The sequence below is a fragment of the Streptomyces sp. NPDC046876 genome (genome assembly GCF_040645035.1).
GTDB lineage: Bacteria > Actinomycetota > Actinomycetes > Streptomycetales > Streptomycetaceae > Streptomyces.
On record NZ_JBEYXK010000021.1, the window covers coordinates 1 to 56,397 of the forward strand.

Below are 56,397 nucleotides of genomic sequence, written 5' to 3' on the forward strand. Positions count from 1 at the left end.
GGAGCGCGGCGCGGGCCGGGGGCCGCCGCGGCGCGGAGCCATGCCCCCCCCCACCCCCCCCCCGGTCCCCGGGGCACCGCCCCGGACCCCGGGCCCGACCGCTGCGCGGCGGGCAAGGCCCGCGCCCCGACCCGCCCGCTGCGCGGCGGGCAAAGCCCGGGCGCGCCGTCCTGCGGGCGGGGCGGGGTCCGGGGCGGAGCCCCGGGGAACCGCGCCCCGCGGACCGGACCGGGGTCCGGGGCGCAGGCCCGGGGAACGGGGGAAGGGCGGGGTGGGGCACGACCCCGCGAAGCGGCACCCGGGATCCGGCCCCGGCCCCGCCCCCGTCGGCCTCCGCCCCGGCGGGGGCGGCCCCGTCGGCAGGCTGGGCCGGGCGTGCAGGCCCGCGCCGCGAGCCGGCGTGCGGCGGGTGGAGTCAGGGGCGGTACGGGCGGGCCGGCCAGGCGGCGTCGGCCGGGCGGAGGGCGGTGAGGCCGCCGGGGGCGGCGAGGGCCGTGGCCAGGGCCAGGACGCCGGTGGCGAGGGCGGCGTTGCCGAAGCGGCCCTCCAGGACGCCCCGTACCAGGTCGGCCAGGGGGACGCGGGCCAGTTCCATGTCGGCCTCCTCGCCCTCCCCGGCGTACCGCTCGCCCTCCGCCTCCGAGAGGTCCCGCGCCAGGAAGACGCGGACCGCCTCGTCGGAGCCGCCCGGGGAGGCGAAGAAGTCCACCAGCACGTTCCAGGTCTCCGCCTTGACGTGCGCCTCCTCGTACAGCTCCCGCTGCGCCGCGTGCAGCGGGTTCTCCCCCGGCACGTCCAGCAGCCCCGCCGGCAGCTCCCACAGCCTGTGCCGCACCGGGTGCCGGTACTGCCGCAGCACCAGCACCGCCCCGTCGGCGTCCAGCGCCACCACGCACACGGAGCCGGGGTGCACCTGGTAGTCGCGGGTGGCCAGCGAGCCGTCCGGCATCCGCACCCGGTCCGAGCTGACGGACGTCTTCGCCCCCTGGAACGGGGTCCGGGAGTCGACGGTCTCCCACGACTCGGCGGTGTCTGCGATGCCCATGGCCATGCCCGGTGCCTTTCCACTACACGACTACGACGACGAAACGGCCGGGGCGAGGTGTTCCTCGCCCCGGCCGTCCACCGTATGCGGTCAGCAGCTCACTTGGCGGACTGCTGGCGCTCCACGGCCGCCTTCACCAGGCCCGCGAACAGCGGGTGCGGGCGGGTCGGGCGGGAGCGGAGCTCCGGGTGGGCCTGGGTGGCCACCAGGTACGGGTGCACCTCGCGCGGGTACTCGACGTACTCGACGAGCTTGTTGTCCGGGGAGGTGCCGGAGAAGACGATGCCGGCCTTCTTCTCGAGCTCGCCGCGGTAGGCGTTGTTCACCTCGTAGCGGTGGCGGTGGCGCTCGTCGACGTACGCGTCGCCGTAGACCTCGCGCACGATCGAGCCCTCGGCCAGCTTGGCCGTGTACATGCCCAGACGCATCGTGCCGCCCAGGTCGCCCGCGCCCTCGACGAAGGCGAGCTGCTCCTCCATGGTCGAGATGACCGGGTGCGGGGTGGAGGCGTCGAACTCGGTGGAGTTCGCACCCTCGATGCCCGCCAGGTTGCGCGCGGCCTCGATGACCACGCACTGCAGGCCCAGGCACAGGCCCAGCAGCGGGATCTTGTTCTCGCGGGCGTAGGTGATCGCGCCGACCTTGCCGTTGACGCCGCGGTCGCCGAAGCCGCCGGGCACGCAGATCGCGTCCACGTCACCGAGGACCGCGGCAGCGCCGGCCGGGGTCTTGCAGTCGTCGGAGGTGACCCACTTGATCTGGACGCGGGCCTTGTTGGCGAAGCCGCCGGCGCGCAGCGCCTCGGTCACCGACAGGTAGGCGTCGGGCAGGTCGATGTACTTGCCGACGAGCGCGACCTTGACCTCGTGGTCGGGGTTGTGGACCCGGTCGAGCAGGTCCTCCCACACGGTCCAGTCCACGTCGCGGAACGGCAGGTCGAGCTTGCGCACGACGTACGCGTCGAGACCCTCGGTGTGCAGCACCTTCGGGATGTCGTAGATCGACTTGGCGTCGATCGCGGCGACGACGGCGGCCTCGTCCACGTCGCACATCAGCGAGATCTTGCGCTTGATGGAGGTGGGGACGTCGCGGTCGGCGCGCAGCACGATCGCGTCGGGCTGGATGCCGATGTTGCGCAGCGCGGCGACGGAGTGCTGGGTCGGCTTGGTCTTCAGCTCGCCGGAGGGGCCGATGTAGGGCAGCAGCGAGATGTGCACGACGAAGACGTTGTCGCGGCCGACCTCGTGGCGGACCTGGCGGACGGTCTCCAGGAACGGCAGCGACTCGATGTCGCCGACCGTGCCGCCGACCTCGGTGATGACGACGTCGACGTCCTCGGTCGCCATGCGGCGGATGCGGTGCTTGATCTCGTTGGTGATGTGCGGGATGACCTGCACGGTGTCACCGAGGTACTCCCCGCGGCGCTCCTTGGCGATGACCGTCGAGTAGACCTGGCCGGTGGTGACGTTGGCCGAGCCGTCGAGGTCGACGTCGAGGAAGCGCTCGTAGTGGCCGATGTCCAGGTCCGTCTCGGCGCCGTCGTTGGTGACGAAGACCTCGCCGTGCTGGAACGGGTTCATCGTGCCGGGGTCGACGTTCAGGTACGGGTCGAGCTTCTGCATCGTGACCCGCAGGCCGCGCGCCTTGAGCAGCGCACCCAGGCTGGAGGCCGTGAGGCCCTTGCCGAGGGACGAAGCGACACCCCCGGTGACGAAGATGTGCTTGGTCGTCATGGATTTGGGCGGCATCGCCAAGAGGGGGCTCCCGTGGTCGCGAAGTGAGGTGCGTCCGGCGCCGGCCACCGTCGAACCGGAGGGTCTCAGGGGGCGCCGAAGCTGCGGTTTCGGGGTGCCTGATTCGCACAGGCAGACCACCGGTCCACGGGGTACCAGCCTATCAGCGCCCGGGCCGCTCCGCCTCCGGGCACGCCTGCGGGCACGCCCCGCGACGGCCGCCTGACGGGCTGCTACCGGCCCCCGTACAGCAGGTCCCGGCCAGGTCGTGGCCGGTCGGCGCCATCCTCACCCGTTCGGCCCAGCGCCATTGTCCCGAGACTTCAGGAGATCACTAGGGTGCCGTCATATCCTGCTCGGATATCGCTCCACATCGCCGCCGAGCAGTCCGGCAGACGGCGTAACCCGGCCGCATCCGGAATCATGAGCTCAGTGCGGGGGATCCACACACGGAAGACCGCGCAACCGCGCAATGCAAGCGCCCTTCGGGGCGGACGTGGCCGTTCGACTGGAGAAGCAACGTGTCCGGGCGCATCGAGGATTACGCACTGATCGGAGACACGCAGACCGCCGCCCTGGTCTGCCGGGACGGATCGGTGGACTGGCTGTGTCTGCCGCGTTTCGACTCGCATGCCGTCTTCGCCGGCCTGCTGGGCACCGAGGAGCACGGATTCTGGCGCATCGGCCCGGCCTTCCCCGAGGGGACGCAGGCGCCGCCCGCCGACCGCCGCCGCTACCAGGGCGACACGCTCGTGCTGGAATCCGAGTGGGACACCCCCGACGGCACCGTCCGCGTCATCGACTTCATGCCGCCCCGCGAGGACCACGCTCCCCAGCTGGTCCGCATCGTGGAGGGCGTCAGCGGGCGGGTCCAGGTGCAGTCGGCGCTGCGCATGCGGTTCAGCTACGGGCGCGTCGTGCCGTGGGTGCGCAAGGTGGACGCGCGCACCGTCGCCGTCGCCGGCCCGGACTCGGTGTGGCTCGACAGCGACGCGCCGACGTACGGGCAGGACCTGACGACGTACTCGGACTTCACGGTCGGGCAGGGCGACCGGATCGCCTTCTGCATCAGCTGGCAGGCCTCCCACAAGGGCGCACCGGAGACCCCGGACGCCGAGGGGGCCCTGACCGCGACCACGGCGTTCTGGCGCGAGTGGGTCGACCACTGCACGTACCACGGCCCCTACCGGGAAGCCGTGATCCGCTCCCTGATCACCCTCAAGGCGCTGACGTACGGGCCCACCGGCGGCATCGTCGCCGCACCCACCACCTCCCTGCCGGAGGAGATCGGCGGCGTCCGGAACTGGGACTACCGCTACACCTGGCTGCGCGACGCGGCCATCACCCTCTCCTCGCTGCTGCGCACCGGCTACCGCGAGGAGGCCCAGGCGTGGCGCGAGTGGCTGCTGCGGGCGGTGGCCGGCGACCCCGACAACCTCCAGATCATGTACGGGATCGCCGGCGAGCGGGAGCTCGGCGAGACCGAGCTCGACTGGCTGCCCGGCTACGAGAACTCCCGCCCGGTCCGGGTCGGCAACGGGGCCGCGCACCAGCTCCAGCTGGACGTGTACGGCGAGGTCACCGAGGCCCTGCACCTGGGCCACATGACCGGCCTGGCCCGCAACGACTACGCGTCCGACCTGCAGCTGAAGCTGATCCGCTACCTGGAGGGCCACTGGGACCAGCCGGACGAGGGCATCTGGGAGGTACGCGGCCCGCGGCGGCACTTCGTGCACTCGAAGGTGATGGCGTGGGTGGCGGTGGACCGCACGATCAAGCTGGTCGAGAGCGGGGACGCCGAGGGCCCTCTGGAGCGGTGGCGCGAGCTGCGCGACGAGATCCACCAGGACGTGTGCGAGAAGGGCTACGACAAGGAGCGCAACACCTTCACCCAGTCGTACGGGTCGAAGGAACTGGACGCCTCCCTGCTGCTGATCCCGCAGATGGGCTTCCTGCCGCCGGACGACAAGCGGGTCATCGGCACGATCGAGGCGATCCAGCGCGAGCTGTCCACCCCGGACGGCTTCATCCTGCGCTACCCGACGGCGGGCGAGGAGGCCGGTGTGGACGGCCTCGAGGGCGACGAGGGCGCGTTCCTCGCCTGCTCGTTCTGGATGGCGGACGACCTGGCGATGATCGGCCGTGTCGACGAGGCGCGCCACCTCTTCGAGAAGCTGCTGTCGCTGCGCAACGACCTGGGGCTGCTGGCGGAGGAGTGGGACCCGCGGCTCAAGCGGCAGGTGGGCAACTTCCCGCAGGCGTTCAGCCACGTCCCCCTGATCGACACGGCCCTGCGGCTGACCGCGAGCGGGGCGTACGGGGGCTGACCGGCCGGCGCCCGGCCGCCGCCCGGACGGCGGCGCGGCGGCGCCGCCGCGACGGCGCGCTGGGCAGGCAGAGCGCGCCTACGCTGGAAGGGTCTTCTGCCCTCTCCCGGAAGGGGGGGTCGTCATGGCGCCCCTCTCGAAGGCGGGCGCGGCCCTGACCGCGCTCCGCGAGGACCTGGCAGGCGAGGTCTTCGCCCCCGGCGACCCGGGGTACGACGAGGCCCGGACCGTCTTCAACGCCATGATCGACCGCAGGCCGGCCGTCATCGCGCAGTGCGACAGCGTCGCGGACGTGGTCACCGCGGTGCGGTTCGCCCGGGACCTGGACCTGCCGGTCGCGGTGCGCGGCGGCGGCCACAGCGTCGCCGGGATGGCGCTCAACGACGGCGGGGTGGTGGTGGACCTGCGCCGGATGCAGGAGGTGACCGTCCACCCGGCCGCCAAGGCGGTACGGCTGGGGGGCGGGGCCACCATGGGCCACCTGGACCGCGCCTGCCAGGCCTACGGACTGGCCACCCCGGGCGGCCGGGTCTCCACCACGGGCGTGGGCGGCTTCGTCCTGGGCGGCGGCGACGGCTGGCTGTCGCGCGCCTTCGGGCTGGCCTCCGACAACCTGCTGGGCGTCGAGCTGGTCACCGCCGACGGCACGGTCGCGGAGGCCACGGCCGAGGAGCGCCCCGAGCTGTTCTGGGCGCTGCACGGCGGCGGCGGGAACTTCGGCATCGCGACGGCGCTGACCCTGCGCCTGCACGAGCTGCCGGCCCTGGCCATCGCCATGGTGTTCTGCCTGCCGGAGTACGGGCCCCAGCTGGTCGCCACGTACCGCGAGGTCATCGAGACGGGCCCGGCCGAGACGGGCGGAGCCGCGCTCTACCTCACCGGCCCGCCGGAGGAGTTCCTGCCGGAGCACCTGGTGGGCCAACGGCTGTGCGGCGCGCTGCTGGTGTGCCCCGGACCGGAGGACCGGCTGCGCAAGCTGGCGGAGCCGCTGCTGGCGGTCCCGCACGAGGCGGAGATCGTCACGCCGATCCCGTACGCCGACCTGCAGTGCATGCTGGACGACCCGCCCGGGATGCGGAACTACTGGTCGGCGGAGTTCCTCACCGGCGTTCCGGACGCCTTCGTGGACGCGTTCTGCGCGCTGGGCGAGTCGATGCCGGTCCCTACGGGCACCCAGCACCTGGTGTGGCCGCAGGGCGGCGCCATCGCCGAGGGCGCGGGCGACTGGCCGCTGGCCCACCGGGACGCGGCGTGGGCGGTGCACCCCTTCGGGATCTGGGAGGACCCGGCGGACGACGGGCGGTGCCGGGAGTGGGTCCGGGACGTACGCGCCGGGGTCGCTCCGTGGAGCACCGGCGCGACGTACCTCAACTTCATCGGCGACGAGGGCGCGGAGCGGGTGGCGGCCGGCGTGGGCGCCGGCAACTACCGGCGCCTGGCCGGGGTGAAGCGGGAGTACGACCCGGACAACGTCTTCCGCTTCAACCACAACATCAAGCCGCTGTAGCTCAGGCCAGGGCGGCGATCACCTCCCGCGCCGCCCGCTCGCCCTCGGTGGCCCCGCCCTCCATGAAGCCCTGGAAGTCGTAGCTGCAGTGCTCGCCGCCGATGTGGACGTTGCCCTGCGCGGTGCCCTCGTACTTGGCGTAGCGGTGCAGGTAGCCGGTGGGCCAGTACGAGTAGGCGCCCAGGGAGTACGGGTTGCGGTGCCAGGCGGAGAGCTGGGCCCGTCCGGTCCAGACGGCCTTGGTGCCGGGGAAGAAGGCGTCGACGCCGCTCAGCACGCGGCCGGCGAGGTCGCGTACGTACGGGTCGGCCTCGGTGGCGAAGGGGCTGCCCGGGGTGAGCGCCCCGGCGAGGGAGCCGCCGCCGTACTGGAGCAGGATGCCGCCGCTGCCGGGCTGGACCTTGGTGGTGTCCCAGGTCTGCTGGACGGGCGAGTCGGTGAAGCAGTCGCCTGCGGAGACGCCGGGCCAGGGGCCGGTGCCGCGCCAGGGGCGGGCGCTGAACTGCATGTTGAGCTTGGTGCAGTAGCCCATCCGGGCGTCGCGCAGCAGGTTCTTCATGAGGGGGTCGAAGCCGGCGCCCGTGGTGTCGAGGCGCTGGAGGATCGGCAGGGGCACGCACAGCACGGTGTGGTCGGCGGTGACGGTGCGCACCGCGCCGGAGTCGTCGAAGGTGAGGGTCTGGGTGCCGTCGGCGTTGGCGCGCACGGCGACCAGCTCGCGGCCCATGACCAGCGTGCCGGGGTTCAGGGCGGCGGCGATGGCGTTCGGGAGGCGGTCGTTGCCGCCGGTGATGTGGTAGCGCTCGTTGGACAGGCCCCAGACGTTGAAGTTGCCGGGGTTGGGCTGGTAGCCCATCAGCAGGACCAGGGCGAGGGCGGACTGCGCCTGGGTGTCGGCGCCGTACTCGACGGCGTAGGCCACGTCGATGAACCGGCCGAGCCGGGAGCCGTGGCCGCCGGGGACGCGGGTCTCGATCCACTCGTACAGGGTCATGTTGTCGAGGGCGGTGCCCGCGGGGGTGGAGGAGTTCCAGGAGACCTCGCCGGAGTCCTGGAGGTCGCGGTGCAGGGCCTGGTAGACGGCCTTGAAGTCCTCGTCGGCCTGGGTCCGGGAGTAGTAGCCGCCGTTGAACCAGAGGACCTCCTCCGCCCCGTTGGGGCCGCCGCCGAGGAAGTCCTCGGTGGGCAGGTTGAAGCGGCGGCACAGCTCCAGGATCTTCTTGTGGCTGGTGTCGATCAGCTCGCCGCCGATCTCGGAGGTCTGGCCGTACGCCCAGTGGTCGCGCTGCGTCCACATGCGGCCGCCGACGCGGGCGGGGTTGGCCTCGTAGAGGGTGCAGGGGATGCCCGCGTCCTGGAGGGTGAGGGCTGCGGTGAGGCCGGAGATGCCGGCGCCGACGACGGCGACGCGGACGGGGCCGGTGGGCCGCTTCGCGGGGGCGGGTGCGGGGGCGGCGTACGCGGCGGCGGAGGGGGCCAGTGCGGTGCCGAGGCCGAGGGCGGCGGCCCGGCCGAGGAGTTCGCGGCGGGTGGAGCCGCGGACCTCGGCGGCGGGCAGGCCCAGCCGGCGGGCGGCGGCGTGTTCGGCGGCGAGCCGGCGCAGGGCGTGCATGAGGGGGGTACGGGCCATGGCGGCGGCTCCCTATCGGACGTGCGCGGCGGTCGGGTCGGACGGGGCGGCGGGGGCCGGCGGGGCGGCGGAGCCTTCGCGTTCGGCGGAGTCCTCCAGGACGATCCGGCCGATGATCTCGTAGCGGTCGGGGGCCTTGTGCTTGAGCCAGAAGCCGAGGGCCAGGCCGCCGAAGAAGACCGCGCCGACGATCCAGGGGATCAGCTTGAAGAAGAGGGAGCCGGCGGCGGCGCCAGCCGCGGTCTCCATGTTGAGCACCAGCAGGACCACGACGGCCGTCATGCCGATCCCGCCGAGCAGGGGCGCGGTGAAGGTCCTGAACCAGTGCCGGTCCTCGGGGTGGTTCTTGCGGAAGTAGCCGATGACGGCGAAGGAGCACAGGGTCTGCACGATCAGGATCGCCATCGTGCCGAGGATCGCGAGCAGCGTGTAGAGGTGCAGGTACGGGTCCTGGCCGGTGAGCCAGAAGCCGGCGACGAGGCCGACGGCGATGACGGTCTGCACGACGGAGGCGAGGTACGGGGAGCCGTGGCGGGGGTGCGTGCGGCCGAGGGCGGGGTGCAGGAAGCCCTCGCGGCCGATGGCGTAGAGGTAGCGGGCGGCGCACTGGTGGAAGGCCATGCCGCAGGCGAAGGAGCCGGTGAGCAGCAGCCACTGGAAGGCGTCGACGGCCCAGGCGCCGATGAAGGTCTTGGTCGGGGCGAAGAACAGGTCGAGCGGGCTGGCGGAGGCGGAGAGCGCGACGGACTCGTCGAGCCCGTTGCCGGCGATGGTCATCCAGGAGACGTAGATGTAGAAGAGGCCGACGCCGACGACGGAGATCAGGGTGGCCCGGGGGATGACGCGCTTGGGTTCGCGGGACTCCTCCCCGTACATGGCCGTGGACTCGAAGCCGACCCAGGACCAGAAGGCGAAGAACAGGCCGAGGCCGGCGGAGGTGCCGGTGAAGGCGTTCTTCGGGTTGACCGGCTCGAGGGGGATCCCGTCGGGGCCGCCGCCGGCGAGGAGGACGGCGGTGGCCACCGCGAAGAGGACGGCGATCTCCGCGACGAGCATCACCCCGAGGGCCTTGGCGGTGAGGTTGATGTCGAAGTGGGCGAGGACGGCGGTGACGGCGAGCATGGCGGCCGCGTAGGCGATCCAGGGCAGGTCGACGCCGAGCTGGTCGTGGACGGTGGTCTTGGCGAAGTAGGAGAAGACGCCGACGATCGAGGCCTCGAAGACGACGTACGCGAGGACCGCGAGCATGCCGGAGGCCATGCCGGCGATCCGGCCGAGGCCGTGCGAGATGTACCCGTAGAAGGCGCCGGCGGCGGTGATCCGCTTGGCCATGGCGACGTAGCCGACCGCGAAGACGGTCAGGACGGCGGTCGCGAAGAGGTATCCGGCCGGGGCGCCGGTGCCGTTGCCGAAGCCCACGGCGATCGGGAGGTTGCCGGTCATGGCAGTGATGGGTGCGGCGGTGGCCACCGCCATGAACACCACCCCGACCAGGCCGACGGAGTTGGCCTTGAGCCGCTGGACCTGCGGGGGCCCGGCCGGGGGCGGGGAGGCGGGGGACGGGGCGGGGGATCTGCCGGTGGTGCCTGCGCTCATGGCGACGACCTCGTTCCTGTCGGGAGGGGCGCCACTGTGGCCCGTACGTGATGCACGCCACAATCGGCACGCGGTCCGATAATCTCCTTGGAGAGCCGACGAGTTGTCGGGCCGGAAGGGGGCAACTCGGGCTCCGTGACCGGCCGGTGATGTGCCCGTAACCTCCGCGAGCGGTAGCGTCCCACGCCATGGAGAACCAGGGCGGGATCACCGTTCAGCGGGCGCTCGAGCTGCCCGGGCTGCGCAGCGGGCTGCCGGAGGTCGTCGCCTGCGCCGACCGGCTGGGCCGCACCGTGCGCTGGGTGCACGCGGGCGAGGTGCCGAACATCGCATCCCTGCTCAAGGGCGGGGAGTTGCTGCTGACCACCGGTCTGGGGCTGGGCACCCGGCCCGCCGAGCAGCGGGCCTTCGTACGCCGCCTCGCGGAGCGGGGGATCGCCGCCCTGGTCGTCGAGCTGGGGCCGCGCTTCACCCGGCTCCCGGCGCCCCTCGTCGAAACCGCGCGGGCGGCCGGCCTGCCGCTGGTGCAGCTGCACCGCGAGGTCCCCTTCGTCACGGTGACGGAGGAGGTCCACACCGAGATCGTCAACGGGCACTACGCGCTGCTCCAGCGGGCCGAGGAGGTCCACCGGCGCTGCACCGAGGCCCTGCTCAGCGGCGGCGGGATCCCCCAGGTGCTGCGCATCCTGGCCGACTTCACGGCCAACCCGGTGTTCCTGGAGACCCCCGACGGCCAACTCCTGTACGGGGCGGGCCCGGTGGGCGCCGAGGCCGCTGCCGACCCGCTCCAGGTGTGGGAGGGGCTGCGCGGGCAGCGCGAGGCGGAGCCGTCCGCGCACGCGGTGGTCGTCGACGTCCCCGGCGGCGGCCACGGCACCGGCTCCGTACGGGCCCGGCTCGTGCTGCTCGGGGTCTCGGCGCCGCTGCTGCCGGTGCACCGGATGGCGGCCGAGCGGACGGCCGGCGTCCTCGCGGTCGTGTTGATGCAGGCACGGCAGGAGGAGGAACTCGCCGCCCGCGGCCGCGGCGACTTCCTCACCGACCTGGCCGAAGGCCGCATCTCCGCCGAGGACGCACCGGCGCAGGCGCGGGTGCTCGGCTTCAAGCCGGGGGCGGGGCCGCTGCTGCCGGTGGTGATGCGGCTGTCGACGGACCTCGGGCCGTCGGGTAACTGGGCCGTGCTCGCCCGCGCCGTACTGGAGGAGCTGGCCTCGGTCGGCGTGCCCGTGCTGCTCGGGGTGCGGCCGGTGGAGGGGCGGGTGCCGCTGCTGGTGTCCCTGCGCACCGAATCCGAGCGGACCGCCGTCGCCGACCGGGTCGCGGCCGCGCTGCGGGCCGGGGTGGAACGGGCCGGACTGGACCGGGCCGCCGCCCCGCCGGCCGTGGTGGTCGGCGTCGCCGGCAGCTGGGCCGCCGCCTCCGCCGGGCTGCGGCACGCCGCCGAGACCGCCACCGCCGCGCACGGGCTGCCGGCCCGGCCGTGGTACGACGCGCGGCGGCTCGACATCGACCTGCTGCTGTGGCGGTTGCGGGAGCATCCCGATCTGGCGGCGTTCGTGGACCGGGCGATCGGACCCCTGCGGGTCCACGACGCCGCGTCCCGGCCGCCGCTGCTGCCGACCCTCGAAACGTACCTGGCCCATGCGGGCCGCAAGGCCGAGACCGCGCGCGAGCTGCACCTGAACCGCCAGACCCTGTACAACCGCCTGGCGCGGATCTCTGAGCTGCTGGGCACGGACCTGGACGACCCGGAGACGGTCCTCTCCCTGAGCCTGGCCCTACGAGCCCGCCGCCACGCGCCCTCTTGACGCGCCGCTCGCACCGCGCGGCGCCGGGGGCGCCTTACGGGCTTCGCGGCGCTGCGCCGGACTCCGTCCGGCGGGCGTCGGGCGGCAGCCCGCCCCTGGCTCCCGCTGCGCGGAGCAGTCCCCTCCCCGCCCCTTCCCGAAACCAGGGGCTCCGCCCCGGCCCCGTTCCGGGCGCTTCGCGCCCGGTGCGCTCAAACGCCGCGCGGGCTGGATATTCCAGGCCCGCCGGCGTTTGAGGCGCGGGGTTTGGGGCGGAGCCCCAAGAAACCCGGCTCCGCCGGCCACCGGGCTGCGAAGGGCACGCTGCGCCCAGGGTGCCTGGCAGCCGTTGCCGCCTGTTGTCGGAGCCGGGTCCGGCACATCCAGCCCCGCCGGCGTTTGAGGCGCGGGGTCCGGGGCGGCGCACCGGAAAGCCCGGTCGGCTCCGCCGACGCCCAACGCCCGGCCCGATCGAGGCTTCCGCCGACACCCGGGACGGGGGTCCGAGGACCGGCCCCGGCTGCCCACGTGGCCGGGGCCGGCGCGGGCCGGAGGTGGGGTTACGGCGTCAGGAGGCGGACGCGCTGGTCGCGGAGGTCGTAGCGGGCGGCGGCGACCGCCAGGCGGCCGGCCGCGATCGCCCCGGCGAGGTCCGCCTCGGCGGCGAGCCGCTCCCGCGTCCGCCGGGCGTGCGCGTCGATCGTGGCGGCGACCCGCGCCTCACCGTCCGCGCCGCGGTCGATGGACGGCCGGATCTGGTCGGCGAGGTACTGGATGTGCGCGGGCAGCCGCTCCCCGGTCTCGTCGGCGTGGACCGCGGCGCCCACCGCTCCGCAGGACTGGTGGCCGAGGACCAGCACCAGCGGTATGTGCAGTTCCAGCACCCCGTACGCGATGCTGCCGAGCACCGCCTCGTCCAGCACCTCGCCCGCCGAACGCACGGTCAGCAGGTCGCCGAGCCCTTGGTCGAAGACGAGCTCCGGCGGAACCCGGGAGTCCACGCAGCCGAGCACGATCGCGAAGGGGTGCTGGCCCTGGGTGAGCCGGGTCCGCACGGACGGCGACTCGTTCGGGTGCTGCTGGCGGTACGCGCGCCAGCGCCGGTTGCCCTCGGCCAGTCGGCGCAGCGCCTGTTCGGGGGTGGTGGGCCGGTCGCCGGTGTCCTCGGCGGCCGGGCCGGCCGGGGCGGCGGCGGCCGGGAAGGCGGAGCCGAACGCGAGCAGGGAGCCCGCGGTCGCCGAACCGGCCACGGCGGCGCGCAGCAGACCCCGGCGACTGGTCGCAGGTACGGAAGCTGTCTGAATGTTCGAATCCATCGCGGGACGGTATCCCGCACCCCGGCCCCTCCCGGGGGGAACGGCCGGGGATGGCGGGAAACCGACCGCGATCGGGCTCGAATGAGACTCCCATCTCAGGATGCGGGCGATCGAAGATGCCGGCCCGCGTCAGTCGCCCTTGCGTCGGCGGCCGAACTGCTCGTCCAGCACGGACAGACGCCGCCAGTACTCGTCCTCGTCCATCTCACCTGCCGCGAAGCGCCGCCCCAGGATCGCAATCGGCGAGTTCTCGCCGTGCGCCGCCCCGGGCGCCGACGCGGCCCACGGACCCCGCGGGCCGCGGCCGCCGCGCCACACCGTGCGGCGCAAGGCCGTGACGACGCCGATGACGACGACCGCCCAGACCAGCGGGAAGAAGAGGATCCACGGGCCGGGCCCGCCGTGAGCCAGGGTGTTCATCTCGGTTCAACTCCTCGGACGTGGTTGCCCTGTCACCTCCGAGCCTGGCTCCGGGAGGGTGCCCCGGTCGTCGTACGGGCGGCGGCACCGCCCGTACCCCTCGGGGAGTAGCCGCCGGCGCGGGTCAGCCGAGCCAGCCGGGGCGGACCAGCCCCGATTCGTACGCCAGCACCACCAGCTGGGCCCGGTCGCGCGCGCCCAGCTTGACCATGGTCCGGCTGACGTGCGTCTTCGCGGTCAGCGGGCTCACCACCAGGCGGCGGGCGATCTCGTCGTTGGACAGGCCCATGCCCACCAGGGCCATCACCTCCCGCTCCCGCTCGGTCAGCCGCTCCAGCCCCTGCGCCGCGCCGGGGGCCTTGGAGCGCGCCGCGAACTCCGCGATGAGCCGGCGCGTCACCCCGGGCGACAGCAGCGCGTCGCCCGCCACCACCGCCCGTACGGCGCGCAGCAGTTCGTCCGGTTCGGTGTCCTTGACGAGGAAGCCGGAGGCGCCGGACCGGATCGCCTCGAAGACGTACTCGTCGAGTTCGAAGGTGGTCAGCACCACCACCTTCACGGCGGCCAGTTCCGGGTCGCCGGTGATCTCGCGGGTGGCGGCCAGGCCGTCGCGCACGGGCATCCGGATGTCCATCAGGGCGACGTCCGGGCGCAGTTCGCCGGCCCGGCGCACCGCTTCGGCGCCGTCGGCGGCCTCGCCCACGACCTCCATGTCCGGCTGCGCGTCGAGCAGGGCGCGGAACCCGGCCCGGACGAGCTGCTGGTCGTCGGCGAGCAGGACGCGGATCACCGGTCCTCCTCCCCGGGCGCTGCGGGTACGGGGCCGGGCTCCGGCTCGGGGAGCGGGAGGCGGGCCAGCACGCGGAAGCCGCCGTCCGGGCGGGGTCCGGCCGTGACGGTGCCGCCCTGGGCCGCGGCCCGCTCCCGCATTCCGGTCAGGCCGGTTCCGCTGCCGCCCGCGTCGCCGCCGGTGGCGGGGCCGTCGTCGTCCACCTGCAGTTCCAGTGTGCACGGGCCCGGCGGGCGGCCGATGCGGATCCGGGCGGTCCGCGCCCCCGAGTGGCGCACGACGTTCGTGAGGGCCTCCTGGAGGATCCGGAAGGCGGCGAGGTCCGCACCCGGCGGCAGCCCGCGGCTGGCTTCCTCCCCCTCGACGCGGACCGTGAGCCCGGCCGCGGCCGCCTGCTCGACCAGCTCGGGCAGCCGCCCCAGCCCGGGGGCGGGCGTCCGGGGCGCCTCGCCGGGGGCGCGCAGGGTGTCCAGCACCTGCCGGACCTCGCCGAGCGCCTCCCTCCCGGCCGCCCTGATCGCGATCAGCGCGCTGCGGGCCTGCTCGGGGTCGGTGTCGAGGAGCGCCAGGCCCACGCCCGCCTGCACGTTGATGACGGAGATGCTGTGGGCCAGTACGTCGTGCAGCTCGCGGGCGATCCGCAGCCGCTCCTCGTCCGCCCGGCGCCGCTGCGCCGCGGCCCGCTCGGCCCGGTCGCGGGCCCACTGCTCGCGGCGTACGCGCACCAGCTCGCAGGCGGCCAGCACGGCGATCGCCCAGGCGGTGACACCGGCCTCGGCGCTCCACGGGAGCGGGCCGTCCCCGGCCGGCGGCAGCGATGCGTACAGCCGGTGCGCGATCAGCAGGTGCCCGGCCCACAGCGCCCCGACCGCGGCCCAGGCGGCGTGGCGGTGCCCGGAGCCGACGGCGGCCAGGCAGGCCACGGCGACGCTGACGACGACGGGGCCGTACGGATAACCGCCCGCGAGGTAGGCGAGGGTGACGGCACAGACCCCGTACAGCACGGCCACCGGGTACCGGTGGCGCAGCAGCAGCAGCGCGGGGCCGAGCAGCAGCAGGGCCCGCCCGAGGACCCCGAGCGGCTCCCGCTCCGGCTGGAGCTGCTGCGCCCAGCCGCTGCCGGCCTGTGCGAGCACGGCCACGGCCAGGGAGGACCGCCACGGCAGCCCGCCGCCCGCGCCGGCCCGCTCCACCCGGTGCCGCTCCCGCCGCCACTCCGCCATGCGGCCACGCTAGTGCCGTGCCCGAGCCCCCGTCGTCCGCCGCACGGGGCGACCCCCCGTACTCCCTGCGGAGTACTCGACACCGGTCGTCGAGGCGGCGCTGCCGAAGCTGTCGCCCGGGGGTCAGCCCCGCAGGGTGGCGATGGCCTTCTCGATACGCCGTCGGCGCGTCTCGGGCTTCTTCGCGCTCTCGATGGCGCGCACGTGCTCGCGCCTGTGGCTGTACGCCAGGTTGTCGTAGGCGGCGCGGGCGTCCGGGTCCTCGTCCAGGGCCCGGGCGAAGTCCGCAGGCTCGACCACGACGCGCGGCTCGGTGTCGAGCTCCAGCTCGACGTCGACCTCGTCGCCGATCGCAACACCCGCGGCCCGCCGGTTGGCGTTGCTGAGGCCGAGCAGGTGGCGGCCGCGCAGGAGGGCGACCCGGCTCTTCCAGGAATGCCCGTTGACCGTGATCGTCACCGGCGGCCGCGCGCCCGCGCCGAGCGCCGCCACCACCTCGGACGGAACTTCCAGACCCCGCATGGGCTCGGGGGGCTCGACGCAGGCCCGAAACTTCATGATCTCCTCCTGTTCGTCCTGCCGGTTCCACCGCGGATCCTGTGAGACCAGGAGCGCGGCTACTCCGCGTAGGGCTGGTCGTCTCCCCGGGCGCTGTAGCCGAGACTCCAGATGTAGCCGTCCGGGTCGGCGAAGGTGCCGCCGTACCCGCCCCACGGCAGAGCGGCGGCCGGCTTGAGCACCGTGGCGCCGGCCTTCTCGGCCTCCGCCATGATCTCGTCGACCCGCGTCTCGCTGCGGACGACATAGGTCAGGACCAGTCCGCTGAAGCCGCTGCCTTCCCCGTCCGTGCCCACCTGGTCGGCCAGGCCTTCGCGGCTGTAGAAGCCGACGGGCGAGGCGCCGTCCGATTCGAAGAACACCGAGATGCCGAAGTCGCTCTTGACCTTCCAGCCGAGCCCCTCGGTGTAGAACTGCTTGGCCCGGTCCATGTCCCGGACGCCGAGGAGGATCGAGCTGACGTGCGCCTTCATGTCTTGCTCCTTGCGCTGTGGATGTGTGGGTGCCGGACATCTGGTTCGCCGGTCAATCGGTATGGCAGGGCCGCGAGTTAGGACGGCCTGTGGCGAGCGGCGCGGTGGTGATGTCCATGGCGAGAAGGCTAGGGGCGGCTCCGTGAACCGCGCTTCTCGATTTCTGATCGATCCCGATATCCCCGGCGGCCGGCCGCGCGGGGAGGGGTGTGGTGGAGCGGGCCATCTTTCGGGGCCGGAGAGTGGTGGGCGGCGCCATGGGCCGCGGGGGGCCCGGCTTTCTAGGGTTCGGGCATGGATAGCCAACTTGCTTCTCTGCGGGGACGTACCGCGCTGGTGACCGGCGGTGGCAGCGGCATCGGCCGGGCCTGCGCGGTCGCTCTGGCCGAGGCGGGCGCCGAGGTCCACGTGGCCGACGTCCACGCGGACTCCGCGCACGCCGTGGCCGCCCTCGTGGGCGGTCAGGCGCACGTCGTGGACCTGTCCGACCCGGCCGCTGCCGATCGGCTGCCCGCCGCCGTCGACGTCCTGGTCAACAGCGCCGGGCTGCAACACGTCGCGCCCCTCACGGACTTCCCCGTGGAGCGCTTCACGCTCATCCAGCAGGTGATGGTCACCGCGCCGTTCCTGCTGCTGCGCCGCACGCTGCCGCACATGTACGCGTCGGGCTGGGGCCGGGTGGTGAACATCTCCAGCGTCCACGGGCTGCGCGCCAGCGCCTACAAATCGGCCTACGTGGCCGCCAAGCACGCCCTCGAGGGGCTGAGCAAGGTCGCCGCGCTGGAGGGCGCCCCGTACGGGGTGACGAGCAACTGCATCAGCCCCGGCTACGTCCGCACCCCGCTGGTGGAGGCCCAGATCGGGCAGCAGGCCGCCGCCCACGGGATCAGTCCGGGCGACGTGGTGAAGGACGTGCTGCTGACCCGGTCCGCGATCCGGCGGCTGATCGAGCCCGAGGAGGTGGCGGCGACCGCGCTGTGGCTGTGCGGGCCGCACACCGGGCACGTCACCGGCAGCTCCTTGTCGCTGGACGGGGGGTGGGCCGCCACCTGAGCGGTCGGGCGGCGACCGGCGTTCACCCGTGCGCCTCGAGAAATTTCCTACCGACCGGTAGACATGTGGCGTGATCTTGCGGATTCTGGCCGCGTACATGCCAAATCCCGCCACGAGGAGCGCCCCCACATGCGCAGCCGCCGCACCCGCAACAGCAACCGCACCTCCGTCCGCACCCTCGGAGCCGCCACCGGCACGGCGGCGGCCACCGCCGTGCTGCTGCTCGGCCCTGCCGCCTCGGCCGAGGCCGCCCCTGCCGCCACCGCCGCGACCGCGACCGCGTCCGCGTCCGCGCCCGGTGGCAACGCGGCCCTCCTCGGCATCGACTACGCCACCTGGAAGCGCGACGTCGCCGCCGTCATGGCCCCGGCCCGTCCGTACGTCGAGCAGCGCATCGCACAGTCCCCCGCGGGCGAGAAGCCCGCGATCGTGCTGGACATCGACAACTCCTCGCTGGAGACGGACTTCCACTGGTTCTGGACCGTCCCGACGCCGGCGATCGCCGAGGTCCGCGACCTGACCCGGTACGCCAACGAGCACGGCGTCGCGATCTTCTTCGTCACCGCCCGCCCCGGGATCATCGCCTCCCTCACCGAGCGCAACCTCAAGCAGGTCGGCTACCCGGTCTCGGGGCTGTACGTCCGGGACCTGCCGGACCTGTTCCAGGAGGTCAGCGCGTACAAGACGGCCAAGCGCGCCGAGATCGAGGCCCGCGGCTACACGATCATCGCCAACATCGGCAACAACCAGAGCGACCTGGTCGGCGGTCACGCCGAGCGCACCTTCAAGCTGCCGGACTACAACGGCAAGCTCTCCTGACCCTCCCGCGCCGGGGCCGCCGCCGCCCGGCTACGACTCCAGGTAGCGCAGGACCGCCAGGACGCGCCGGTTGTAGTCGGGCCCCTGTTTCAGGTCCAGTTTGTCGAAGACCGCGTTGAGGTTCTTCTCCACGGCGCTCAGCGAGATGTGGAGCTGATGCGCGATGGCCGTGTTGGTGCGGCCCTCGGCCAGGGCTTCGAGAACGCTGCGTTCGCGCGGCGTGAGGCGGGCCAGCGGGTCGGTGTGCGTGGTGCGGACCAGCAGGCGGCGCACCACCTCGGGGTCGATGGCCGCGCCGCCGGCCCGGATCCGCTCCAGGGCGTCGAGGAACTCGTCGACCTGCGCGACGCGGTCCTTGAGCAGGTAGCCGACCCGGTCCGCGCCGGCGGCGAGCAGCTGGGCGGCGTACGTGTGCTCGATGTGCTGGGAGAGCACGAGGACGCCGACCCCGGGCCGGCGCTCGCGGATCTCCAGGGCGGCCCGCAGCCCCTCGTCGGTGTGGGTCGGCGGCATCCGGATGTCCAGCACGACGACGTCCGGTTGCCGCTCCCGCATCTCCTCCAGCAGCGACGCCGCGTCCCCGAACGCGGCCGGAACCTCGTGTCCTTCCTCGACGAGCAGCCGTACGAGGCCCTCCCGCAGCAGGGCCGAGTCCTCGGCGATCATCACGCGCACGGCAGCTCCGCGGTCACGGTGGTCGGTCCCCCCCCGGGGGGCTGTCGATGTGCAGGGCGCCGTCGAGGGCGGCCACCCGGGTGCGCAGGCCGCCGAGCCCGCTGCCGGCGGGGTCGGCGCCGCCTTTGCCGTCGTCCTCGATGCGGACGGCCAGGACGGCGCCGCTGCGGACGACCCGTACGGCGATGGCCGAGGCCCCGGAGTGCTTGGCCGCGTTCGTCACGGACTCCGAGACCACGAAGTAGGCGGCGGTGGCAAGGGGTTGGGGCAGCTCGCGGCCGCCGGTGTCGTACGCGGTCCGTACGGGGATCACACAGCGTGCGGCCACCCCGCCCAGCGCCTCCTCCAGGCCCAGGCTGTCCAGCGCGGCCGGGTAGACCCGCCAGGCCACCTCCCGCAGTTCCGTCAGGAGCTCCTGGGACTCCTGGTGCGCCTGGCGCAGCAGCACGAGGCCGGCGGCCCAGCCGGCGATACCGTCCGCGGGCTGCTCCGGCAACGGTGCCGCTGCCGCCGCCGATGCCGCGACGGACCACTGCGACAGCGACGATGCCGACGAGAGGGCGGGGTGCATGTGCGCCTCCAAGGGGGGCGGGATGGCCGTCCGGGGCAGCTTCCCCGGACTCCCTCCAACCTAGGAACCGCAGTTCAGGGCCGGTATGGGGGTTTCCGCCCGGCCGGGTGGGGCTTCCCGCGCCCCGCACCGTGCGGGAAACCGCACCCCGCCCACGGTGGTCAGTCGAGCAGTGCCGTGAGGCGCCGGGCGAAGTCCCGGGGCTCCTCGACGGCTCCGAGGTGTCCGCCCGGGAATTCGACCAGCGCGCAGTCCAGCAGGTCTGCGAGGCGCACGGCCGGACCGTACAGCGGCAGCTGGTGGCGCGAGTCCCGGCCCACTGCCAGGACGAGCTTGCCGGCGACCGCGCGCAGGGCGGGTAGGTCCGGGATGCTCGACGAGAACGGGCACAGGACGTGCTCCAGGAAGACCGGCATGTTGGCGTACATCCGGTGGGCCATCGCCTGGATCTCCGGGGCCGGTTCGGCGGGCTCGGCGGGCTCGGCAGAGTCGGCGGACTCTGCGGGCTCTGCAGGCTCTGCGGGCTCGGCGGGCTCGGCGGGCTCGGCGGGCTCTGCGGGCTCTGCAGGCTCTGCGGGCTCTGCGGGCTGCTCCCCCTTGCCCGCGTGCCGGTCCTGCCGGTCGCGCCCGGCGTCGAGTCCCTCGCTGAACCGGGCCATGGCCGCGGCGACGCCCTCGGAACGGGCCGTGTCCCGCACGTCCGCGAAGAGCGCGCGGTGCGGGGCGGGGTCGTCCAAGAGCTCCAGCAGCGGCGGCTCGTGCGCGATCAGGCGGCGTACCCGCCCGGGGTGCCGGGCCAGCAGGTCGACCGCGGTGATGGCACCGGAGCTGCAGCCCATGACGAACGCCTCCCCCTCGGGCGAGAGGTGTTCGAGCAGCCGGCGGGCGTCATCGCTCCAGACCGGGAGCTCCTGGTCGGCCGGCGGGCCGTCGAGCCGGCTGCGGGACATGCAGCGCTGGTCGTAGGACACCACGGTGTAGCGGTCGGCGAGTTCCGCGGTGAGGGCCGCGTACATCCCGGCGTCGCCCGCGCCGCCGGGTATCAGCAGAAGGAGCGGTCCGCTCCCCTGGACCTCGTAGTGGAGGGTGGCGCCGGGGACGTCGAGCGTCCCGGTGGTCGGCGTGTGCGCGCGGGTGTGCGTGTGCGTGCCGGCGTGCGTGTCGTGCGTGTGGGTCACTTGCTCACTGACTCCCCGTCGAAGGCCCGGTAAGGCCTGGTGGTGGTTGGGCCGCCGGCTCATCCGGCCGCGCCCGCGGACGCGTCGTCCTCGCCGTCCCCCGGCCAGTTCTCCAGCAGCCGGTGGAGGGCGTCGAGCGAGCGGGTCCAGGACTCCGCCACGGGGCGCGAGTGCCCGAAGCCGCCCGAGAGTTCGAGGTGGACGTAGCCGTGGAACGTGCTGCGCAGCAGGCGGCCGGCGTCGGTGAGGTCCGGCTCGGTCAGGCCGTAGGCGCGCAGCATGCCGTACGTCAGCTCGACGCTGCGGCGGAAGCCGACGGAGTCGGCGACCTCCTCCGGGGCGAGCTGCATCTGCGTGGCCGCGTAGCGGCCGGGGTGGGCGAGGGCGTAGTCGCGGTAGGCGTCGGCGAAGGCGACGAGCGCCTCCTTGCCGGCGCGGCCCGCGACGGCGGCGGCGATGCGCTCGGTCATCTCCTCGGACGCCAGCAGGGCGATGCGTACGCGCAGCTCGCGCAGGTTCCGCACGTGCGAGTACAGGCTGGCGTCCTTGACGCCGAAGTGGCGCGCGAGCGCCGACACCGTGACCTTCTCCAGGCCGACCTCGTCCGCCATGACCGCGGCCGCCTCCGCCAGCCGGGCCACGGTGATTCCTGCGCGCACCATGCGACTGCCTCCCGCTTCCTAGGACCTCTAGTTTTGAACCTAGCACATCAAGTAAAACCCCTACCGGAACAAGGCGACGGTTAGACTTGCGGCCGCGACGAAGAGGAGTCCCCATGAGTCAGCCCCAGCCGGCGGACGACGAGACCTGGAAGGGCAAGGGCGTCGCCCTGCGCGCCTTCTTCTACATCTTCGGCACCCACTTGTTCGCCGGATTCGTGTGGCTGCTGTTCTACCTGGGCGATCACGCCCAGAAGTGAGCCGTTCAGGACCTCTCGCACCGCGCCCGGGCCGGGCCGCTGGGCCATCCGCATCACAGCCCGTCGAACGGGGGTGAGCCGGGCCGCGAGGCTGGAAGGGATCCTCCGAAGCCCCCGGTCCGCACGGCCGGCGCGGCCACGCGGTGATCCTGCTCTGCGCGAGGGAGTCTGCTTCATGGTCGGGAAACTCGAGGAGACCGTAGCCCTGGTGACGGGGGCGTCCAGCGGCATCGGACGCGCCACGGCCCTGGAGCTCGCGCGCGAGGGCGCCGCGGTGGCGCTGGTAGGGCGGCGCGAGGACCGGCTGATGGATCTGGCGGCGGAGATCGACGGCGCGGGCGGCACCAGCCTGGTCGTGGCGGTCGACGTCAGCGACGAGGCGGGCGCGGCCGAGGCGGTGCACCGTACCGTCGAGGCGCTCGGGCGGCTGGACACGCTGGTGAACAACGCGGGCCTGATGCTGCTCGGCCCGGCCCCGGGAGCGGATCTGGCGGACTGGCGGCGCATGGTCGACACCAACCTCCTGGGCCTGATGTTCTGTACGCACGCGGCGGTCCCGCACCTGGTCAAGGCGGCTGCCGCGGGGCCGAGACAGGTCGCCGACGTGGTCAACGTGGGCTCGCTGTCGGGCCGGATGGCCTTCGGGATGTCCGCGGTGTACTGCGCCACCAAGTTCGGTGTCGGCGCCTTCAGCGAGGCGCTGCGCCAGGAGCTGGCGCTCCAGCACGTCCGCGTGTCCGTGGTGGAGCCGGGAAGCGTCGACACCGAGCTGCGCGGGCACAACCCGCAGGCGGTGCAGGAGCTGCTCGCGTCGCACCTCGGCCGGATCGAGCGCCTCGGCAGCGAGGACGTCGCCGAGGCGATCGGCTACATCGTGACCCGCCCCCGGCACGTCGCCCTGGCCGAGCTCCTGATCCGCCCCACCGAACAGGTCTGAGACGGCGCCCCCGCCGAACCCGGGGGCGCCGTCCTCGCTACGGGGCCGCCGGCAGCGGCGGGGTGGGCAGCGGGCTGCCGTCGCGGGCGGCCGCGGTCATCACCAGCAGGGCGTCGGTCCAGCCGAGCGGGGCCACGGACGACGGGTTGCCGGACCCGTTGACGGTTTCGGGGAGTTCGCCCAGGCCGTTGCGCTTGGACAGCACCCAGTCCAGCACCCGGTCGGCCTTGGCCGCGTCGGCGCCGCCCAGGTGCGCCCAGGTCAGCGCGAAGAAGGTGGTGCTGGCGGTCCAGGCGTACGAACCCCAGCTGAATCCGGGGTCGTTGCCGGGCGAGAGCCCCCCGTTCGGCAGCAGCAGCGCCTGGTACGTGGAGTCCAGTGCGGCCCGCAGGCCGGCCGGGGCCGGGTTGAACGGGGGCCCCATGAACGCCGCCGCGCTGTCGCGGCCGTGGGCGCCGTCGGCGGTGCGCGGGTAGCCGCGCGGGGCGAAGGAGGCGGCGATACCGCCGGCGAGCTTCCGGGCCGCCGCGGTCCAGCGGTCCGCGTCCTCGCTGCGGCCGAGCCGGGTGGCGAGGTCGGCGGCCGCGTCGAGGCCGGCGAGCAGCGGTGCGGCCGTGCCGATGTTGGGGGCGTCCGTCGGCAGTTCCCAGTAGTCGGGGGAGGCGGGCGGCAGCCCGTCGGCGGTGAGGGAGCCGGCGGCGCGGTCGGCCGCCCCGGCGACCATCGGGTACAGCGCCCGCAGCCGTTCGTCCCGGTCGCCGCCCGGTGCCTGCCGGTACCACTGCCAGGTGGCCCAGGGCACCCAGCCGTTGGCGTCGAGCTGCCACTTCCGGTCGTCCGGGGGTCCGCTGCCGTCGAGCTTCGTACGGGCCTCCCAGGTCCCGTCGGCGCGTTGCGTGCCGGCGTCGTACGTGAGGATGCGGTACGCCTCCTCGTCGTGGCCGGTGGCCGCGAAGGCCACGGCGGCGAAGGCCCCGTCCCGCGGCCACGAGTACTCCCAGGCCGGTGACCAGCCTGCGGCGAAGGCCCCGTTGGGGCGCAGCAGGGCCCGCATCGACAGCAGCGCCCGTTGTACGGCGGCCCGCCGGGCCGGGTCCGTGCCGGGTACGCGGCCTGCGGCCAGCCAGGCGCGGCTCTCGTCGATCCGGGCGAGCGCGCCGGGGTCGTCGGCGGGGACGACCGCCGACGCGGAGGCGCCGGAGGGCAGGTGGCGCCAGCGGCCGGACGGCAGGCGCAGGACGTTGCTGCCTTCGACGTAGGAGGCGCCGACCGCGAAGGAGGGTGCGACGGCCTCGACGGCGGTGCCGTTGGAGAGGAGTCCGGCGGTGCGGGCGGCGAGTGCGGTGGCGGGCACGTAGCACGGCTCGCTCTCGCCGCAGCGCGCGCTGCCGGCGGGGTTGACGTGGAAGGCGAGTCGGTTGGTCTCGGCGTGCCAGCCGCCCCAGTACGCCTTGTCGTAGTTCCAGCTGGTCAGCGAGGCGGGTACCGGGTTCTTGGTGCCGTACCAGGCGATGGCCTTGTTCTCGGTGGTGGTGGCCTGGAGGTGCAGGTAGTAGGAGGTGCCCGGGGTGACGTCGGCGGTCAGCGGAAACTCCAGCCAGCCGGCTCCGGCCCCGCCGAGCGAGGCCAGGGTGACGGTGCGGGTGGCGAGTGCGGTCGCGGGGTCCGCCTTGTCGCGGCGGATCTGCGCGGTGATGCTGCCGGTGGCGGCGGCGCTGGCGAGGTAGACGCTGATGCGGGAGATCCGGCTGCTGGCGACGGTGAACGCTTGGGCGGCCGCGTTGTTCGTGGACTTCACGCTGAACAGGGCGGTCCCGTGCTGGGGCTGGCCGTCGTACGGGGTGGCCGCGGCGGCCGGCGCCGGGGCGGAGGGGGCCACGGCGGGGGCGGCCGGTGGGGCGGGTGCGCCGGGCGCGGCCGGCGCCGCCAGCAGCGTCGCGGACAGCAGGGCGGGGAGCACGGCAGGGAGGACGCCCGTCGGGTACGGCATGTGGTGCGGCCCTTCCTCTGGCGGGGAGTGGGCTCACCACTGTGCCCGCCGCGTACCCCGGCGGGGCGCCGGCCGGGCGTGTCCCACCCGCGGAGGGCGGTGATTCCATCCGATGGTGTGACGCGCCCGTCAGGAGCCGTCCTCCTCGGCGGCGTTCGAGCGTCCCGTGGCGTGCAGCAGGCACCGGGCGGTGGCGTGCAGGTGGTCGAGGACGTCGGGGTCGGCGTCGAGGGTGTAGGACCAGTCGGAGCCCAGGCCGGCCAGGGTCCGTGCGATGCGGGTGAGGGAGTCGTCGGAGGCGTCGACGAGGCAGGTGTCCGCGTCGAGCGGGCGGATGCGGCCGACCAGGCCCCGGGTCCGGGCGCGGATGCGGTCGGCGGGGGCGCGGACGGTGGCCAGGGCCCGGTGGCGGGTGGGCGCGGCGGACAGGCGGGCGGCGACGAAGGCCGCGGGGTCGTCGCCGGGCACGGGCCGCGGCGGGACGCGGCGGCCGGTCGGGGTGGGGCGGGTGATGCGGTCGAGGCGGAAGAGGCGCCAGTCGGACCGCTCGGTGTCGTGGGCGAGGAGGTACCAGAGGTCGCCGGAGGCCACGAGGTGGCAGGGCTCGGCGCGCCGTGCGGCGGCGGCGCCCTGGCGGGTGGTGTAGTCGAAGGCGATCACCTCGTGGTCTCGGCAGGCGGTGGCGAGGGCCGCCAGGAGGGCCGGGTCCGCCCGGGGCCCGCGGGTCTCCCAGGCGATACCGGTGAGGGAGCCCTGCAGGGCGGTGACCCGGCCGCGCAGCCGGCGCGGGAGGACCTGTTCGAGCTTGGCCAGGGCCCGCAGCGCGGTCTCCTCGATGCCGGTCAGGCCGCCGGCGGCGGTGCTCAGGGCCACCGCGACGGCCACGGCCTCGTCGTCCTCCAGGAGCAGCGGCGGCAGGTCGGTGCCGGAGGCGAGGCGGTAGCCGCCGGCGTGGCCGCGGGCGCTCTCGACGGGGTAGCCCAGGTGGCGCAGCCGGTCCATGTCGCGGCGCACCGTGCGGACGGTCACCTCCAGGCGTTCGGCCAGGTCGGTGCCCGACCACTCCCGCCGGGTCTGCAGCAGGGACAGCAGCCGCAGCATGCGGGCGGTCATCTCGCTCGTCATGCGGTCCACTCTGCCCGAGTCAAAGGACAGCTGCTGTCCTGAAAGGCCCCTACCGTGGACGAGGTCCGCACGAACAAACAGGGCGGAAAGCAACGAAAGCGGAGGTTTCCCATGAAGATCGCAGTGCTCGGTACCGGCGGCGGTGGCCGCGCGCACGCCGCCAGGCTGGTGGAGCTCGGCCACGAGGTGTTCGTCGGCACCCGCGACCCCGAGGCCACCCTGGCCCGGACCGAGCCGGACATGATGGGCAACGTGCCCTTCGGGAACTGGCTGGCCGAACACCCCGGCGTGACGCTGCTGACGTTCGGCGAGGCCGCGGCCGCCGCTGACGAGGTGGTCATCAGCGGCATCGACGGGCACAGCGCCGTCGCCGCCCTGTCGGCCATCGCGGAGCCCCTCGCGGGCAAGACGCTGATCGACTACGGCGTCCCGTACGTCTACAACCCCGATGCCGAGCACCCCTGGCCCACCCCGTGGGGCGTCATGCCGAAGCTGGACCCCTGCGACACCGACAGCCTCGGGGAGCGGATCCAGCGCGCCCTGCCGCGGACGAAGGTGGTCAAGGCCTTCGTGACGCAGGAGCAGGAGACCGTCGTCGACCCGGCGGCCGTCTCCGGCGAGCACACCATGTTCGTCGCCGGCGAGGACGACGCTGCCAAGCAGCACGCCAAGGACCTGCTGGAGGCGTACGGCTGGAGCGACGTCCTCGACCTGGGCCCGCTGGTCTGCGCCCGCGGCATGGAGATGTACGCCCATCTGCACAGCGCGATCGGCTTCGCCCTGGGCTTCGGCACCCCGTTCGGCATCAAGGTCGTGCGCTGACCCATGGCCGAGCCCTTGTCCGCCCCTCTGTCCGCGCCCCTGTCCGCGCCCCTGCCCGCGCCCCTGCCCCTCCCCTCTCGCCTCCCCCGCATCACCGGCGCCGAGCGGCGCGCCCGCCTCGTGCAGCGGCACCGGCTCGCGCCCTCCCTGCGGGTGGAGAGCGCCGAGGCGGTGGCGCAGGCCCTGGTCGGCCTGCACGCGACCGACCCCGCGACCGTGTTCCTCGCCGCGGCCGCCCGGATGCAGGCCCCGACCCCGGCCGCCATCGACCGCTCCCTGTACGACACGGGTGGCGCGGCCGGCGGCCCCGTCCTGGAGCGGATCCGCTGCATGCGCCGCACCATGTTCGTCGTCCCGGCGGACCTGGCCCCGGCCGTGCAGTCCGCCACCACGGGCCCGGCCGCCGGACGCCACCGCACCGAGACCGCCGCCCGGCTGCACCGGGAGCTCGGCTGGGACGAGCAGCGCTGTGCGGCCGTGGAGCGGGCGGTGCTCGAGGCGATCGCGGCGCGCGGCCGGGCCACCGCCGCACAGCTCGCCGCCGACGTCCCCGCGCTGCGCGAGCAGTTGGTGGTCTCGCCCGGCAAGCCGTACGAGTCCCGCCAGCGGGCCGGTACGCCGGTCCTCGGCGTACTCGCCGCCGAGGGCCGGATCCGGCGGGACCGGCCGGCCGGCTCCTGGACCTCCATGCAGTTCCACTGGGCGCCGGCCCGGCCGCTGCCGCGCCTACCCGCCGCCGAGGCGCGGGCCGTGCTGGCCCGGCACTACCTGGGGGCGTTCGGCCCCGTCACGGTGGACGACATGAAGTGGTGGACCGGCTGGACGCTGACCGACACCCGCAAGGCCCTCGCCGCCACCGCGGCCGTGGCCGTCGCCCTCGACGACTCCCCCGCCCCCGGCTACCTGCTGCCCGAGGACCTGGACGCCCCGCACCCGGCCGCCGTCGAGCCCGCGGCCGCGCTGCTGCCCGGCCTGGACCCGACGGCCATGGGCTGGCGGCACCGCGCCTGGTACCTCGACCCCGAGCACACCGCGGAGCTTTTCGACCGCAGCGGCAACATAGGCCCCACCGTGTGGTGGAACGGCCGCATCATCGGCTCCTGGGCCCAGGCCGCGGACGGCCGGATCCACCACCACCTGCTGACCGACCCCGGCCGCGAGGCCCGCGCCGCCGTGGAGGCGGAGACCGCCCGCCTGACCGCCTTCCTCGGCGACACCCGCGTCACCGCGTGCTACCGCACCCCCCTGGAACGGCACCTGGCCGCCCGCACGGGCACACCCGCGACCACAGCCCCCTAGACGAATGCGCTGCCGGTGTTGTGCAGCATCCGGCGCAGGACCTTCAAGGTGGTGACGTAGTCGGCGTCGTCGATGCCCTCGTGGATCCGCTCGCGGATCGCGGGGGCGTGCTGCTTGAGGCCGGCGCGGGCCGCCTCGCCCTCCTCGGTGATCCACAGCCGCTGCTCGCCGTCGCGGGTCAGCCAGCCGCGCTCCAGCATGACCTCGGCCTCGGCGTCCAGGTCGTCCTCCGGGCGCAGGTAGCTGCTCATGGCCCGGCGCAGTTCGGCGACGGTCATGCCGCGGCCGTCGGCCGAGAGGTCGTCCCGCGAGAGGTTGCGCAGCACCCAGTACTGGGGCTGGGTGAAGCCGAGTTCGGCCTGCCGGTCGCGGGTGAACGCGATGAGCGCCTCGTAGGCCAGTCCGGTCCAGTACGCCGCCGGCTGGGCTGCGAGTTCGGCGTCGGAGATCTGTCGGGTCGTCATGTCGGCCCCCTGTGGGTGATCGTCGGTGCGATGCGGCCACCGTAGGACCTGGAGTTTGGTTGAGGTCAAGGAGCGGCCGGGGCGCACGTCAGGGTCGGAGGCCGCCGAGCTTGTCGGGGTTGATCCGGAAGCGGAGGTTGCGCAGCAGACCGTGCTCGATGTCGAAGGTGAGGGCGCCCATGGGCGTGCCGCCCTGGAGGTAGAGGACGCCCAGCCCGCCGTTGATGACGGCGGGTTCGGCGGCGGCGCCGGCCATCTGGGGCTGGGTGTGGACGCCCAGCAGCCGGCGGGCGACGTTGGAGGCGCCGTGGAGCGGGCGGCGCGCGGCGCTGACCTTGCCGCCGCCGTCGGACCAGGCGGTGATCTCGGGGGCGAGCAGTTCCATCCCCGCGTTCAGGTCGCCGCGGGCGCAGGCGCGCAGGAAGCGGGCGGTGATCTCCTCGCGCTGCGCCGCGTCGGTGTCGAAGCGCGGGCGGCCGGCCCGGACGTGGTGACGGGCGCGGTGGGAGATCTGCCGGACCGTCGCCTCCGGCCGGTCGAGGACCTCGCCGATCTCGGCGTGGGAGTAGCCGAAGACCTCGCGCAGGACGAAGACCGCGCGCTCGACGGGGGTGAGCGTCTCCAGGACGACGAGCACGGCGGTCGAGACGCTGTCGGCCCGTTCGGCCTCCTCGGCGGTGTCGGGTGCGGTGAGGAGGGGCTCGGGCAGCCACGGCCCCACGTAATCCTCGCGGGTGGCCCGCGGCGAGGTGAGGCGGTTCAGGGCCAGGTTGGTCACCGTCCGCACCAGGTAGGACTTGGGGTGGCGGACCTCGGACCGGTCCTCCTTGCTCCAGGCCGGCCAGGCGTCCTGGAGGATGTCCTCGGCGTCGGTGACGGTACCCGTCATCCGGTACGCGGTGGCGAAGAGCAGCCGCCGGTGCGCGAGGAAGGGGTCGTCCTGCGGTGCGGTATCGCCGGCGATCACCGACGTATCGTGCCCGGGGGCGGGGGTGTTCACAAGGCTCGCCCGCGCGGAGCGGCAGCTCACCGCCGAGGGGCCGGACGGGTGGATCGGCGGCGGCAGCCCTCGCGGGCGCTGGCGGCCGGCGGCGCCGTGGACTGTCATGGACTGCGGCCGCCCCGCCGCAGCCCCGTCCGCCGCGCACCGGCCGACGACCCGCCCGCAGGACGGAGCAAGGAGATGCGAAGCGCACATGTACGCGTGCTCACGTATCGACGTGCATCAGCACGTCATCCCGCCTGACCGCAGCCGCGCGATCGCCGACCGCGCCGCCGCTCTCGGCTGGCCCGTGCCCGCCTGGGACACGCAGGGCGCGATCGCCATGATGGACCGCCGCTCGATCGCCACCGGCATCCTGTCGTACGCCGCTCCGCTCGCGGGCCCCGATGACGGGGCGGCAGCCCGCGCCGCGGCCCGGGACGTGAACGAGTTCACCGCCGAGCTGGTCAAGGACCGGCCCGACCGCTTCGGCCACTTCGCCGTCCTTCCCCTGCCGGACGTGGACGGGGCGCTGGCCGAGGCCGTCCACGCCCTGGACGAGCTGGGCGCCGACGGCGTGATGGTCCTGTCCAACGCCCACGGACACTACCTCGGCGAACGCGAGTTCGAGCCGCTCTGGGCCGAGTTGGACGCGCGCGCCGCGGTGGTCCTGGTCCACCCCACCGCGCCGCCGGGCGCGATGGTCCCCGGCCTGCCCAGCCCGCTGGTGGACTTCCCGTACGACACCGCCCGCACCGCCCTGCACCTGGCGGTCGCCGGTGTCCCGGGCCGCTACCCCCGGCTGAAGCTGATCCTTCCCCACGCGGGCGGCTTCCTGCCGTACGCCGCCCACCGCTTCGCGGCCGCCGCCCGCCTGCGTCCGGGCACCACGTCGGAGGACCTCCTGGCCGAGCTGCGGCGCTTCTACTTCGACACGGCGTTCTGCGCGGGCCCCGCCTCGCTGCCCTCGCTCCTCGCCTTCGCCGCGCCCGGTCACCTCCTGTACGGCAGCGACTTCCCCATGGTGCCCGAGGAGTGGTGCAGCGGCTTCGACGACGGGCTGGACGGCTACCCGCACTGGGAGGACGGGCAGCTCCACGCCGTCCACCGCGGCAACGCCGAACGCCTCATCCCCCGCCTCGCCCGCCGCTGACGGCAGCCACACGACGCCGGCCGTAGGCTGGTGGTCGGTCAGCAGCCGCCACTGCAGGAGGAGTACGGACACCATGGCGATCCACCACCCGGGCCGACCCGAGGACCTGCCCGCAGCGGACGTGCTGTGGGCGCGGTGGGCGCTGGTCGCCGTGCTGAGGGCGCACACCGGGGACGAGGGCCGCGGGGGCCACCGCACGGGCACCTGGATCGACGGGGAGGGGCTCCACCTCGACGACAGCGGCTGCACGTGGTGGACCCTGGCCCCGAGGGGCGAGGGCCGCTTCGTGCTCTACGGGGAGGACGAGTCGAGCAGCGTCAAGTGGCACGAGCCGCCCGTCGACATGCTCGCGCAGGGGCCCGAGTGGCTCCCGTACGAGGAGCTGCGCGACTACCTCGAAGGCGCGCAGCTGGGCTGCGTGTACTGGTACGAGAACGGCTCCTGGGCCCGCGCCCCGTACCCGGAGGACCTGGAGGACGACGGGCTGGAGTGCGGCATGGGCCGCTACGTGCACGACAAGGAGCTCCTGTCCTGGGAGCTGGACACCGCCGGCCCGGCCGCGGCGGAGCTGCTGGCCGCCGCGGAAGGCCGCCGGCTGACCCCGCAGGCCCTGGAGGAGCTGGTGCACGGGGGCGGGACCTCGTACCGATGGGACCTGCCGGCGATGCTGCGCGCGCTGGCGCTGACCGGCCTCTCGGCCCGCGCCGCCGAACCCGCCCCGGACCCGGACCCCGACCCGGTGCTGTGACGCCCTCGGCCTGCCGCGGTTCGGGCGGCCACCCGGGCGTGCCGCCCGGGCAGCCGGTCCCACCGGGCGGATAGTGGGGAGGTGTGAGCAACGGTGCAGAGGATCGAGAGCGGCACGCCGAGGGCGGTACCTGGTCCGGGGCGGACGGGGCGCAGGCGTTCGCGGCGGTGGAGGCGGCCACGGACTGGCTGTTGGGGTACCCGTTCGTGTTCGCGGCGCTGGCCCGCCGCACCGGCGGGACCGGCGGGACGGCCGGGACCCCCGGGGACCTGACCCTGGTGGACTACGGGTGCGGGCCGGGCGGGGTGGCCGACCGGGCGGCGCGCGAGCTGGGCGTGCGGGTGGTGGGGGTCGACGCCTCCCCCGAGATGCTGGCGCTGGCCCGGGCCGGTGCCCCCGCGGTGGCCGAGTACCACCTCGTCGAGGACGGCCGGGTGACCGGGCTGCCGGACGAGTGCGCCGACGCGGTGATGTGCAACCACGTGCTGGCCTCCCTGCCGACGCAGGAGGCGGTGCTCGCGGTGTTCACCGAGATCCGGCGGCTGCTGCGGCCCGGGGGGCTGCTCGTGCTGCTGACGACGGACCCGGACTGCGCGGGCCTGGAGTACGCCTCGCTGCGGATCGGCGGGACGGGGGACGGGGCGCTGCGGCCGGACGAGGAGCTGACCCTGCGGCTGCGGCGCACCGACGGCTCCTGGCAGGAGGTGCACAACCACGCCTGGCCGGTGAGCGTGCTGCCGGAGCTGCTGGAGCACTCCGGGTTCCGGGCGGTGGTGCAGGAGCGGCCGACCGTGGACGAGGCGGCCGCCCTCGCCGACCCGGCCCTCGTGGCGGCGTACGACTGGACCGCCGAGCGGGCCCGGCCGCCGCTGGTGGTCACCACCGCCCTGGCGGGGTGAGGGCGCGCGGATAAAACTTGAGGATTGTTCACTTTCCATTGACAGGGCGGGCTCCCGGGGCCAACAGTGCGGTCAGTACCGCGCTCGACCGCACGCGCGCCGCCCCGCCGCGTCGGCTCCGCGCGCCCCCGCGACCGAAGTGAGCCCGTATGACTGCGTCCGTCCCCGCGCCGCTGCCCGTGTTCCCCGCCGACTTCCTGTGGGGCGTCTCCGCCTCCGCCTTCCAGATCGAGGGCTCGCCGGCGGCCGACGGCCGCGGCCCCTCGTCCTGGGACGCCTTCACCGGCGAACCGGGCAGGATCAAGGACGGCTCGCACGCGGACGTGGCCACCGACCACTACCGCCGCTACCGCGAGGACGTGGCGCTGATGGCCGGACTCGGCGTCGGGGCCTACCGGTTCTCGGTCTCCTGGTCGCGGATCCTGCCGGAGGGCCGGGGGCAGGCCAACCCCAAGGGGCTGGACTTCTACGACCGGCTCGTCGACGAGCTGTGCGCCCGAGGGATCGCCCCGGTGCCCACCCTCTTCCACTGGGACACCCCGCTCGCCCTGGAGGAGCGCGGCGGCTGGCTCTCCCGGGACACCGCCGAGCGCTTCGCCGAGTACGCCGCCGTGGTGGCGGGGCGGCTCGCCGACCGGATCCCGATGTGGATCACCATCAACGAGCCCGCGGAGGTCACCCTCCTCGGCTACGGGCTCGGGGAGCACGCCCCGGGCAAGAGCCTCGTCTTCGACGCCCTGCCCGCGGCCCACCACCAACTGCTCGCCCACGGCCTGGGAGTCCAGGCCCTGCGGGCCGCGGGCGCCCGCCGGATCGGCATCGCCGCCTCGCACAGCCCCGTGTGGACCGCGGGCGACAGCGAGGCCGACCGCGGCGCCGCCGAGCTGTACGACCTGCTCACCAACCGCCTGTTCGCCGATCCGGTCCTGACCGGCACCTACCCGGACGAGGGGCTGGCCGCGCTGCTGCCGGGCCCGGTGGCGGAGGACCTCCGGACCATCTCCGCCCCGCTGGACTGGTACGGGATCAACTACTACAACCCGATGCTCGTCGGCGCCCCGGAGCCGGCCGACACCGCGCCCGGCGGGGCCTTCGGCGGGATCGAGCTGCCGGGCGGCCTGCCGTTCGCGATCCGGGAGATCGAGGCGTGCGAACGGACCGACTTCGGCTGGCCGGTGGTCCCGGACGGCCTGCGCGAACTGCTCGTCGGCATGCACCGGCGCTACGGTGACCGGCTGCCGCCCGTGTACATCACCGAGAACGGCTGCTCGTACGGTGACGGGCCCGACCCGGCGACCGGCCGCATCGCGGACGCGCGGCGGATCGCGTACCACGACGGCCATCTGCGGGCCCTGCACCGGGCGATGGAGGAGGGCGTCGACGTCCGCGGCTACTTCATCTGGTCCATCCTCGACAACTTCGAGTGGGCGGAGGGCTACCGGCAGCGCTTCGGGCTGGTCCACGTCGACTACGAGACGCTGCAGCGGACGCCCAAGGAGTCCTACGCCTGGTACCGCGGCGTGATCAAGAGCGGCAGATGACCGCCGACGGCACGGCGCAGGAGCCGCTGACCGGCAGCGGCAGCGGCAGCGGCAGCGGCAGCGGCAGCGGCCGGCCGGTCCGGGGCGGCTGGGTGGGCGCCCTGTCCCTGGCCAACCTCGGCGTGTGGGTGGGGTGGTTCGGGCCGCTGCAGCTGCTGCTCGCCCGGCAGGCGGAACTCCTCGCCCCGGACCACAAGGCCTCCGCCCTCGCCCTGGTCACGGGCACGGGGGCGGCCGTGTCGATGGTGGCCAACCCGGTCTTCGGCGCGCTCTCCGACCGCACGACGGCGCGGACCGGCCGCCGGATCCCCTGGGTGTTCGGCGGGGTCGCGGGCGGCGCGGGCGGGCTGCTGGTCCTGGCGCGGGCCTCGAGCATCGCGGGCGTGACGGCGGGCTGGTGCCTGGTGCAACTGGCCCTGAACGCCGCCTTCGCCGCGCTGACCGCTGCCGTGCCGGACCAGGTGCCGGCGCGGCAGCGCGGGCTGGTCGGCGGCTGGCTCGGCGTGTCCCAGGTGGCCGGCATCCTGCTCGGGACGGCGCTGGCCACGGCCGCGGGCACCGTCGCCGCCGGCTACGCGGCGTGCGCGGCCTTCGCGGTGCCGGCGGCGCTCCCGTACGTGCTGATGCGGCGCGACACCCGCCTGGACCCCGCGGACCGGCCCGCGTTCCGGCTGCGGGCCTTCCTCGCCGGCTTCGGGATCGACCCGCGCCGGCACCCGGACTTCGGCTGGGCCTGGCTGACCCGGTTCCTGATGAACCTCTCGTACTCGGTGAGCACGATGTACCTGCTGTACTACCTCACCGACGCCGTGCACTACCGGGGCGACGCGGACAAGGGCGTGCTCGTCCTGACGGCCCTCAACGCCTGCACCCTGCTCGCCACGGTGGTCGTGGGCGGGATCCGCTCCGACCGCACGGGCCGGCGGAAGTCGTACGTCGTCGGCTCGGGACTGGTGATCTCGACGGCCACGCTGCTGCTCGCCGTGTGGCAGACCTGGACCGGTGCGATCGTCGCCTCGCTCGTCCTGGGCATCGGCTTCGGCGTCTACACCTCGGTGGACTTCGCCCTGCTCACCGATGTGCTGCCGACCGCCGAGGACCACGGCCGGGACCTCGGCGTCATCAACATCGCCAACGCCCTGCCCCAGGTGCTGGCCCCGGTGATCGCCGCCCCGGTCGTCGCCCGCCTCGGCGGCTACACGGCCCTGTACCTCCTGGCCGCCCTCCTCGCCCTCGCCGGCTCCGTCCTGGTCCGCCGCATCCGCTCGGTGGCCTGAGGTCCCGAGGAAGTGCCCGGCGCATCACTGGCACGTGATCTGGAAGCCTTCGGTGTGTGTCACGCCTTTGGACGGGCCGCTGTCGATGACGAGCGTCACCAGGGCAGTGACCGTGCTCCCGGAAGCCCCGGCCACCGGTGCGGTGAGGGTCACCGTCTTGTTCTCGAAACCCTCCGCGCCGACGAACTCGACCGTCCCTGCGGTCCGCTTTCCAGCCTTCTCCCAGTGGTAATTCACGATTCCCTTGCTGGTGGCCTGGAGGGTGGCGGAGAACGCCACGCCCTTCTTGCAGTCCACCGGTCCGGTCGCGGGCGTCACGGTGACGTCGCCGATGTTCACCCTGACATTGCGCGTCAGCCCGGTCTTCTTGTCCTTCTGGGCGTCCTCCTTGCCGGCCTTCTTGCCCTCCGCGGAACCCTCTGCGAAACCCTTCTCGTAGGCGGGACCGTACGCATCCTTGTAGGCGGCGAGGCCCAACTGCCTGCATTCGTCCTCGGTGATGCCCTGCTGGGACTTCATGACGTCGTCGTAGCTCTTCTTGTAGGCCTCGGCTCGGCCGTCCACACGGCCGTCCTCAAGTCCATCAGCGCTGCCCATTCTGAATCCGAGGCGATGCATGGCGACCTCGTCGCAGTCCACGCGTGTTGTCGTACCGAAGACCGGGCCGGCGACGGCTGCCGGGGTGTAGGTGAGGGCCAGCCCAGCCACCAAGGGCAGTGCGACGACCGGTCGGATCCAGGAGCGACCGCGGGACGCGGCCGCGTGCGAGGTTCTCCGTCGCGTGCTGCGCGCGGGTTCGGGCGTGTTCATGAGTGCTCCTTCGGTCTCACTCTCCTGCGCACCAGTTCCATGGTCCGCCCGTACGGTCGCCCTCGCACGGTTGAGGGAATCCGGTCAGTAGCCGGTCGTGCGCAGCCAGTGCAGGGTCGTGGCGGCTTCCCGGCCGAAGTCCTCGCACAGCGCGAGCAACTCGCGGCCGGCGGGCGAGTCGAGCAGCCCTGCGGCTTCGGGGAGGGCCCTCAGGCCGCTGTGGCAGGCGGATGCGACGGCGTGGCTGCGGGAGGCCAAATAGCCCGCGCCCCTCGGGCGGTCCGCCGCGCCGTCCAGGTACCGGCGGTGGGCGTCCTGCGACGGGTGGTCGTGGAAGGAGTCCTCCACTAGGCCGTCGAGGTACGCCGCCAGTCCGGACACGGCGTCGAGGAAGCGCTCGGCCCCGTCCGGGCCCGGACCGTCGGGCGGCTCACCGAAGGCCGGCAGGGCGGCGATGACCTCCAACTGGACGAGCCGGACGGTGTCCGGGTCTACCTCGGAGGTGAACAGCGGGGCCGTGCACAGCTCGGCGACCGCCTGCGCGTAGGCGCGGTCCGAGGCTTCACCGGGAGGCGCTGCCGCCAGCCGGAACAGCGTCTCCAGCGCTGACGGGTCGACGCCCCACTCCTCGTCCATGTCGAAGGCGAGGACCGGCGCCCGCCACTGCCACAGGGCCAGGGCTGCGGCCTGACGCCGCCGGGCGGGCGTCGGTCCGGCCCACTGCTCGATCTCCGCCACGCCCTTGCTCCGACCCTTCCGGTCCGCTGTTGCCGCACCCGGCCCCTTCGGCCCGCCCCGGAGCAGTGTAGGAGCGGTCGGTGACGTGCGTGTGCGGTGCCGCCGGACGGATCCGGCAGCACCGCACACGGGGTCGGTCAGGTCGGGTCAAGCCCGCTCGGGACCGGTCAGCTGTTGATGCAGACGGTGCCACCCGCCGGGTTCAGTGCACCGATGATGTTGATGCTGTTGCCGCAGACGTTGATCGGGATGTGGATCGGGATCTGGACCACGTTGCCCGAGAGGACGCCCGGCGAACCGATGGCGGTGCCGGTGGCGGTGCTGTCTGCAACAGCGGATCCGACCCCGCCGAGCGTCGCGCAGAGCGCCAGGGTGGCTGCGGCGGCCATGGTACGGATCTTCATGTTGGATCTCCCATCGACTGAGGGGGTGTGCGGGGCCCATCTCATACCAGTACCGAGCAAACTCGGGTGATTCACCCGGTCGTGGGCCGTGTCCGGATCGGATGCGGGCGGGCCGCGGGTGTCTGGTGGGGGTGGCGAGGCCTATGTAATGTCACATCGCATGTCCTCTCGCATCATGCCCTTACGGCGTGCCGCATCCGCCGCGGCCCTCCTCGCCACCGTCCTGTCCACGGCTCTCGCCGCCCCCGCGTACGCCGACGCCCGGCCCTCGGACGACGGCGCCACCTGCAGTACCTCGGCCACCGCGCCCCTCGACGCCGAGCAGGCCCGCCTCGGCGACGCCCGGACCACCGCGCTCGTCGAGGGCGCCGGATTCGGGGAGTTCGTCCGCCGCTTCCCCGCCGCCCTGTGCACGGCCCGCCGACCCGCCGACGCCGACCGGCTGCTCGACGCCTGGGGCACCTCCCTGTGGCAGACGGCCGTACGCCGCGCCCAGGGCCGGCGCCCCGGCGGCGACCTCGCCCCCGGCGACGACCGGCCCCTGTACTGGGCCCGCTTGGCCATGACGGCCGCCCTCGCGCGCTGGGAGCCTGCGTTCCCCGTCGACCGCGCCGCCCTGCGCACCCGCTTCGAGGACGCCTCGCGCGGCCTGACCGACAACGCCTTCCGGGGCACGCCCGGCGTCCGGCGGATCTTCATCAGCGGCTTCGACCCCTTCGGGCTCGACGCGGAGCTCCGCCGCGGCAACCCCTCCGGCTCCGCCGCGCTCCGCCTCAACGGCCTGCGCATCACCCTCGCCGACGGCACCCCCGCCGAGATCCGCGCCGTCGTCCTGCCCGTGCGGTACGGGGACTTCGACTCCGGCATCGTCGAGCGGGCCTTCACCCCCCGCCTGGCGGGCGGCAGCCCCGACCGGGCGGACGTCATCACCACCGTCAGCCAGGGCTATCCGGGCCTGTTCACCCTCGAGGACTGGGCCGGCCGGTCCCGCTCGGCGGACCCGTACCCCGACAACACCGGCGCCCTCTCCGGCGGCACCCGCGAGCACCCCGTGACCGCCCCCGGCCTCGGCCCCGGGCCGGAGTTCATCCGCACCACGCTGCCCGCGGACACCGTCACCGCCGCCGTGCAGGCCCCGTACCCGGTGCGCCTGAACTCCGCCGTCACCGAGATACCGGCGGGCGCCGCCGCCCCCGTGGACCGCTCCGACGGGCCGACGCCCGGCTCGCGGGCCGTCGCGGGCGGCGGTGGCGGCTACCTGTCCAACGAGGTGGCGTACCGCTCCAACCGGCTGCGCACCGAGCTCGGCCGCGCCGACGTGCCCGGCGGGCACCTGCACACCCCCGTGCTCACCGGCCTGCCCGCCGATCCGCAAGCGCTGACGGGCCCCGAGTTCGACGAGAACGAGAGCGCGATCGCCGCCGAGGTCCGCGCCGTCCTCGAACACGCCGCCGCCCGTCCCTGATGCCCTGACCTCGCCCGGGAACGTATCCCCCGCCCCGGCCGGCCCTTGGCCCGGCTGTGACGCACGGCGACCGCCCCCGTCAAGGGCGGTCGCCGCCGCTTCCCCCTGCGGGTGAAGCGGGCGCCGACGTTCGCCGTTGGTCCCCGGTGAGCCGCAAGACTGCCCCGCAAGAAGGGCATTTGCACACCGACCACGGAAAGCGGGCTCCATGGGCAACGGCACCGTTCTGCTGGCACTGCGCGAGAACCCCCTGGGCGGCGGCGCCAGCGCCGACCAACTCCGGCGCATCGGGAAGGAACTGGAGAACGAGGGCCTGGAGCTGCGGTGGGCGGCCAACGCCGCCGACGCCCGGGCCGCCCTGCGCACCGAGGCCGGGCTCGCGGCGGCCGTGGTTGCCTGGGACCTCCCGCGCTCCGCCGCCGGCGGCACCGAGGAGGGCGGCGGCGCGGACGTCCTGCGGCACATCGGGCGCCGGTTCAAGAACCTGCCGGTGTTCCTCGTCATGGCGGACGACCACGACCAGGACCTGGAGCGGCTGCCGCTGTGGGTGTCGGAGACCGTGGTCGGCTACATCTGGCCGCTGGAGGACACCCCGGCCTTCATCGCCGGACGCGTCACCACCGCCGCCCGCAACTACCACAAGGACGTCCTGCCGCCCTTCTTCAAGGCCCTGCGCCGCTTCGACGACGCGCACGAGTACTCCTGGCACACCCCTGCCCACTCCGGCGGCGTGGCGTTCCTCAAGTCCCCCGCCGGACGGGCCTTCTTCGACTACTACGGCGAGCGCCTCTTCCGCACCGACCTGTCGATCTCGGTGGGCGAACTGGGCTCCCTCTTCGAGCACAACGGCCCGATCGGCGAGGCCGAGCGCAACGCCGCCCGCGTCTTCGGCTCGGACCGCACCTACTTCGTGCTGCACGGCGACTCCACCGCCGACCGCATGGTGGGCCACTACAGCGTCACCGCCGACGAGATCGCCCTCGTGGACCGCAACTGCCACAAGTCGGTGCTGCACGGTCTGGTGATCTCCGGCGCCCGCCCGGTCTACCTGGTGCCCACCCGCAACGGCTACGGTCTGGCCGGCCCGCTCCCGCCCTGCGAGATCGCCCCCGGGGCCGTCGCGGCCAGGATCGCCGCCAATCCGCTGGCGGCCGGTGCGGTGTCGCGGGACGCACAGTACGCGGTCGTCACCAACTCCACGTACGACGGCCTGTGCTACGACACCCTCGCCGCAGCCCGCGCGTTCGCGGCGAGCACCCCGCGCCTGCACTTCGACGAGGCCTGGTTCGCCTACGCCCGCTTCCACCCCCTGTACGCCGGGCGCTACGGCATGGCCGTCGGCCCGGACACCTTCCCGGACACTGCCACCGCCACCGACACCGCCGCCGGGGACGCGCCCGGCCGCCCCACCGTGTTCGCCACGCAGTCCACGCACAAGCTGCTGGCCGCGCTCTCCCAGTGCGCCATGGTCCACGTCAAGTCCTCGCCGCGGGCCCCGGTCGAACACGAGCGTTTCAACGAGGCGTTCATGATGCACGGCACCACCTCGCCGCTGTACCCGGCGATCGCCTCGCTGGACGTGGCGACCGCGATGATGGACGGGCCGCAGGGGCAGTGGCTGATCGACGAGGCGGTGACGGAGGCGATCCGCTTCCGCCAGGCCGTGGTCCGTACGGCGCGCCGCATCGCGGGGGCCGGGGACCGGCCGCAGTGGTTCTTCGGCGTCTGGCAGCCCGACACCGTCACCGACCCCGCCACCGGCGGGCGCATCCCGTTCGCCGACGCCCCGCCCGCCCTGCTGGCCTCCGAACCGGCGTGCTGGCAGCTCGAACCCGGCGCCGAATGGCACGGCTTCCGCGACCTGACCGACGGCTACTGCCTGCTCGACCCCATCAAGGTCACGCTGACCTGCCCCGGTGTCACGGCCGCCGGCGAGACCGCCGAGTGGGGCATCCCGGCGCGGATCCTGACCGCCTACTTGGCCACCCGCGGCATCGTCGTGGAGAAGACGGACAGCTACACGACGCTGATCCTGTTCTCCATGGGCATCACCAAAGGCAAGTGGGGCACGCTGATGGACGCCCTGATGGACTTCAAGGCCCTGTACGACGCGGACGCGCCGCTGGACCGGGTCCTGCCGGAGCTCGTCGAGCAGTTCCCGCGGCGCTACTCCGGGACCTCGCTGCGCGAGCTGTGCCAGGCGATGCACGAGCACCTGACCGGCTCCGACTTCATCGCGGCCCTCGACACCGCCTTCCAGCAGCTCCCCGAGCCGGTGGCGCCGCCGCAGCACTGCTACCGGCAGCTCATCCGCGGCGCTACGGAGCGGATCCGGCTGAGCGAGGCCGCGGGACGGGTGGCCGCCGCCATGGTGACGGTGACCCCGCCGGGGATCCCGGTGCTGATGCCCGGGGAGTCCATCGGGGCGCCCGGGGGTCCGCTGCTGCGCTACCTGGGCAACCTGGAGGAGTTCGACCGGGCCTTCCCGGGCTTCCACAGCGAGGCGCACGGCGTCACCGTGGATCCGGAGACCGGGGACTACCTGATCGAGTGCGTACGGCGGCCCCGGGACTGAAGCACCGCAGCGGCCCGGCCCGGTCCGGGACGGCAGCGCCGCTCCGGGCCGGGCCGCTGCGCGCGGCGCGGGTACGTGCCTCACCACGTCAGCGGCAGCGCCTCCGGCCCCCGGTTGACCGAGCCGCGCCGCCAGGGCACCTGCGCGGGCTCCACGGCGAGCCGCATGCCGGGCAGTTCCCGCAGCAGGGTCGCGAGGACCACCTCGCACTCCATCCGGGCGAGCGCCGCGCCCAGGCAGTAGTGCGCGCCGTGCCCGAACGCGAGGTGGGGGGCCTCGCTGCGGGCGAGGTCCAGCCGGTCGGGATCGGTGAAGACCCGCGGGTCCCGGTCGGCGGCCAGGTAGGAGACGTACACGGCCTCGCCCGCCCGGATCACGCGGCCGCCGACCTCGACGTCCTCGGTGGCGATCCGCGGCATGCCGACGCCGTTGCGCTGCGGGAGGAAGCGCAGCAGTTCCTCCACCGCCCGGGGCAGCAGCGCGGGTTCGGCCCGCAGCCGCTCCAGCTCGCGCGGGTGGGTGAGGAGCGCGTACACCATGGCGGTGGCCTGTCCCAGGACCTGGTCGAGCGCGTTGAGGACCACCATCACGGACAGCGAGACCAGTTCGGGCCGGCTGAGTTCGCCCCTGGTGTGGGCGGCGACCAGGTCGCTGAAGAGGTCCTCGCCGGGGAAACGGGCCCGGTGGGCGGCCAGTTCGCGGAAGTACGCGGCGATCTCGGCCTTGACGCCGTCGCCCTCCTGGCGGGAGCGGTCGGTGGACAGGATGAGGGCCCGCCACTGCTGGAGCCTGCCGAAGTCCTCGGCCGGCACGCCCAGCAGGCTGCCGAGGAGGTGCTCCGGCATCGGCCCGGTCACCGCGTGGGCCAGGTCCGCGGGCGGGCCCTGGGCGGCCATGGCGGCGACGAGCCGGTCGGCGGTCTCCTCGGCCCCGGCGCGCAGGGCGGCGACCCGCTTGCGGCCGAAGGCCCCGGCCACCAGGCGCCGCAGGCGGGTGTGGTCGGGCGGGTCGGTGCGCCCGATGCCGCCGGCCGGGGCGACGGTGTGCGGGGTCATGGAGGTGACCGGCCGGTCGACGGTCAGCGCCCGGCTGAACCGCGGGTCCGAGGTCACCTCCTTGACCAGGTCGTACGAGGTCACGAGCCAGGCCTCGCCCTCGCCGTGGCGCATGCGGATCCGGGCGACCGGCTCCTCGCGCAGCAGCCGGTGCAGCAGCGGGTCGAAGTCGAGCGCGGTGAGGTGGTCCACCGGCCAGAAGTGCACGGGGGTGTCGGCAGGGGTGTCGGCGGGGCCGTGCTGGGCGGGGATGGAGCCGGGCGCGGCGTGCGGCCGCGTCCCGCCGTCGGCGGCGGGGTCTTCGGCGCGGCGGTGGCCGGTGGGCACCGGCCGTCCCGCGGTCACCGGCCCGCCCCGGTCCCCGGCGCCGGCAGCGCGGTGTGCCGCAGCGGGGTCAGCTGCTGGATGTCGTAGCGGGCCCGCAGCTCCTCGACGGCGGCCGGGTCGGGGCCGCCGTGGGCGTCCATCAGCTCCAGCAGCTCCTCGAAGTACCGCTCGTGGTCCGGCGGAGGCGCCGACTGGAACAGCATGCGGGCCGGCTTCCCGGTGGGGTTGGCGAAAGCGTGCGGGCAGCCCGGCGGGACCAGGATGAGGGTTCCGGCCGTGGCCCGTACCGGGCGCAGCCCGGAAGCCGACTCCCAGCCCCGCCAGTCGTCGCCCGTGCGCACCACCGGCTCGAAGGCGAGCACCTCCAGCTCGCCCTCGATGACGTAGAAGAGCTCCTCGCCGCGGGTGTGGGTGTGCGCCCCGACGTCGAATCCGGGCGGGACGACCACCTCGAAGGTGGAGGCCACGCGGGAGTGGGCGCCGGTGACCTTGAACGTCACCTCCTGCGCGGCGGTCTTGACGGTGCGCCCGCCGCCGGGCGGCACCACCAGGCCGTCCCCCGGGTACAGCATGGTCATGGTCTTCGGCTCCTGCCTGCTCGGCGCGATCGGGGCGATCGGGGCGGTGGGGGCGGTCGGTGCGGTCGGGGGTGGGGTCACCACCGGACGGGGAGCGCCTCGGGCCCGCGGATGAGGGCGCCGCGCTGCCAGCGCAGCTCCTCCACGGGGACGGCGAGCCGCAGGTCCGGGAAGCGGTCCCACAGCGAGGTGAGGAGGATCTCGGCCTCCATCCGGGCGAGGGTGGCGCCGGGGCAGTAGTGCGGTCCGTAGCCGAAGGCGACGTGCGGGAAGGCGGGGCGGTCGAAGTCGAGGCGCTCGGGGTCGGCGAAGACCTCCGGATCGCGGTTGGCGGTGAGGTACGAGACGTACACCGCGTCCCCGGCCGGGATGGTCACGCCGCCCACCTCCACGTCCTCCAGGGCGATACGGGCGAGGCCGACGGCGTTGCGGTGCGGGATGTAGCGCAGCAGTTCCTCGACGGCCCGGGGGACGAGTTCGGGCTCGGCGCGCAGCCGGGCGAGGTGCCCGGGGTGCGTGAGCAGGGCGAAGACCATGTTGGCGCTGTTGTTGTCCGGGGCGTGGGTGCCGCCCAGCAGGATCAGCGCCGCGAGGCCGACGGCTTCGTCGAAGCCGATCCGTCCGGTGTCGATGCCGTCGGCGAGGACTGCGGCGAGGTCCTCGCGGGGGGCCTCCTCGCGGGGCGCCTCCTCGCCGGGCGGGAGCTGCCGGGGCAGGCGGGCGGCGCCGCTGCGGCAGGCGCCGATCAGGTCCGCGAAGTAGCCGGCGATCTCGGCCTTGGCCTGCTCGCTCGCCTCCCGTCCCACGGCGGCGGACAGGACGGTGTCGGACCAGTGGGCCAGGCGGGGCCAGTCCTCGGCCGGTGCGCCCAGCAGCTCGCCGACCATGGCCAGCGGGAACGGCCGGTGGACGAGGGCCATGAGGTCGGCGGGCGGCCCCTGCTGCTCCATCGCGTCGAGCAGCCCGTCCATCACCTGCTGGGCGCGTTCGCGCAACCGGCGCATGGCCCGCGCGGTGAACGCTCCGGCGACGACCTTGCGCATCCGGGTCTGCTCGGGCGGGTCGGCCACGCCCATCGCGCCGTCCATCGGGATGAAGTGGGGGGCGACCCGGGTGACGTCGTTGCCCATGACGGCCCGCCGGCTGAAGCGGGGGTCGGCGGAGACGAACTTGACGTCGGCGTGCCGGGTCACCAGCCAGGCGTGGCCCGCGCCGTGGGGCAGCCGGATCCGGGCGACCGGCTCCTCGTGGAGCATGCGGGCGAGGAAGGGGTCGAAGTCGAGGCCGCAGAGGTCGGGCGGGCTCCAGGAGTGGACCGTCGCGTCGGTCCGGGGCGTGGTGCGCATGGGGTCCTCGGTCGGTCGGGGGAAGACGGGGCGGGGGCGGGGGACTCGCGGGGCGCGGGTCGCGGGTCGCGGGTCGGGTCGCGGGTCGCGGGTGGGTCAGCGGGCCGGGCCGAGGAGGGCCGGGTCGGCGGACCGCTGCCGGCCGATGCCCGGGGGCCGTGCCGTACCGCCCATCCCGGCCGCGCCCGCCGGGCTCGCGGCGGCCGGGGCGGTCCAGCGGCCGAGGGACATCTCGGCGGTGATGCCCGGCCCGAATCCGGCGATCAGCCCCTTGGCGCGGTCGGTGGCCCCGCCCTCGTCGAAGAAGCGGGCGAGGGCGTCCAGGACGACGGCGCTGGCGATGTTCCCGTACTCGGTGAGCGTGGCCCGGCTGAAGCGGAACGCGTCCGGCTGGACCCCGAGGAAGGTCCCAAGGTCGTCGAGGATGCGCGGGCCGCCCGCGTGGACCAGGTAGAAGTCCAGGTCGGAGGCGTCCCAGCCGTGTCGGCCGGCGAGTTCGGCGAGGACGGGGGCCAGCGGCTCCATGGTGCCGGGTACCCGCTTGTCCAGCAGGAAGTGGAAGCCGGTCTCCCGGACGCTGTAGGCGATCCAGTCCTCGGTGCCGGGCACGAGGTGGGAGGCGTTGGCCTCCAACCGGATGCCGGTGCCGCCCGTGCCGCGTACCACGGCCGCGGCGACCGCGTCGCCGAACAGGCCGTTGGAGAGCAGGGTCCCGATGCCGAGATCGGTGGGCTGGTAGCAGAGCGAGCAGAACTCGCAGGCGACGATCAGTGCGTTGGCGCCGGGGTAGGCGGTGCAGAAGTCGTGGGCGCGGTTGACGGCGCTGCCGCCCGCCGCGCAGCCGAGCTGGGCGATGGGGAGCTGCCGGGTGTCGGGGCGGAACCCGAGCGTGTTGATCAGCCAGGCCGTGAGGGACGGCATCATGAAGCCGGTGCAGGAGACGTAGACGATCAGATCGATGTCCCGCGCGGTCAGCTCCGCGTCGGCGAGGGCCCGTTGGACGACGTGCGGGACGCGCCTCTTGGCCTCGGCCTCGTACACCCGGTTGCGGGCCTCGAAGCCCTCGTGGTGCAGGACCTCCTCGATCGGCCGGACCAGATGGCGTTTGAGCACGCCGGTGTTCTCGATCAGCCGTAAGGCGAGGGGCAGTTGGGGGTGTCCGGCGTGCAGGGTGCGCGCCAGGGCGAGGGTCTGGTCGAGGGTGATGACGTGTTCGGGAACGGCGACGGCCGGTCGGCACAAGGTGGCCATGGGGGGACATCCCAAAGGGGGGAGGGACACCCGACCGACCGGCCGAGCGGGGCTCTTGGCAGCCCGGGAGGATCGTCACCGATCACGATCATTTGAGCAAACCGGTACGACTTTCATATTGGTGGTGTTGTACGCAAGTTGACGGAAGGCCCCGGACCGGAGTCCGGGGCCCACAGGGAGGGAATCGGGAGTTCGCGAGCGGCTACGGGACGTTGGCCACGGTCTCGCAGCCGAGGCCCACGTCGGAGCCGCCCGATCCGTCGCAGCTGTCGGTCACGCCCTCGCCGCCGTCCATGACGTCGTTGCCGCCGTCCGTCGCGGCGGCCGCGCTCTGGCCGGGCGTCGCGGCGGGCGCGGCCGGAGCCGCGGGCGCCGTCGAGGGGCGCGGGGAGTCCGGACGCGAGTTGGACGGGCGCGAAGAGGACGGGCGCGAGGAGGACGAAGACGACGACGAGGACGAGGACGAGGACGAGGACGAGGAGAGCTTGCCGTCGTCCCGGCCGTGGGCGGCGTGGCCCGAGTTGCTGTCGCCGATGATGGTGTCCGTGCCGGCGGCGCCGACGAGGACGTCGTTGCCCTGGCCCGTCGCCGTGACCTCGGCGGAGGAGTCCCCGGTGATGGCGTCGTCGCCGTTGCCGCCGTCGAGGATGTCGTTGCCGCCGCCGGCGGCGTTGATGCCGCCGCGGCTGTCGCCGACCATGTGGTCGTCGCCGTCGCCGCCGAAGACCATGTCGTTGCCGCCGCCCGAGGCGGTGCCGCCGAAGGCGATGCTGTCGCCGCCGAGGCGGTCGTTGCCCGGTCCCCCGAAGACGATGTCGTTGCCGCCGCCGTCCACGTTGGCCCGGGTGCTGATCAGGTCGCCGCGCACCATGTCGGCGCCCTCGCCGCCGTCGACCTGGTCGTTGCCCAGGCCGCCGGCGATGGTGTCGTCGCCGCCCAGGCCGCAGACCAGGTCGTCGCCGCCCAGCGCGTCGATGGTGTCGACGCCGGCCGACCCGACGATGACGTCGCTGCCCTCCGTGCCGGTGATCTTGCCCGAACCGGAGATCGTGGCGGCGCGCCCGAAGCAGGTCGCCTCCTCGGCCGCGTCCGCGGCCAGGCTCGGGAACCCGAGGGAGAGCAGTGCGGCTGCCGCCAGCAGGGTGAGGGATTTTCGGCCAGGCATACGGACCTCCGGTCGTCGACGTTGAACGCGTGGGGACCATATGGGGACATACAAGGCCGAATCAATCAAATGACCGGATGTTGGGGCCCATTACCTTCGATTGGCCCCCATGCCAGGGGCTCCCACGGCAGGGGCCGCACGTGCCGAGGCCGGCCGCGGACCGGGCGGTCGCCCGGCCGTGGCCGGCCTCGGCCGCCCGCGCTACACCCCCGTACCGCACCTCTCGGGCCGGTCGGCGCCCCCGGAGACCAGGAGCGCGAGCAGCACGGCCGCCGCCTCGCTCTGCAGGATCCGGGCCGCCCGGCGCAGCAGCCCCGGATCGGGGTCGGCCGGCATCGACAGGGCCAGGCATTCGGCGTTCGGGCCGGCCGTGATCGGGACGGCCGCGCACACCGTGCCGAGGGCGTACTCCTGCAGGTCCAGCAGCGGTTCGTCCGGCAGCCGGTCGTCGAGCTGGTGGAACAGCTCCCGCTCACTGGTGACCGTGTGCGGGGTGAGCCGGGCGAGCCTGTGCCGGGCCAGGTGGTCCTTGCGCCCGTCGTACGCGAGCTGCGTCAGCAGGGCCTTGCCCACCGCGGAGGCGTGCGCGGCCGCACGGAAGTCCACCCACTCCTCCACGGGCGGCGCCGTGGGCGAGTCCGCGTACTCGGCGATGGAGACCTCGCCGTCGGTGTAGCGCGCGACGTACACGGCGGCTCCGACCGCGTCACGGACCCAGGCCAGGGTCTGGGCCAGCCGGCCCGGCCCGTCGACGGCTCCGGTCAGCGCCAAGGCCGTGCCCGCGACGTAGGCGCCCGGGCCGACCGGGGTGGCGAGGTTCGCCCGTACGAGCCGCTCCATCACCCGCGCCAGCGCCAGCTGCGGCAGCCCCGTGCGCCGGGCGATCTGGGTCAGGCTGACACCGCCCGAGAACCGGTTCACGAGCTCCAGGACCCGCAGCGCCTGGTGCGCGGACTCCAGCGCGGCCGCCGTCGGCCGCTCCGGCGGGGTGCGGCGCGGGGCGGCCGGCAGCGGTGCGGGTCGCGGCGGGGCCAGTGCCCAGGCGTTCGCCTCGTCCGTCAGGTGCGAGGTGTCGAGCTGCGCGTGGCGGGCGACGGCCACCGCGACCTGCGGGCCGGGGGCGTACACCTCCCCGAGGTCCGGGTCCTCCTCCGGTACGAGGCCGGTGACGGCCCGCCGCAGCCGGGCGGCCAGCCGGTAGCGGTCCGCGCCCAGGCACCCCGGAGCCGACAGGGCCGTGAGGTCCTGCGTGGTGATGGGCGGCGAGGTCCAGATGACCGAGGCCGCCAGCGCCCCCTCGAGGTTGTCGGGCAGCGGCAGCAGGGCCGGCAGTCCGGGGTCCGGTGCCAGGGCGTCGGCCTGCAGCTTCCAGTGCCGGGCCGTGGCCACCTCGGCGCGGGCCAAGTGGTACAGGTACAGGCAGTGCGCGGCGGACTGGGAGTCGGCGCCCGCCGCGTACTGGAACCAGAACTGCGCGCCCTCGGGCCGGCCCGCAAGGTGCAGCAGGCAGCCGAACAGCAGCGCCGACCGCGGGCTGTGCGGCCAGGAGTTCGGGGCGAGGGCCAGCTCGGCGAAGGCCCGGCTGTCCACCAGGTGCCCGGCCAGGCCGTCCAGCGCCCGTGCGGCCCGTACGTGGCAGGCGGCGTCCAGGACGAGGTGGTCGGACTCGGCCGGTCCGGGCGGGGCCGGCGCCGGTACGGCCTGCTCCGGCGCCGCGGGCACGCCCCGCCGGGGCAGGGTGCGGGCGCGGTCCGCCGCGACGCGGCGGGCGATGCGGCGCCGGGCCGCGTACTCGTCGTACCCGGCGTACTCCTCCGCCAGCACCTGGGCGTCCTCCAGGGCGGCGTCCAGCTCACAGCCCATGGCGTCACGGTCTCGGATCATGTCGCCCACTGGCTCTTCTCCTCTCCGGGGGCCCAGTCCAGGCCGAGCTTGCGGGACAGGGTCCGGCGGGCGCCGCGGATGTGCGAGCGGACCGTGGCCGGGGAGATCCCCATCATCCGGGCGACGGTGTCGTAGTCGTTTCCCAGCAGGAAGGCCAGGAGCACCACGTCGTAGTGCCGTTCGGTCAGTTCGGCGATGGCCGCGTACAGACCGAGCTTGGACTCCAGCAGTTCCAGCCGCTCGCGCGACGCGCGGCGCAGGGCCGCGAACCAGGCCGTTTCGACCATCGCCACGGGGCGGCCGAGGACGGCGAGGCGGCGCTCGACGTGCTCGCGCAGGACGGCCCAGGCGAAACCGTGCAGGCTCTCCTGTCTGAGTGCGTGCTGCCAGACCTTCAGCAGGAAGGTGAACACGTCGTCGACGGTGTCCTCGGCGTCCCTGCGGGTGCCCAGTTGGAGGTGGGCGTAGCGCAGGTAGGCGCGGTGGTGCTGGGAATGGAAGGCCGTGAAGTCCACCGGCAGGACGCCGGCCAGTTCACTGGAGACCGCCTGGTCCCCGGATGGGTCGAACTCACCCTCGTTCATGCACTCCCCCAGGGTTGCTCGTCGCCGCAGATGGGTGCGGCGGGTACCTCACGGTGACGGGGCGGACCAGCCATGCGGCGGTGGCCTCTATCAGCACGAGGGCAACTGTCTGGGCGGCATTCACGTCGGCGTGAACCCTTCCGGTGAGAGGTGCGACAACGGTCGGGGTGCCTGTCCCCGCTCCGGCACCCGGAGAGCGCCAAGGGCTCCCCATGGTCAGCCCATCGCAAAGGGCGCCCGTTTGTGCACGCGCGTCTCACGAACTTCTTCGGAAATGGCGCATCCGCTCCCGCACGCGCCCCCTCGCACCGGGCATGCGCCGGTGCAAGGGGGTGGGGGTCGGGCGGGGCGGAGCAGCCGGCGGGGCGCTGTCAGCCGCGGCGCCTGCCTCCCGTGCCTCCTGCGCCTCCTACGTCTCCTATGCCCCTGCCGCCTCGTGTGCCTCGCGTGCCTCGCGGCGGAGCAGGGCGTCCCGGTCGGTCTCCGCGTCGTACGTCACCAGCGACGGCAGGAGCGCCGACAGCGCGGCCACCGCGGCCAGGCACATCAGGCCGCCGCCCCAGAACGCCGGGCGGGTGCCGGTCCAGCCGGCCATGGTGCCGGCGCGGACCTGGCCCAGCTGCGGGCCCACGCTGTACGAGAGCACCTCGATGCCGGCCAACCGGCCGCGCAGCCCCTCGGGGATGGTCTGGTTCCAGATCGTGGCCCGGCCCAGGCCGCTGAGCATGTCGCCGGCGCCTGCGGCCGCCAGGCACACCAGCACCAGCCAGATGTTGGTGAACCAGCCCGCGCCCGCGACGGCCAGGCCCCAGGCCGCCGCGCCGCACACCACGAACAGGCCGTGGCGGCGCACCTTGGAGGTCCAGCCGCTGGTGACGCCGAGGAGCAGGGAGCCCACCGCGCCCGCGGAGTACATCAGCCCCAGCGCCCACACGGCGTCGAGCTCGTCCGCGAGGAAGGGGAAGATCGTGTTCGGGAAGGCGAAGAACATCGCCGCCAGGTCCACGGCGTACGTCCCCAGCAGGACCGGTCGGCTCCACGCGTAGCGCGCGCCCTCCGCGATCCCGCGCAACGAGGGCCGCTCCGCTCCGGGCGAGGGCGGCGCCGGGGACAGCCGGGCGCACAGCGCCACGGACACGGCGAACCCGGTGACGGTGAGGGCGTAGGCCGCGGCGTAGCCGGCGTAGGCGACCACGAGTCCGGCGAGGGCCGGTCCGGCGATCGCGCCGATCTGGTAGCGCAGTGCGTTGAGCGCGGCGGCCGCGGTCATCTGGTCGTGCGGCACGATCCGCGCCATCAGCGAGTCCAGGGCGGGGCGCTGCAGGCCCGACAGCGCCGAGACCCCGGCCGCGACCACGTACAGCGGCCACAGCAGGGGCTCCGGGAGCAGCGCGTTGACCAGCAGGAGCAGCGCGAGCACGCCGAGTCCGGCCTCGCTCAGCAGGATCAGGCGCCGCCGGTCGAAGGCGTCGGCGAGCGCCCCGCCGTACAGGCCGAAGACGACGAGCGGTACGAGTTCCACCGCGCCCATCGCGCCGACCGCGAGCGGCGAGTCCGTCAGCTCCTTGATCTGGAGCGGCAGCGCGATCATCGCCATGAAGGAGGTGAAGAACGTCACCGCGCCCTGGAAGAAGAGGGTGCGGAAGTCGCGGCTGGAACGCCACGGCGAGAGGTCGGGCAGCAGGTCGGAGAGGCGTCGGGTGGTGCTCACAGCGGTTCATCGTCGGTGACCGCCCCGATGCGCGGCAAAGCATTTTCCCGACCTGCCACGGGGTCAGGAGGGTTCGGCGGCGAGCTGCTGCCAGAGGAAGGTGTAGGCGAGGGCCTCGTTGTGGGCGGCCTGCTCGTTGTCGGAGGCCCCGCCGTGGCCGCCGCCGGTGTTCTCGTGGAACAGCACCCGGTGGCCGAGCTCGCGCAGCCGGGCGGCGGCCTTGCGGGCGTGGCCGGGGTGGACGCGGTCGTCGCGGGTGGAGGTCATCAGCAGCACGGGCGGGTAGGGCCGGTCGGCGGCGAGGTTGTGGTACGGGGAGAGGGCCTGGAGGTGGGGGCGGTCGGCCTCGCTGTCCGGGTCGCCGTACTCCGCGATCCACGACGCGCCGGCGAGGAGGCGGTGGTAGCGGAGCATGTCGAGGAGCGGGACCCGGGCGACGACCGCCCCGAAGAGCTCGGGGTGGCGCACGAGCATGGCGCCCATGAGCAGGCCGCCGTTGCTGGCCCCGGTGATGCCGAGCCGGTCGGGCGTGGTGATGCCCCGTTCGACGAGGTCCGCGGCGACGGCGGCGAAGTCCTCGAAGGCCCGGACCCGGTTGGCGCCGAGGGCGGCCTGGTGCCAGGCGGGTCCGTATTCGGCGCCGCCGCGGATGTTCGCGACGACGTACGTGCCGCCGCGGGCGAGCCAGGCGCGGCCGGTGAGCGCGTCGTAGCCGGGGGTCTCCTGGTCGCGGAAGCCGCCGTAGCCGTAGAGCAGGGCGGGCCCCGGGCGGTCCCGGTCGGCGGGCCCGACGACGAAGTAGGGGACGGCGGTGCCGTCCGCGGACCGGGCGAAGTGCTGCCGTACGGCCAGGCCCGCGGCGTCGAAGCGGGTCGGAGCCTGCTTGAGGACCTCCGCGTCGGCGCCGATGTGGCCGAGGCTGAGGGTGGAGGGCTGGAGGAAGCCGGACACGTCGAGGAAGTACTCGTCGCTGGTGTCCGGGTCGGTGTCGGTGATGCACGCCGAGGACAGCGGCGGGACGTCGGCCAGCGGGCGGCGGCTCCAGCCGTCCGGGCCGGGCGTGAGGACCTCGATCCGGGTGGCGACGTCGGCGAGGGACTCCACGATCAGGTGGTGGCGGGTCCAGCCGTGCCCGGCGAGGGCGGTGCGCCCGTCGGGGGTGAACAGGGCGTGCGCCGTGCGGTCTCCGGCGAGGAAGGCCTCGAAGTCGAAGGCGAGGAGCGAGCCGGCGGGGTGGCCGAGCCACGGGCTCTTGGGGGTGACGACCAGCCACTGGCGGTACGCGTACTTGCCGGCGTCGTCCGGCACGTCGATCTTGACCAGCCGGTCGCCGTCGGCCAGCAGGTGGAGCTCGTCGTGGAAGAAGTCGGTGCTGCGGGCGACGAAGGACCGCTCGTGGCCGGGCGTGGCGTCGTGCCAGCCGACGGCCGACACGTCGCCGTGTTCGGCCTCGAAGACGGGTTCGGCGTCCGCGAGGCCGGTGCCGCGGCGCCAGCGCAGGACCGTGCGCGGGTAGCCGGAGGCGGTGAGCGAGCCGGGGCCGGAGTCGGTGCCGACGAACACGGTGTCCTCGTCGAGCCAGGCGATCCGGGTCTTCGCCTCCGGCACCGTGAAGCCGTCCTCGACGAAGGCGTGGGCGTCGACGTCGAACTCGCGGACCACGACGGCGTCCGAACCGTCCCGGGACAGCATGACCAGGGCGCGCCGGTAGTCCGGGTAGCGCACGGTGGCGCCGGCCCACACCCACTCCTCGCCCTCGGCCGCCGCGAGGGCGTCGACGTCGAGGAGGACCTCCCAGGCGGGCTCGTCCTTGCGGTACTGCTCGGGCGTGGTGCGCCGCCACAGGCCCTTGGGCCGGTCCGCGTCCCGCCAGAAGTTGTAGAGGTACGCGCCGCGGCGCACGGTGTAGGGGATCCGGTCGGCGTCGTCGAGGACTTCGCGCAGCTCGCCGCGCAGCGCCTCGAAGCGGGGGTCGCCGGTCAGCGCGGCGGCGGTCTCGGCGTTGCGCTCGCCCACCCAGGCCAGTGCGGCCTCGCCCGTCACGTCTTCCAGCCACAGGAAACGATCTTCAGCAGTCACCTCACGATTGTGCCGTCCCCGGGAGCGGGCCTGCAGCGGCTCCCCCCGTCCGGGGTCAGGCGGTCAGGCGGTCAGGCCGTCAGGGGCCGGTCGTCCGCCCGGACCGGGGCCGGCAGCTCGGTCGTCCCCGTCAGGTAGCGGTCGACGGCGGCGGCCGCGGCCCGGCCCTCCGCGAGGGCCCACACCACGAGGGACTGGCCGCGGCCGGCGTCGCCTGCGACGAACACCCCGTCGGGGGCGGGTGCGGGTGCGGGCTCCGCTGCGGGCGCGGGGGCGGGCGGGCCCGGTGCGGAGGGGCCCAGGGCGGCGAAGTCCGGGGTGCGGGCGAAGCCTCCGCGGGCGGTGCGGGCGAGTCCGAGCTGCTCGTCGAGGTGCGAGGCCCGCGCAGGGCCGGAGAAGCCAAGCGCCAGGAGCACCAGCCCGGCCTCCAGTACGCGGTCGGTCCCGGGCAGGGGCCTGCGGGCGGCCGGCTCCACCGCGGTCAGGTGCAGGGCCCGTACGCGGCCCGCCGCATCCCCCTCGAAGTGCACCGTCGCGCTCGAGAAGACCCGCGGGTCGGCGCCGTCGCGGCCCCGCGCCTCCTCGTGCGCGTGGGAGATCCGGTACACCTTCGGGTACACCGGCCAGGGCTCGGTGTCGCGCCGCCCGGTGCCCGGCTCGGGGTTGATGTCGAGCTGGACCACCGACAGCGCGCCCTGCCGCAGGGCGGTGCCCACGCAGTCGGAGCCGGTGTCCCCGCCGCCGACGACCACCACGTGCCGTCCGGCCGCCGTGATCCCCGGGGCCGCGCTGTCGCCCTCACCGACCCGGTTCGAGCAGGTCAGGTACTCCATGGCCTGGTGGATCCCGAGGAGTTCGCGGCCGGGTACGGGCAGTTCGCGGGGTTCGGTGGCCCCGACGGCGACCACGACCGCGTCATGGCGGCTGCGCAGACCGGCCGCGTCGAGGCGCCCGCCGACGTCGCAGTCCGTGCGGAAGACGGTGCCCTCGGCCCGCATCTGGGCTATGCGGCGGTCGAGGTGCGTCTTCTCCATCTTGAACGCGGGGATGCCGTAGCGCAGGAGTCCGCCGATGCGGTCGTCGCGTTCGTAGACGACGACGGTGTGTCCGGCCCGGGTCAGCTGCTGGGCGGTGGCGAGGCCCGCGGGGCCCGAGCCGATGACGGCGACGGTCTTGCCGCTGTGCCGGGCGGGCGGCAGCGGCGGGGTCCAGCCGTGCTCCCAGGCCTGGTCGGCGATGGTCTGCTCGACGTTCTTGATGGTGACCGGGTCTGCGTTGATCGCCAGCACGCAGGCGTCCTCGCAGGGGGCGGGGCAGAGCCGGCCGGTGAACTCGGGGAAGTTGTTGGTCGCGTGGAGCCGGTCCGAGGCCGCCTGCCAGTGGCCGTGGGCGGCGTACGCGTTCCACTCGGGTATGAGGTTGCCGAGCGGGCAGCCGCCGTGGCAGAAGGGGAGGCCGCAGTCCATGCACCGGTTGGCCTGGGCGGACACCAGCGGCAGCAGCGCCTGCCCGGCGTGGACCTCGCGCCAGTCGCCGAGCCGCTGGTCGGCGGGGCGGGCCGGAACGGGGCTTCGCGGGGTGCGGAGGAAGCCGTACGGGTCGGTCATGCGCCGCCTCCCTGGCTCACGGGGCGGATCCGGCGTTCAGACCAGGCTACGCCGCGACGGCGGGGACGGCGCGGGACGGCGGGCCCCCGGGCTGCGGGGGCCCGCTCCGGTCGGTCTTCGGTCGTCAGTCCAGGTCGAGGTGGTAGGCGCCGGCCGCGACGTCGGCGAAGAGCGTGAACTGAACCTGGGGCCCGCCCGCGCCGCAGTCCCCCTCGCCCTCCACGTCGAGCTCCACCGGCTCGGCGTCCACGAGCACGTACTCGCCGTAGCTCTCGAAGTCCCCGGGTCCGTCGGCGACGCCGATGTGGATCGGGGTCTCCTCGGGCAGCGCGGCCAGCACCTCGCGCAGCCGGCCGGCGGTCCATACCTGCGGGTTGTGATCGAACATCTCAGCCATGCGGAGACAGTAGAGGCAGGCGGGGCCGGTGGGGTCGCGCCGCGCCGAAGCGACTTTCCCGGACATAGCTCGCCTTTCCGAAAAAGGCGACAAAAGGAAAAAGGCGAGGAGTGGTCTACTCCTTGCCCTTTTCAACATATAGCGCACGGGGGGCCTTGCGGCAAGACCCGGGTGGTGCCGCAGAATCGCCAGCCGAAGCCGGAAACTGCGGAAATCGGCGATTCGCTCCATGTGCATGCGTATGGGTATGCGCATGGGCATGCGCAGATCGCGGCCGGCCCGAATCCGATCGTCGAGGGGGCCTTGTGAGGGTGGACGTGATCGTGGTCGGCGGCGGGCCGACCGGTCTGATGCTCGCCGCGGAGCTGCGGCTGCACGGGGTGCACGTGGTCGTGCTGGAGCGGCTGGCCGAGCAGACCGGGCAGTCCCGCGGGCGCGGCCTGCACACCCGCAGCGTGGAGATCATGGACCAGCGCGGCCTGCTGGACCGGTTCCTCGCGGCGGGCGAGAAGTTCGAGGTGGGCGGCTTCTTCGGCGGCATCGTCAAGCCGTGGCCGGAGCGGCTGGACACGGCGCACCCGTACGGCCTGTCCGTCCCGCAGCCGGCCACCGAGCGGCTGCTCGACGAGCGCGCCCGGGAACTCGGCGCCGAGGTCCGGCGCGGCTGCGAGGTGGTCGGGCTGAGCCAGGACGAGGACGGCGTGGACGTCGAGCTGGCGGACGGCACGCGGCTGCGCTCGCGCTACCTCGTCGGCTGCGACGGCGCCCGCAGCACGGTGCGCAGCCGGCTCGGCGTCGGCTTCCCCGGCGAGCCGTCCACGGTGGAGACGCTGCTGGGCGACATGGAGCTGACCGCGGATCCGCAGCGGATCGCCGCCGTCGTCGAGGAGGTCCGCAGGACCCAGCTGCGGTTCGGCGTCATCCCCCTCGGGGACGGGCTCCACCGGATCGTCGTGCCCGCCGCGGGGGTGGCCGAGGACCGTACGGTCGCGCCGACCCTCGAGGAGTTCCGGCAGCAGCTGCGGGAGGTGGGCGGCACCGACTTCGGCGTGCACTCGCCGCGCTGGCTCTCCCGGTTCGGGAACGCCACCCGGCAGGCCGAGCGCTACCGCGTCGGCCGGGTGCTGCTGGCCGGCGACGCGGCGCACGTCCACCCGCCGACCGGCGGCCAGGGCCTCAACCTCGGGGTGCAGGACGCGTTCAACCTCGGCTGGAAGCTGGCCGCCGCGGTGGCCGGCTGGGCGCCGGAAGGGCTGCTCGACAGCTACCACGCCGAACGCCATCCGGTGGGCGCCCGCGTCCTGGAGAACACCCGCGCGCAGATCACGCTGCTGGGGACCGACGCCGGGGCGGCGGCGCTGCGGGAACTGCTTTCGAGGTTGATGGACTTCGAGGAGGTGAACCGGTACGTCACCGGGATGATCACGGCGGTCGACGTCCGCTACGACCTCGGCGAGGGCCACGACCTGCTCGGCCGGCGGCTGCGGGACGTGCAGTTGGAGCAGGGCCGCCTGTACGGGCTGATGCACGGCGGGCGCGGACTGCTGCTCGACCGGGCCGGCCG

48 protein-coding genes and 1 pseudogene (1 of these 49 only partly in view) are annotated in these 56,397 nt (G+C 74.1%); 17 read left to right on the forward strand and 32 right to left on the reverse strand.

The window, feature by feature from the left end:
• Positions 1-415: 415 nt before the first annotated feature.
• Both ABZ924_RS14635 and ABZ924_RS14640 read right to left on the reverse strand, forming a co-directional pair.
• Positions 416-1,045, reverse strand: a complete 630-nt coding sequence (locus ABZ924_RS14635; RefSeq protein WP_361908560.1) for an NUDIX hydrolase — start codon at positions 1,043-1,045, stop codon at positions 416-418.
• A gap of 98 nt (positions 1,046-1,143) precedes the next feature.
• Positions 1,144-2,793, reverse strand: a complete 1,650-nt coding sequence (locus ABZ924_RS14640) for a CTP synthase (RefSeq protein WP_361908351.1) — start codon at positions 2,791-2,793, stop codon at positions 1,144-1,146.
• Between the two features lie 506 nt (positions 2,794-3,299).
• On the opposite strand from ABZ924_RS14640, the gene ABZ924_RS14645 reads away from it, so the two are divergent.
• Positions 3,300-5,105 carry a glycoside hydrolase family 15 protein gene (locus ABZ924_RS14645; protein ID WP_361908354.1) on the forward strand — a complete coding sequence of 602 codons (1,806 nt, stop codon included), beginning with the start codon at positions 3,300-3,302 and terminating at the stop codon, positions 5,103-5,105.
• 124 nt (positions 5,106-5,229) lie between these two features.
• Entirely contained in the window at positions 5,230-6,612 is a 1,383-nt protein-coding gene (locus ABZ924_RS14650; RefSeq protein ID WP_361908357.1) for an FAD-binding oxidoreductase, read from the forward strand.
• Position 6,613: 1 nt separating this feature from the next.
• Here ABZ924_RS14650 and ABZ924_RS14655 read toward each other — a convergent pair whose 3' ends face one another.
• Together ABZ924_RS14655 and ABZ924_RS14660 are read right to left on the reverse strand one after the other, a co-directional pair.
• Positions 6,614-8,242: an NAD(P)/FAD-dependent oxidoreductase gene (locus tag ABZ924_RS14655; protein ID WP_361908359.1), complete on the reverse strand. Its 1,629-nt coding sequence runs from the start codon at positions 8,240-8,242 to the stop codon at positions 6,614-6,616.
• Positions 8,243-8,254: 12 nt separating this feature from the next.
• Positions 8,255-9,718 (reverse strand): APC family permease, encoded by a 1,464-nt coding sequence (locus tag ABZ924_RS14660; RefSeq protein ID WP_361908563.1) that lies wholly within the window; start codon positions 9,716-9,718, stop codon positions 8,255-8,257.
• A gap of 308 nt (positions 9,719-10,026) precedes the next feature.
• Here ABZ924_RS14660 and ABZ924_RS14665 point away from each other — a divergent pair, with 308 nt between their 5' ends.
• Positions 10,027-11,646: a PucR family transcriptional regulator gene (locus ABZ924_RS14665; protein WP_361908362.1), complete on the forward strand. Its 1,620-nt coding sequence runs from the start codon at positions 10,027-10,029 to the stop codon at positions 11,644-11,646.
• 539 nt (positions 11,647-12,185) lie between these two features.
• On the opposite strand, the gene ABZ924_RS14670 is transcribed toward ABZ924_RS14665, so the two are convergent.
• The 6 genes from ABZ924_RS14670 to ABZ924_RS14695 form a co-directional block, all read right to left on the reverse strand.
• The gene (locus ABZ924_RS14670) at positions 12,186-12,941 is read right to left on the reverse strand and encodes a carbonic anhydrase (protein WP_361908365.1); all 756 of its coding nucleotides are present in this window, start codon (positions 12,939-12,941) and stop codon (positions 12,186-12,188) included.
• Positions 12,942-13,070: 129 nt separating this feature from the next.
• Positions 13,071-13,361, reverse strand: coding sequence for an SHOCT domain-containing protein (locus ABZ924_RS14675; protein ID WP_361908368.1), 291 nt, complete (start codon positions 13,359-13,361; stop codon positions 13,071-13,073).
• A gap of 124 nt (positions 13,362-13,485) precedes the next feature.
• The gene (locus ABZ924_RS14680; protein ID WP_361908370.1) at positions 13,486-14,151 is read right to left on the reverse strand and encodes a response regulator transcription factor; all 666 of its coding nucleotides are present in this window, start codon (positions 14,149-14,151) and stop codon (positions 13,486-13,488) included.
• Complete coding sequence (locus ABZ924_RS14685; RefSeq protein ID WP_361908373.1) at positions 14,148-15,374, reverse strand: sensor histidine kinase; 1,227 nt, start codon at positions 15,372-15,374, stop codon at positions 14,148-14,150. Before ABZ924_RS14685 ends, ABZ924_RS14680 begins: the two co-directional genes overlap by 4 nt.
• Positions 15,375-15,497: 123 nt before the next feature.
• Positions 15,498-15,932 carry a YdeI/OmpD-associated family protein gene (locus ABZ924_RS14690; RefSeq protein WP_361908376.1) on the reverse strand — a complete coding sequence of 145 codons (435 nt, stop codon included), beginning with the start codon at positions 15,930-15,932 and terminating at the stop codon, positions 15,498-15,500.
• A gap of 59 nt (positions 15,933-15,991) precedes the next feature.
• Complete coding sequence (locus ABZ924_RS14695) at positions 15,992-16,405, reverse strand: VOC family protein (protein WP_361908378.1); 414 nt, start codon at positions 16,403-16,405, stop codon at positions 15,992-15,994.
• 294 nt (positions 16,406-16,699) lie between these two features.
• Between ABZ924_RS14695 and ABZ924_RS14700 the strand changes: the two genes are divergently transcribed.
• Together ABZ924_RS14700 and ABZ924_RS14705 are read left to right on the forward strand one after the other, a co-directional pair.
• Positions 16,700-17,458 (forward strand): 3-hydroxybutyrate dehydrogenase, encoded by a 759-nt coding sequence (locus tag ABZ924_RS14700; RefSeq protein WP_361908381.1) that lies wholly within the window; start codon positions 16,700-16,702, stop codon positions 17,456-17,458.
• Positions 17,459-17,587: 129 nt separating this feature from the next.
• On the forward strand, positions 17,588-18,277 hold the full coding sequence (locus tag ABZ924_RS14705) for an HAD family acid phosphatase (RefSeq protein ID WP_361908384.1): 690 nt from the start codon (positions 17,588-17,590) through the stop codon (positions 18,275-18,277).
• A gap of 30 nt (positions 18,278-18,307) precedes the next feature.
• On the opposite strand, the gene ABZ924_RS14710 is transcribed toward ABZ924_RS14705, so the two are convergent.
• From ABZ924_RS14710 to ABZ924_RS14725, 4 genes and pseudogenes are all read right to left on the reverse strand, one after another.
• Positions 18,308-18,943: a response regulator transcription factor gene (locus tag ABZ924_RS14710; RefSeq protein WP_361908565.1), complete on the reverse strand. Its 636-nt coding sequence runs from the start codon at positions 18,941-18,943 to the stop codon at positions 18,308-18,310.
• Positions 18,943-19,397 (reverse strand): annotated as a pseudogene (locus ABZ924_RS14715) (ATP-binding protein); the annotation flags it as partial. The gene ABZ924_RS14710 and the pseudogene ABZ924_RS14715, both read right to left, overlap by 1 nt.
• 287 nt (positions 19,398-19,684) lie before the next feature.
• Positions 19,685-20,701 (reverse strand): alpha/beta hydrolase, encoded by a 1,017-nt coding sequence (locus ABZ924_RS14720; RefSeq protein WP_361908387.1) that lies wholly within the window; start codon positions 20,699-20,701, stop codon positions 19,685-19,687.
• Between the two features lie 59 nt (positions 20,702-20,760).
• Positions 20,761-21,363, reverse strand: a complete 603-nt coding sequence (locus ABZ924_RS14725) for a WHG domain-containing protein (RefSeq protein ID WP_361908389.1) — start codon at positions 21,361-21,363, stop codon at positions 20,761-20,763.
• A gap of 113 nt (positions 21,364-21,476) precedes the next feature.
• Here ABZ924_RS14725 and ABZ924_RS14730 point away from each other — a divergent pair, with 113 nt between their 5' ends.
• A complete protein-coding gene (locus tag ABZ924_RS14730; protein WP_361908392.1) occupies positions 21,477-21,620 on the forward strand; it encodes a DUF6126 family protein in 144 nt (47 codons plus the stop codon).
• A gap of 175 nt (positions 21,621-21,795) precedes the next feature.
• Positions 21,796-22,557 carry an SDR family NAD(P)-dependent oxidoreductase gene (locus ABZ924_RS14735; protein WP_361908395.1) on the forward strand — a complete coding sequence of 254 codons (762 nt, stop codon included), beginning with the start codon at positions 21,796-21,798 and terminating at the stop codon, positions 22,555-22,557.
• Between the two features lie 37 nt (positions 22,558-22,594).
• Here the strand turns inward: ABZ924_RS14735 and ABZ924_RS14740 are convergent, their stop codons facing one another.
• Together ABZ924_RS14740 and ABZ924_RS14745 are read right to left on the reverse strand one after the other, a co-directional pair.
• Positions 22,595-24,547 (reverse strand): hypothetical protein, encoded by a 1,953-nt coding sequence (locus tag ABZ924_RS14740; protein WP_361908398.1) that lies wholly within the window; start codon positions 24,545-24,547, stop codon positions 22,595-22,597.
• Between the two features lie 129 nt (positions 24,548-24,676).
• A complete protein-coding gene (locus ABZ924_RS14745; protein WP_361908400.1) occupies positions 24,677-25,672 on the reverse strand; it encodes a WYL domain-containing protein in 996 nt (331 codons plus the stop codon).
• A gap of 111 nt (positions 25,673-25,783) precedes the next feature.
• On the opposite strand from ABZ924_RS14745, the gene ABZ924_RS14750 reads away from it, so the two are divergent.
• Together ABZ924_RS14750 and ABZ924_RS14755 are read left to right on the forward strand one after the other, a co-directional pair.
• Positions 25,784-26,494, forward strand: a complete 711-nt coding sequence (locus tag ABZ924_RS14750; RefSeq protein ID WP_361908403.1) for an NAD(P)-binding domain-containing protein — start codon at positions 25,784-25,786, stop codon at positions 26,492-26,494.
• A gap of 3 nt (positions 26,495-26,497) precedes the next feature.
• A complete protein-coding gene (locus ABZ924_RS14755; RefSeq protein ID WP_361908406.1) occupies positions 26,498-27,793 on the forward strand; it encodes a winged helix DNA-binding domain-containing protein in 1,296 nt (431 codons plus the stop codon).
• Here the strand turns inward: ABZ924_RS14755 and ABZ924_RS14760 are convergent.
• Both ABZ924_RS14760 and sigJ read right to left on the reverse strand, forming a co-directional pair.
• Positions 27,790-28,257, reverse strand: coding sequence for a MarR family winged helix-turn-helix transcriptional regulator (locus ABZ924_RS14760; RefSeq protein ID WP_361908409.1), 468 nt, complete (start codon positions 28,255-28,257; stop codon positions 27,790-27,792). The two genes, ABZ924_RS14755 and ABZ924_RS14760, sit on opposite strands and share 4 nt — an antisense overlap.
• An 88-nt stretch (positions 28,258-28,345) precedes the next feature.
• On the reverse strand, positions 28,346-29,224 hold the full coding sequence (sigJ, locus tag ABZ924_RS14765) for an RNA polymerase sigma factor SigJ (protein ID WP_361908411.1): 879 nt from the start codon (positions 29,222-29,224) through the stop codon (positions 28,346-28,348).
• Positions 29,225-29,477: 253 nt separating this feature from the next.
• Here sigJ and ABZ924_RS14770 point away from each other — a divergent pair, with 253 nt between their 5' ends.
• The 5 genes from ABZ924_RS14770 (at position 29,478) to ABZ924_RS14790 (ending at position 34,857) form a co-directional block, all read left to right on the forward strand.
• On the forward strand, positions 29,478-30,392 hold the full coding sequence (locus ABZ924_RS14770; protein WP_361908414.1) for an amidohydrolase family protein: 915 nt from the start codon (positions 29,478-29,480) through the stop codon (positions 30,390-30,392).
• Between the two features lie 73 nt (positions 30,393-30,465).
• Complete coding sequence (locus ABZ924_RS14775; RefSeq protein ID WP_361908417.1) at positions 30,466-31,140, forward strand: hypothetical protein; 675 nt, start codon at positions 30,466-30,468, stop codon at positions 31,138-31,140.
• A gap of 83 nt (positions 31,141-31,223) precedes the next feature.
• Positions 31,224-32,039, forward strand: coding sequence for a class I SAM-dependent methyltransferase (locus tag ABZ924_RS14780; RefSeq protein WP_361908420.1), 816 nt, complete (start codon positions 31,224-31,226; stop codon positions 32,037-32,039).
• 149 nt (positions 32,040-32,188) lie between these two features.
• A complete protein-coding gene (locus ABZ924_RS14785) occupies positions 32,189-33,580 on the forward strand; it encodes a GH1 family beta-glucosidase (RefSeq protein WP_361908422.1) in 1,392 nt (463 codons plus the stop codon).
• On the forward strand, positions 33,577-34,857 hold the full coding sequence (locus ABZ924_RS14790; protein ID WP_361908425.1) for an MFS transporter: 1,281 nt from the start codon (positions 33,577-33,579) through the stop codon (positions 34,855-34,857). The genes ABZ924_RS14785 and ABZ924_RS14790 overlap by 4 nt, the downstream gene beginning before the upstream one ends.
• Positions 34,858-34,881: 24 nt before the next feature.
• On the opposite strand, the gene ABZ924_RS14795 is transcribed toward ABZ924_RS14790, so the two are convergent.
• From ABZ924_RS14795 to ABZ924_RS14805, 3 genes are all read right to left on the reverse strand, one after another.
• Complete coding sequence (locus ABZ924_RS14795; RefSeq protein WP_361908427.1) at positions 34,882-35,667, reverse strand: hypothetical protein; 786 nt, start codon at positions 35,665-35,667, stop codon at positions 34,882-34,884.
• Between the two features lie 84 nt (positions 35,668-35,751).
• Complete coding sequence (locus ABZ924_RS14800) at positions 35,752-36,405, reverse strand: hypothetical protein (protein ID WP_361908430.1); 654 nt, start codon at positions 36,403-36,405, stop codon at positions 35,752-35,754.
• A gap of 167 nt (positions 36,406-36,572) precedes the next feature.
• Positions 36,573-36,809 carry a chaplin gene (locus ABZ924_RS14805; RefSeq protein WP_361908433.1) on the reverse strand — a complete coding sequence of 79 codons (237 nt, stop codon included), beginning with the start codon at positions 36,807-36,809 and terminating at the stop codon, positions 36,573-36,575.
• Positions 36,810-36,984: 175 nt separating this feature from the next.
• Here ABZ924_RS14805 and ABZ924_RS14810 point away from each other — a divergent pair, with 175 nt between their 5' ends.
• On the forward strand, positions 36,985-38,274 hold the full coding sequence (locus ABZ924_RS14810; RefSeq protein ID WP_361908436.1) for a pyroglutamyl peptidase: 1,290 nt from the start codon (positions 36,985-36,987) through the stop codon (positions 38,272-38,274).
• Positions 38,275-38,482: 208 nt separating this feature from the next.
• Positions 38,483-40,849, forward strand: coding sequence for an Orn/Lys/Arg decarboxylase N-terminal domain-containing protein (locus ABZ924_RS14815; RefSeq protein ID WP_361908439.1), 2,367 nt, complete (start codon positions 38,483-38,485; stop codon positions 40,847-40,849).
• A gap of 80 nt (positions 40,850-40,929) precedes the next feature.
• Here ABZ924_RS14815 and ABZ924_RS14820 read toward each other — a convergent pair whose 3' ends face one another.
• The 11 genes from ABZ924_RS14820 to ABZ924_RS14870 all read right to left on the reverse strand — a co-directional run bounded on the left by ABZ924_RS14820 (position 40,930) and on the right by ABZ924_RS14870 (position 54,833).
• A complete protein-coding gene (locus ABZ924_RS14820; RefSeq protein ID WP_361908441.1) occupies positions 40,930-42,231 on the reverse strand; it encodes a cytochrome P450 in 1,302 nt (433 codons plus the stop codon).
• A 14-nt stretch (positions 42,232-42,245) separates the two neighbouring features.
• Complete coding sequence (locus ABZ924_RS14825; RefSeq protein WP_361908443.1) at positions 42,246-42,809, reverse strand: cupin domain-containing protein; 564 nt, start codon at positions 42,807-42,809, stop codon at positions 42,246-42,248.
• A gap of 77 nt (positions 42,810-42,886) precedes the next feature.
• Positions 42,887-44,155, reverse strand: coding sequence for a cytochrome P450 (locus ABZ924_RS14830; protein WP_361908446.1), 1,269 nt, complete (start codon positions 44,153-44,155; stop codon positions 42,887-42,889).
• Between the two features lie 96 nt (positions 44,156-44,251).
• On the reverse strand, positions 44,252-45,406 hold the full coding sequence (locus ABZ924_RS14835) for a type III polyketide synthase (protein WP_361908448.1): 1,155 nt from the start codon (positions 45,404-45,406) through the stop codon (positions 44,252-44,254).
• Between the two features lie 202 nt (positions 45,407-45,608).
• Complete coding sequence (locus tag ABZ924_RS14840; RefSeq protein ID WP_361908451.1) at positions 45,609-46,571, reverse strand: calcium-binding protein; 963 nt, start codon at positions 46,569-46,571, stop codon at positions 45,609-45,611.
• A gap of 201 nt (positions 46,572-46,772) precedes the next feature.
• Positions 46,773-47,531 (reverse strand): IclR family transcriptional regulator C-terminal domain-containing protein, encoded by a 759-nt coding sequence (locus ABZ924_RS14845; protein WP_361908568.1) that lies wholly within the window; start codon positions 47,529-47,531, stop codon positions 46,773-46,775.
• Between the two features lie 920 nt (positions 47,532-48,451).
• Complete coding sequence (locus ABZ924_RS14850; RefSeq protein ID WP_361908454.1) at positions 48,452-49,039, reverse strand: sigma-70 family RNA polymerase sigma factor; 588 nt, start codon at positions 49,037-49,039, stop codon at positions 48,452-48,454.
• Between the two features lie 418 nt (positions 49,040-49,457).
• Complete coding sequence (locus ABZ924_RS14855) at positions 49,458-50,750, reverse strand: MFS transporter (RefSeq protein WP_361908456.1); 1,293 nt, start codon at positions 50,748-50,750, stop codon at positions 49,458-49,460.
• A 63-nt stretch (positions 50,751-50,813) separates the two neighbouring features.
• Positions 50,814-52,829 (reverse strand): prolyl oligopeptidase family serine peptidase, encoded by a 2,016-nt coding sequence (locus ABZ924_RS14860; protein WP_361908459.1) that lies wholly within the window; start codon positions 52,827-52,829, stop codon positions 50,814-50,816.
• A gap of 71 nt (positions 52,830-52,900) precedes the next feature.
• On the reverse strand, positions 52,901-54,436 hold the full coding sequence (locus ABZ924_RS14865) for a glutamate synthase subunit beta (protein WP_361908461.1): 1,536 nt from the start codon (positions 54,434-54,436) through the stop codon (positions 52,901-52,903).
• A 124-nt stretch (positions 54,437-54,560) separates the two neighbouring features.
• Complete coding sequence (locus ABZ924_RS14870) at positions 54,561-54,833, reverse strand: DUF6225 family protein (RefSeq protein ID WP_361908464.1); 273 nt, start codon at positions 54,831-54,833, stop codon at positions 54,561-54,563.
• 305 nt (positions 54,834-55,138) lie between these two features.
• On the opposite strand from ABZ924_RS14870, the gene rox reads away from it, so the two are divergent.
• On the forward strand, positions 55,139-56,397 hold the 5' portion of the coding sequence (rox, locus tag ABZ924_RS14875; protein ID WP_361908467.1) for a rifampin monooxygenase. Its footprint extends 178 nt past the window's final position; only the first 1,259 of its 1,437 coding nucleotides appear in the window; its start codon is at positions 55,139-55,141; its stop codon lies off the right edge, out of view.

Coding starts and splice junctions, on each gene's coding strand:
- ABZ924_RS14815 (WP_361908439.1), top strand. CDS start 38,483: ATGGGCAACGGCACCGTTCTGCTGGCACTGCGCGAGAACCCCCTGGGC.
- ABZ924_RS14690 (WP_361908376.1), bottom strand. CDS start 15,932: ATGAAGTTTCGGGCCTGCGTCGAGCCCCCCGAGCCCATGCGGGGTCTG.
- ABZ924_RS14785 (WP_361908422.1), top strand. CDS start 32,189: ATGACTGCGTCCGTCCCCGCGCCGCTGCCCGTGTTCCCCGCCGACTTC.
- ABZ924_RS14635 (WP_361908560.1), bottom strand. CDS start 1,045: ATGGGCATCGCAGACACCGCCGAGTCGTGGGAGACCGTCGACTCCCGG.
- ABZ924_RS14760 (WP_361908409.1), bottom strand. CDS start 28,257: ATGACGACCCGACAGATCTCCGACGCCGAACTCGCAGCCCAGCCGGCG.
- ABZ924_RS14840 (WP_361908451.1), bottom strand. CDS start 46,571: ATGCCTGGCCGAAAATCCCTCACCCTGCTGGCGGCAGCCGCACTGCTC.
- ABZ924_RS14740 (WP_361908398.1), bottom strand. CDS start 24,547: ATGCCGTACCCGACGGGCGTCCTCCCTGCCGTGCTCCCCGCCCTGCTG.
- ABZ924_RS14725 (WP_361908389.1), bottom strand. CDS start 21,363: ATGGTGCGCGCAGGAATCACCGTGGCCCGGCTGGCGGAGGCGGCCGCG.
- ABZ924_RS14750 (WP_361908403.1), top strand. CDS start 25,784: ATGAAGATCGCAGTGCTCGGTACCGGCGGCGGTGGCCGCGCGCACGCC.
- ABZ924_RS14830 (WP_361908446.1), bottom strand. CDS start 44,155: ATGCGCACCACGCCCCGGACCGACGCGACGGTCCACTCCTGGAGCCCG.
- ABZ924_RS14660 (WP_361908563.1), bottom strand. CDS start 9,718: ATGGCGGTGGCCACCGCCGCACCCATCACTGCCATGACCGGCAACCTC.
- ABZ924_RS14775 (WP_361908417.1), top strand. CDS start 30,466: ATGGCGATCCACCACCCGGGCCGACCCGAGGACCTGCCCGCAGCGGAC.
- ABZ924_RS14805 (WP_361908433.1), bottom strand. CDS start 36,809: ATGAAGATCCGTACCATGGCCGCCGCAGCCACCCTGGCGCTCTGCGCG.
- ABZ924_RS14655 (WP_361908359.1), bottom strand. CDS start 8,242: ATGGCCCGTACCCCCCTCATGCACGCCCTGCGCCGGCTCGCCGCCGAA.
- ABZ924_RS14640 (WP_361908351.1), bottom strand. CDS start 2,793: ATGCCGCCCAAATCCATGACGACCAAGCACATCTTCGTCACCGGGGGT.
- ABZ924_RS14705 (WP_361908384.1), top strand. CDS start 17,588: ATGCGCAGCCGCCGCACCCGCAACAGCAACCGCACCTCCGTCCGCACC.
- ABZ924_RS14795 (WP_361908427.1), bottom strand. CDS start 35,667: ATGAACACGCCCGAACCCGCGCGCAGCACGCGACGGAGAACCTCGCAC.
- ABZ924_RS14675 (WP_361908368.1), bottom strand. CDS start 13,361: ATGAACACCCTGGCTCACGGCGGGCCCGGCCCGTGGATCCTCTTCTTC.
- ABZ924_RS14735 (WP_361908395.1), top strand. CDS start 21,796: ATGGTCGGGAAACTCGAGGAGACCGTAGCCCTGGTGACGGGGGCGTCC.
- ABZ924_RS14650 (WP_361908357.1), top strand. CDS start 5,230: ATGGCGCCCCTCTCGAAGGCGGGCGCGGCCCTGACCGCGCTCCGCGAG.
- ABZ924_RS14870 (WP_361908464.1), bottom strand. CDS start 54,833: ATGGCTGAGATGTTCGATCACAACCCGCAGGTATGGACCGCCGGCCGG.
- ABZ924_RS14710 (WP_361908565.1), bottom strand. CDS start 18,943: ATGATCGCCGAGGACTCGGCCCTGCTGCGGGAGGGCCTCGTACGGCTG.
- ABZ924_RS14790 (WP_361908425.1), top strand. CDS start 33,577: ATGACCGCCGACGGCACGGCGCAGGAGCCGCTGACCGGCAGCGGCAGC.
- ABZ924_RS14865 (WP_361908461.1), bottom strand. CDS start 54,436: ATGACCGACCCGTACGGCTTCCTCCGCACCCCGCGAAGCCCCGTTCCG.
- ABZ924_RS14665 (WP_361908362.1), top strand. CDS start 10,027: ATGGAGAACCAGGGCGGGATCACCGTTCAGCGGGCGCTCGAGCTGCCC.
- ABZ924_RS14755 (WP_361908406.1), top strand. CDS start 26,498: ATGGCCGAGCCCTTGTCCGCCCCTCTGTCCGCGCCCCTGTCCGCGCCC.
- ABZ924_RS14835 (WP_361908448.1), bottom strand. CDS start 45,406: ATGGCCACCTTGTGCCGACCGGCCGTCGCCGTTCCCGAACACGTCATC.
- ABZ924_RS14695 (WP_361908378.1), bottom strand. CDS start 16,405: ATGAAGGCGCACGTCAGCTCGATCCTCCTCGGCGTCCGGGACATGGAC.
- ABZ924_RS14810 (WP_361908436.1), top strand. CDS start 36,985: ATGCCCTTACGGCGTGCCGCATCCGCCGCGGCCCTCCTCGCCACCGTC.
- ABZ924_RS14700 (WP_361908381.1), top strand. CDS start 16,700: ATGGATAGCCAACTTGCTTCTCTGCGGGGACGTACCGCGCTGGTGACC.
- ABZ924_RS14685 (WP_361908373.1), bottom strand. CDS start 15,374: ATGGCGGAGTGGCGGCGGGAGCGGCACCGGGTGGAGCGGGCCGGCGCG.
- ABZ924_RS14670 (WP_361908365.1), bottom strand. CDS start 12,941: ATGGATTCGAACATTCAGACAGCTTCCGTACCTGCGACCAGTCGCCGG.
- ABZ924_RS14825 (WP_361908443.1), bottom strand. CDS start 42,809: ATGACCATGCTGTACCCGGGGGACGGCCTGGTGGTGCCGCCCGGCGGC.
- ABZ924_RS14745 (WP_361908400.1), bottom strand. CDS start 25,672: ATGACGAGCGAGATGACCGCCCGCATGCTGCGGCTGCTGTCCCTGCTG.
- ABZ924_RS14730 (WP_361908392.1), top strand. CDS start 21,477: ATGAGTCAGCCCCAGCCGGCGGACGACGAGACCTGGAAGGGCAAGGGC.
- ABZ924_RS14850 (WP_361908454.1), bottom strand. CDS start 49,039: ATGAACGAGGGTGAGTTCGACCCATCCGGGGACCAGGCGGTCTCCAGT.